The 56,010-nt window shown below is 72.4% G+C and carries 48 protein-coding genes, 1 other RNA gene, 2 pseudogenes and 1 riboswitch (2 of these 52 cut by a window edge); of the genes and pseudogenes, 22 read left to right on the forward strand and 29 right to left on the reverse strand.

From position 1 onward, the window contains the following. From ACWDZ7_RS12570 to ACWDZ7_RS12615, 10 genes and pseudogenes are all read right to left on the reverse strand, one after another. Positions 1-582 carry the 5' portion of a sigma-70 family RNA polymerase sigma factor gene (locus tag ACWDZ7_RS12570; protein ID WP_451796656.1) on the reverse strand. 357 nt of this gene lie to the left of the window's left edge, so 582 of the gene's 939 nt are visible here — the first part of the coding sequence; it begins with the start codon at positions 580-582; the stop codon falls past the left edge of the window. 24 nt (positions 583-606) lie between these two features. Next, on the reverse strand, positions 607-1,821 hold the full coding sequence (locus tag ACWDZ7_RS12575) for an NAD(P)/FAD-dependent oxidoreductase (protein ID WP_451796657.1): 1,215 nt from the start codon (positions 1,819-1,821) through the stop codon (positions 607-609). 100 nt (positions 1,822-1,921) lie between these two features. Beyond that, positions 1,922-2,920 carry a hypothetical protein gene (locus tag ACWDZ7_RS12580; RefSeq protein ID WP_451796658.1) on the reverse strand — a complete coding sequence of 333 codons (999 nt, stop codon included), beginning with the start codon at positions 2,918-2,920 and terminating at the stop codon, positions 1,922-1,924. A gap of 84 nt (positions 2,921-3,004) precedes the next feature. Next, positions 3,005-4,780: a hypothetical protein gene (locus ACWDZ7_RS12585; protein WP_451796659.1), complete on the reverse strand. Its 1,776-nt coding sequence runs from the start codon at positions 4,778-4,780 to the stop codon at positions 3,005-3,007. 407 nt (positions 4,781-5,187) lie between these two features. Next, positions 5,188-5,603, reverse strand: an RNA gene (gene rnpB / locus ACWDZ7_RS12590) — RNase P RNA component class A. Between the two features lie 118 nt (positions 5,604-5,721). Then, a pseudogene (locus ACWDZ7_RS12595) lies at positions 5,722-6,504 on the reverse strand (DMT family transporter); the annotation flags it as partial. A 19-nt stretch (positions 6,505-6,523) separates the two neighbouring features. Continuing rightward, positions 6,524-7,039 (reverse strand): annotated as a pseudogene (locus ACWDZ7_RS12600) (helix-turn-helix transcriptional regulator); the annotation flags it as partial. A gap of 116 nt (positions 7,040-7,155) precedes the next feature. Further along, positions 7,156-7,713, reverse strand: coding sequence for a TetR/AcrR family transcriptional regulator (locus tag ACWDZ7_RS12605; RefSeq protein ID WP_451796660.1), 558 nt, complete (start codon positions 7,711-7,713; stop codon positions 7,156-7,158). Then, positions 7,706-8,119 carry a DUF4260 family protein gene (locus tag ACWDZ7_RS12610; protein WP_451796661.1) on the reverse strand — a complete coding sequence of 138 codons (414 nt, stop codon included), beginning with the start codon at positions 8,117-8,119 and terminating at the stop codon, positions 7,706-7,708. The genes ACWDZ7_RS12605 and ACWDZ7_RS12610 overlap by 8 nt, the downstream gene beginning before the upstream one ends. A 132-nt stretch (positions 8,120-8,251) precedes the next feature. Further along, positions 8,252-9,694: an RNB domain-containing ribonuclease gene (locus ACWDZ7_RS12615; protein WP_451796662.1), complete on the reverse strand. Its 1,443-nt coding sequence runs from the start codon at positions 9,692-9,694 to the stop codon at positions 8,252-8,254. A gap of 587 nt (positions 9,695-10,281) precedes the next feature. On the opposite strand from ACWDZ7_RS12615, the gene yaaA reads away from it, so the two are divergent. Both yaaA and eda read left to right on the forward strand, forming a co-directional pair. Beyond that, complete coding sequence (gene yaaA / locus ACWDZ7_RS12620; protein ID WP_451796663.1) at positions 10,282-11,082, forward strand: peroxide stress protein YaaA; 801 nt, start codon at positions 10,282-10,284, stop codon at positions 11,080-11,082. Between the two features lie 204 nt (positions 11,083-11,286). Then, positions 11,287-11,934, forward strand: coding sequence for a bifunctional 4-hydroxy-2-oxoglutarate aldolase/2-dehydro-3-deoxy-phosphogluconate aldolase (eda, locus tag ACWDZ7_RS12625; protein ID WP_451796664.1), 648 nt, complete (start codon positions 11,287-11,289; stop codon positions 11,932-11,934). A gap of 16 nt (positions 11,935-11,950) precedes the next feature. On the opposite strand, the gene ACWDZ7_RS12630 is transcribed toward eda, so the two are convergent. The 4 genes from ACWDZ7_RS12630 to ACWDZ7_RS12645 form a co-directional block, all read right to left on the reverse strand. Beyond that, positions 11,951-13,333, reverse strand: coding sequence for a bifunctional RNase H/acid phosphatase (locus ACWDZ7_RS12630; RefSeq protein ID WP_451796665.1), 1,383 nt, complete (start codon positions 13,331-13,333; stop codon positions 11,951-11,953). Between the two features lie 47 nt (positions 13,334-13,380). Then, positions 13,381-14,124 carry a zinc ribbon domain-containing protein gene (locus ACWDZ7_RS12635; protein WP_451796790.1) on the reverse strand — a complete coding sequence of 248 codons (744 nt, stop codon included), beginning with the start codon at positions 14,122-14,124 and terminating at the stop codon, positions 13,381-13,383. Beyond that, entirely contained in the window at positions 14,121-14,972 is an 852-nt protein-coding gene (locus tag ACWDZ7_RS12640) for a Nif3-like dinuclear metal center hexameric protein (RefSeq protein WP_451796666.1), read from the reverse strand. Before ACWDZ7_RS12640 ends, ACWDZ7_RS12635 begins: the two co-directional genes overlap by 4 nt. A 117-nt stretch (positions 14,973-15,089) precedes the next feature. After that, positions 15,090-16,175 carry an ABC transporter substrate-binding protein gene (locus ACWDZ7_RS12645; RefSeq protein WP_451796667.1) on the reverse strand — a complete coding sequence of 362 codons (1,086 nt, stop codon included), beginning with the start codon at positions 16,173-16,175 and terminating at the stop codon, positions 15,090-15,092. Positions 16,176-16,392: 217 nt separating this feature from the next. Here ACWDZ7_RS12645 and ACWDZ7_RS12650 point away from each other — a divergent pair, with 217 nt between their 5' ends. Together ACWDZ7_RS12650 and ACWDZ7_RS12655 are read left to right on the forward strand one after the other, a co-directional pair. Then, complete coding sequence (locus ACWDZ7_RS12650) at positions 16,393-17,451, forward strand: hypothetical protein (protein WP_451796668.1); 1,059 nt, start codon at positions 16,393-16,395, stop codon at positions 17,449-17,451. A 47-nt stretch (positions 17,452-17,498) separates the two neighbouring features. After that, the gene (locus tag ACWDZ7_RS12655; RefSeq protein ID WP_451796669.1) at positions 17,499-17,672 is read left to right on the forward strand and encodes a hypothetical protein; all 174 of its coding nucleotides are present in this window, start codon (positions 17,499-17,501) and stop codon (positions 17,670-17,672) included. Positions 17,673-17,793: 121 nt separating this feature from the next. Here ACWDZ7_RS12655 and ACWDZ7_RS12660 read toward each other — a convergent pair whose 3' ends face one another. The 3 genes from ACWDZ7_RS12660 to ACWDZ7_RS12670 form a co-directional block, all read right to left on the reverse strand. Further along, on the reverse strand, positions 17,794-18,735 hold the full coding sequence (locus ACWDZ7_RS12660) for a 3-oxoacyl-ACP reductase (protein ID WP_451796670.1): 942 nt from the start codon (positions 18,733-18,735) through the stop codon (positions 17,794-17,796). Positions 18,736-18,745: 10 nt separating this feature from the next. Next, the gene (locus ACWDZ7_RS12665) at positions 18,746-19,822 is read right to left on the reverse strand and encodes a Zn-dependent alcohol dehydrogenase (RefSeq protein ID WP_451796671.1); all 1,077 of its coding nucleotides are present in this window, start codon (positions 19,820-19,822) and stop codon (positions 18,746-18,748) included. 102 nt (positions 19,823-19,924) lie between these two features. Beyond that, complete coding sequence (locus ACWDZ7_RS12670) at positions 19,925-20,779, reverse strand: MaoC/PaaZ C-terminal domain-containing protein (RefSeq protein ID WP_451796672.1); 855 nt, start codon at positions 20,777-20,779, stop codon at positions 19,925-19,927. Between the two features lie 272 nt (positions 20,780-21,051). On the opposite strand from ACWDZ7_RS12670, the gene ACWDZ7_RS12675 reads away from it, so the two are divergent. Next, the gene (locus tag ACWDZ7_RS12675) at positions 21,052-21,621 is read left to right on the forward strand and encodes a DinB family protein (protein WP_451796673.1); all 570 of its coding nucleotides are present in this window, start codon (positions 21,052-21,054) and stop codon (positions 21,619-21,621) included. Positions 21,622-21,653: 32 nt separating this feature from the next. Here the strand turns inward: ACWDZ7_RS12675 and ACWDZ7_RS12680 are convergent, their stop codons facing one another. From ACWDZ7_RS12680 to ACWDZ7_RS12690, 3 genes are all read right to left on the reverse strand, one after another. Further along, positions 21,654-23,102: an MFS transporter gene (locus ACWDZ7_RS12680; protein ID WP_451796674.1), complete on the reverse strand. Its 1,449-nt coding sequence runs from the start codon at positions 23,100-23,102 to the stop codon at positions 21,654-21,656. Between the two features lie 143 nt (positions 23,103-23,245). Beyond that, positions 23,246-24,430 carry a lipid-transfer protein gene (locus ACWDZ7_RS12685; RefSeq protein ID WP_451796675.1) on the reverse strand — a complete coding sequence of 395 codons (1,185 nt, stop codon included), beginning with the start codon at positions 24,428-24,430 and terminating at the stop codon, positions 23,246-23,248. A gap of 13 nt (positions 24,431-24,443) precedes the next feature. After that, entirely contained in the window at positions 24,444-26,615 is a 2,172-nt protein-coding gene (locus tag ACWDZ7_RS12690) for an acyl-CoA dehydrogenase (RefSeq protein ID WP_451796676.1), read from the reverse strand. Between the two features lie 291 nt (positions 26,616-26,906). Between ACWDZ7_RS12690 and ACWDZ7_RS12695 the strand changes: the two genes are divergently transcribed. The 5 genes from ACWDZ7_RS12695 to ACWDZ7_RS12715 all read left to right on the forward strand — a co-directional run bounded on the left by ACWDZ7_RS12695 (position 26,907) and on the right by ACWDZ7_RS12715 (position 32,623). Continuing rightward, the gene (locus ACWDZ7_RS12695) at positions 26,907-28,649 is read left to right on the forward strand and encodes an MFS transporter (protein WP_451796677.1); all 1,743 of its coding nucleotides are present in this window, start codon (positions 26,907-26,909) and stop codon (positions 28,647-28,649) included. 117 nt (positions 28,650-28,766) lie between these two features. Beyond that, positions 28,767-29,429 (forward strand): class I SAM-dependent methyltransferase, encoded by a 663-nt coding sequence (locus ACWDZ7_RS12700; protein ID WP_451796791.1) that lies wholly within the window; start codon positions 28,767-28,769, stop codon positions 29,427-29,429. Between the two features lie 10 nt (positions 29,430-29,439). Continuing rightward, on the forward strand, positions 29,440-30,456 hold the full coding sequence (locus tag ACWDZ7_RS12705) for an N-acetylmuramoyl-L-alanine amidase (protein ID WP_451796678.1): 1,017 nt from the start codon (positions 29,440-29,442) through the stop codon (positions 30,454-30,456). Between the two features lie 182 nt (positions 30,457-30,638). After that, positions 30,639-31,502 carry a hypothetical protein gene (locus tag ACWDZ7_RS12710; protein WP_451514596.1) on the forward strand — a complete coding sequence of 288 codons (864 nt, stop codon included), beginning with the start codon at positions 30,639-30,641 and terminating at the stop codon, positions 31,500-31,502. A gap of 110 nt (positions 31,503-31,612) precedes the next feature. Further along, positions 31,613-32,623, forward strand: coding sequence for an LLM class F420-dependent oxidoreductase (locus ACWDZ7_RS12715; RefSeq protein ID WP_451796679.1), 1,011 nt, complete (start codon positions 31,613-31,615; stop codon positions 32,621-32,623). A gap of 7 nt (positions 32,624-32,630) precedes the next feature. Here ACWDZ7_RS12715 and ACWDZ7_RS12720 read toward each other — a convergent pair whose 3' ends face one another. Beyond that, positions 32,631-33,179 carry a hypothetical protein gene (locus ACWDZ7_RS12720; protein ID WP_451796680.1) on the reverse strand — a complete coding sequence of 183 codons (549 nt, stop codon included), beginning with the start codon at positions 33,177-33,179 and terminating at the stop codon, positions 32,631-32,633. Positions 33,180-33,296: 117 nt separating this feature from the next. Between ACWDZ7_RS12720 and ACWDZ7_RS12725 the strand changes: the two genes are divergently transcribed. Continuing rightward, positions 33,297-33,590 carry a hypothetical protein gene (locus ACWDZ7_RS12725; protein WP_451514599.1) on the forward strand — a complete coding sequence of 98 codons (294 nt, stop codon included), beginning with the start codon at positions 33,297-33,299 and terminating at the stop codon, positions 33,588-33,590. Positions 33,591-33,611: 21 nt separating this feature from the next. On the opposite strand, the gene ACWDZ7_RS12730 is transcribed toward ACWDZ7_RS12725, so the two are convergent. The 3 genes from ACWDZ7_RS12730 to ACWDZ7_RS12740 are packed head-to-tail and all read right to left on the reverse strand — an operon-like array spanning position 33,612 to position 37,092. Next, complete coding sequence (locus ACWDZ7_RS12730; protein WP_451796681.1) at positions 33,612-34,694, reverse strand: prenyltransferase; 1,083 nt, start codon at positions 34,692-34,694, stop codon at positions 33,612-33,614. After that, the gene (locus ACWDZ7_RS12735) at positions 34,691-35,455 is read right to left on the reverse strand and encodes a methyltransferase domain-containing protein (protein WP_451796682.1); all 765 of its coding nucleotides are present in this window, start codon (positions 35,453-35,455) and stop codon (positions 34,691-34,693) included. Before ACWDZ7_RS12735 ends, ACWDZ7_RS12730 begins: the two co-directional genes overlap by 4 nt. Continuing rightward, complete coding sequence (locus ACWDZ7_RS12740) at positions 35,449-37,092, reverse strand: glycosyltransferase (RefSeq protein WP_451796683.1); 1,644 nt, start codon at positions 37,090-37,092, stop codon at positions 35,449-35,451. Before ACWDZ7_RS12740 ends, ACWDZ7_RS12735 begins: the two co-directional genes overlap by 7 nt. Positions 37,093-37,296: 204 nt before the next feature. On the opposite strand from ACWDZ7_RS12740, the gene ACWDZ7_RS12745 reads away from it, so the two are divergent. Continuing rightward, positions 37,297-37,917 carry a TetR family transcriptional regulator gene (locus ACWDZ7_RS12745; RefSeq protein WP_451796684.1) on the forward strand — a complete coding sequence of 207 codons (621 nt, stop codon included), beginning with the start codon at positions 37,297-37,299 and terminating at the stop codon, positions 37,915-37,917. Positions 37,918-37,942: 25 nt separating this feature from the next. On the opposite strand, the gene ACWDZ7_RS12750 is transcribed toward ACWDZ7_RS12745, so the two are convergent. From ACWDZ7_RS12750 to ACWDZ7_RS12760, 3 genes are all read right to left on the reverse strand, one after another. After that, entirely contained in the window at positions 37,943-38,176 is a 234-nt protein-coding gene (locus tag ACWDZ7_RS12750) for a ferredoxin (protein WP_451796685.1), read from the reverse strand. Then, positions 38,176-39,642 carry an aldehyde dehydrogenase gene (locus ACWDZ7_RS12755; protein WP_451796686.1) on the reverse strand — a complete coding sequence of 489 codons (1,467 nt, stop codon included), beginning with the start codon at positions 39,640-39,642 and terminating at the stop codon, positions 38,176-38,178. Before ACWDZ7_RS12755 ends, ACWDZ7_RS12750 begins: the two co-directional genes overlap by 1 nt. A 101-nt stretch (positions 39,643-39,743) precedes the next feature. Beyond that, a complete protein-coding gene (locus ACWDZ7_RS12760; RefSeq protein WP_451514606.1) occupies positions 39,744-40,097 on the reverse strand; it encodes a DoxX family protein in 354 nt (117 codons plus the stop codon). A gap of 193 nt (positions 40,098-40,290) precedes the next feature. Here ACWDZ7_RS12760 and ACWDZ7_RS12765 point away from each other — a divergent pair, with 193 nt between their 5' ends. The 7 genes from ACWDZ7_RS12765 to ACWDZ7_RS12795 all read left to right on the forward strand — a co-directional run bounded on the left by ACWDZ7_RS12765 (position 40,291) and on the right by ACWDZ7_RS12795 (position 48,140). Next, positions 40,291-41,358 (forward strand): MBL fold metallo-hydrolase, encoded by a 1,068-nt coding sequence (locus ACWDZ7_RS12765; RefSeq protein WP_451796687.1) that lies wholly within the window; start codon positions 40,291-40,293, stop codon positions 41,356-41,358. 61 nt (positions 41,359-41,419) lie between these two features. Next, a riboswitch (cobalamin riboswitch) is annotated at positions 41,420-41,491 on the forward strand. Positions 41,492-41,634: 143 nt separating this feature from the next. Next, the gene (locus ACWDZ7_RS12770; RefSeq protein WP_451796688.1) at positions 41,635-42,873 is read left to right on the forward strand and encodes a prenyltransferase/squalene oxidase repeat-containing protein; all 1,239 of its coding nucleotides are present in this window, start codon (positions 41,635-41,637) and stop codon (positions 42,871-42,873) included. Continuing rightward, on the forward strand, positions 42,870-43,532 hold the full coding sequence (locus ACWDZ7_RS12775; protein ID WP_451796689.1) for an SCO2322 family protein: 663 nt from the start codon (positions 42,870-42,872) through the stop codon (positions 43,530-43,532). The genes ACWDZ7_RS12770 and ACWDZ7_RS12775 overlap by 4 nt, the downstream gene beginning before the upstream one ends. A gap of 26 nt (positions 43,533-43,558) precedes the next feature. Further along, positions 43,559-44,743, forward strand: coding sequence for an energy-coupling factor transporter transmembrane component T (locus ACWDZ7_RS12780; RefSeq protein ID WP_451796690.1), 1,185 nt, complete (start codon positions 43,559-43,561; stop codon positions 44,741-44,743). Next, complete coding sequence (locus tag ACWDZ7_RS12785) at positions 44,740-46,503, forward strand: ABC transporter ATP-binding protein (RefSeq protein WP_451796691.1); 1,764 nt, start codon at positions 44,740-44,742, stop codon at positions 46,501-46,503. Before ACWDZ7_RS12780 ends, ACWDZ7_RS12785 begins: the two co-directional genes overlap by 4 nt. Beyond that, positions 46,500-47,348: an ECF transporter S component gene (locus ACWDZ7_RS12790; RefSeq protein ID WP_451796692.1), complete on the forward strand. Its 849-nt coding sequence runs from the start codon at positions 46,500-46,502 to the stop codon at positions 47,346-47,348. Before ACWDZ7_RS12785 ends, ACWDZ7_RS12790 begins: the two co-directional genes overlap by 4 nt. Positions 47,349-47,684: 336 nt before the next feature. Beyond that, positions 47,685-48,140: an aggregation-promoting factor C-terminal-like domain-containing protein gene (locus ACWDZ7_RS12795; protein ID WP_451796693.1), complete on the forward strand. Its 456-nt coding sequence runs from the start codon at positions 47,685-47,687 to the stop codon at positions 48,138-48,140. A 119-nt stretch (positions 48,141-48,259) separates the two neighbouring features. Here ACWDZ7_RS12795 and ACWDZ7_RS12800 read toward each other — a convergent pair whose 3' ends face one another. Then, positions 48,260-49,429 (reverse strand): steroid 3-ketoacyl-CoA thiolase, encoded by a 1,170-nt coding sequence (locus tag ACWDZ7_RS12800; protein ID WP_451796694.1) that lies wholly within the window; start codon positions 49,427-49,429, stop codon positions 48,260-48,262. 258 nt (positions 49,430-49,687) lie between these two features. Between ACWDZ7_RS12800 and ACWDZ7_RS12805 the strand changes: the two genes are divergently transcribed. Both ACWDZ7_RS12805 and ACWDZ7_RS12810 read left to right on the forward strand, forming a co-directional pair. Beyond that, positions 49,688-50,932 (forward strand): cytochrome P450, encoded by a 1,245-nt coding sequence (locus ACWDZ7_RS12805; protein WP_451796695.1) that lies wholly within the window; start codon positions 49,688-49,690, stop codon positions 50,930-50,932. Positions 50,933-51,061: 129 nt separating this feature from the next. Beyond that, a complete protein-coding gene (locus ACWDZ7_RS12810; RefSeq protein WP_451796696.1) occupies positions 51,062-52,684 on the forward strand; it encodes a hypothetical protein in 1,623 nt (540 codons plus the stop codon). Here the strand turns inward: ACWDZ7_RS12810 and ACWDZ7_RS12815 are convergent. Further along, positions 52,638-54,713 (reverse strand): bifunctional glycosyltransferase 87/phosphatase PAP2 family protein, encoded by a 2,076-nt coding sequence (locus tag ACWDZ7_RS12815; RefSeq protein ID WP_451796697.1) that lies wholly within the window; start codon positions 54,711-54,713, stop codon positions 52,638-52,640. The two genes, ACWDZ7_RS12810 and ACWDZ7_RS12815, sit on opposite strands and share 47 nt — an antisense overlap. Before the next feature lie 442 nt (positions 54,714-55,155). On the opposite strand from ACWDZ7_RS12815, the gene proP reads away from it, so the two are divergent. Beyond that, a protein-coding gene (gene proP / locus ACWDZ7_RS12820; protein WP_451796698.1) for a glycine betaine/L-proline transporter ProP crosses the window boundary here: on the forward strand, positions 55,156-56,010 show its 5' portion. 561 nt of this gene lie beyond the right edge of the window; only the first 855 of its 1,416 coding nucleotides appear in the window; its start codon is at positions 55,156-55,158; its stop codon lies beyond the right edge, outside the window.

Below are 56,010 nucleotides of genomic sequence, written 5' to 3' on the forward strand. Positions count from 1 at the left end.
CAGACGTTCCGTACGGCCCGAGGACGCGGCGGCGAGGAACTCCTCCAGGACCTTGCGCGCGGACGCCGGGTCGACCTCACCGCCGCCGCGGCGCGCGGCCGCGACCCGGTGCCGGGCCCGGTGCGCGTGCTGCTGGCTCGCGGACTCCGAGATGTCGAGGATCCCGGCGATCTCGGAGTGGGGGTAGGAGAACACCTCGCGCAGGACATAGACGGCCCGTTCGACCGGTGAGAGCCGCTCCATCAGGGTCAGGACGGCGAGCGACACCGATTCGCGCTGCTCGAAGGTGTCGGCCGGGCCGAGCATCGGGTCGCCGTCGAGAAGCGGCTCGGGCATCCAGACGCCGGACGCGCGTTCGCGGCGTACCTGTGCCGAGCGGAGCCGGTCCAGGCACAGATTGGTGACGACCTTGGTCAGCCACGCCTCCGGCACCTCGATCCGCTCCCGGTCGGCGGCGTGCCAGCGCAGGTACGCGTCCTGCACGGCGTCCTCGGCGTCGGCTGCCGAGCCGAGCAGACGGTACGCGAGCGAGGCCAGCCGTGCCCGGCCGGCCTCGAAGCGATCAGCGGCGGTGCTCTCCATGCGACGGACCTTATGCGAAGGACCTTATGCGACGGCCTTGTTGGCCGCGGTGGCAGTCGCCCTGGCGCCGACAGCCGTCGTGGCGGCGGCCAGGTGACGCTTGCGCTTCGGCATGCCGAAGGTCGGGTGCGAGATGCTCCACAGGCTGATCCTGAGGATGCCCGCCTTGAGCCGCATGGCCTTCCGGCCGCCCAGGAACCAGGACTTGGCCCGTACGTCGCCGTCGACCATCTGGAAGATCGCGTCGTGACGCCCGAGGCTGATGTGGTTGCCGACGTAGTTCTTCTTGACGCTCGGGACCCGGCGTCCGGTCAGCCGTCCCACGATCGCGTCCGTCGCCTGCATGTTGGTAAGTCCTGCCGAGGCGCAGGACATCGGCAGCGGCCGGCCGTTCACGCCGATCGCGTACGCGCTGTCGCCGGCGGCGTAGACGTCCGGGTGCGAGGCCGAGCGCATGGTGTCGTCGACGACGATCCGGCCGCCGTCGGTGACCGCGAGACCGGCGGCGGCCGCGATGGGGCCGACGGCGAACCCGGCGGTCCACACGGTCGCGTCGGCCGGGAAGGAGGTGCCGTCGGCGCCGACCGCGTATGTGGCCCCGACCGCTTCTACGCGGGTGTGCTCGTGGACGGTGATGCCCAGCCGGTCGAAGGCCTCGCGCAGGTGGAGCCGGGCCCCCGGGGAGAGCCAGGCTCCCAGCTCGCCGCGGGCGGCGAGGGCCACGGAGAGACCGGGACGCGCTTCGGCGATCTCGGTGGCGGTCTCGATGCCGGTCAGTCCCTCGCCGACGACCAGTACGGTGCCGGCTCCGCCCAGAGCGTCCAGGCGCGCGCGCAGCCGCAGCGCCGACGGCCGTCCCGCGACGTCGAAGGCGTACTCGGCCACACCGGGGACACCGTGGTCGGCGGCGCGGCTGCCGAGCGTGTACAGCAGCGTGTCGTAGGCGAGTTCGCCGTCACCGTCCTCGCCGGTCACGGCGACGGTCCTGCGCTCGGGGTCGACCGCGGTGACCCGCGCCACGCGCAGCCGTACCCCGGTGCCCGCGAACACGTCGGCGAGCCGCCGGGTCGTGAGTTCCCGGCCCGCCGCGAGCTGGTGCATGCGCATCCGCTCGACGAAGACCGGCTCGGCGTTGACGACGGTGATCTCGGTGTCGGCGGGCGAGAGGCGGCGGGCCAGGCTCCCGGCGGCGAAGGCCCCGGCGTAACCGGCGCCGAGGACGAGGATGCGGTGCTTCATGGTGGGGCTCCTGTCTGGATCGCTTGCCCCTTGAGCGGGACAGCGCGGCGATTCCTGACAGGGGCCGGGTGTGAACTGGGTCACCGAGCGCTGCGCGACCTCAGAGAACCGGGGTGTTGTACTGCTCGCTCAAGGGGACGGTGACGCGGTACTCCGCGCTGTCGTCGGCGAGGGCTCGGATTCCCGCGGGGACCGGGAAGACGGCGGTACGGGACTGGGGGATCAGGACCGTGCCGATCGTGCGCACGAGCACCGCTGTTTCGCCTCCCGGCCGGGTTCGGTAGAGCCCCACCGGCACCCGGCTGCCCGGCTCGAAGCCGAAGACGAGGAGCCGCCGGGTGTCGCTGTCCAGCCAGCCGCGGTCGGGCACCGACGGGAGTTCGACGGCTTGGTCACGGGTCGCCGATGCCCCGCCCGATCGTGCGCTGACGGTCAGCTCTCCCGCGTCGGCCAGTCGCTCCCGGGCCGCGCCGGGAGGGACGAAGGACCACATCTCGCTCTGCTGGACGCCCTTTCCCACGTCGTACAGCCGGAGTCGGCCGCCTCGGAAGAGGGTGCTGGACGGCTCAAGGCGCTGGAAGGTGACGCTTCCCTCGGCGGGCACCGTGGTCGTGGGGTACGCGTGGCCGTTCACGGAGACCGTGATGTCGACGTCGCCAGGGTCGCCAGGGTCGCCAGGAGGGAAGCCGGCGAGGCAGAGCGAGACATGCTGCGGGATGCGTAGGCTCTTGGAGCCGTCGATGCTGCTGCTCACCCAGGCCGCGGGGCTGTCGGCCCGGTGGCCGGGCAGTTCCTTGAGGTCTTCGGCGCAATCCGCTGTCGCTCCGTTTCCCGCGGCCAGCAGGTCGATCTGCCGCGAGAGCAGCAGATCGGTGCCGGACGAGGACGAGCCGCTCCGACCAGGGCCCGCGGTCTTGGGACTCGCAGTGCCGTCGGGCTGGGCCGTGGAGGCCGACCGGGAGTGCTCCTTGCCCGGTGAGGACGCGGTAGTTCCGGGCCCCGACGCGTCCTTGCCGGTGCCGTTCGGCGAGGTGCATCCGGCTGTGATCGCGCAGAGCAGAGCCGCGGGCACGGCCACTGCCGCGGTCGCTCCGGTCATGGCCACTCTCATCGCTGCCCTCGTCTTCTTTGAGCTGTAGGTGTGACTAGTTACTGATGGGTCTTCCTAAGGGCTCAGGCGCGCTCAGGCGCACCCCCTGCGAGCGGCGGACACCTCCTGTTCGAAAGCGATCCGGTACTTGTCGGGCAGCTCGGGGTCTGCCTGCTCGGCACGTACGGCTTCGCGGAGCTGGCGCAGCGAGTCCTCCTGAGCCGCCCGTGCCGCCGCCATATCGCAGCGGGCCAGTTCCCAGGAGGCCAACAGACCTTTCCACAGGCCGCGTTGGAGGAAGCGGGGCTGAAGAGCGAGGGCCTCCTCGATGAGGTCGGACGCCTCCTCCAGATCACCCTGCCCCGCCGCGTGCACGGCGGCGATGGATGTGGCCAGCGAGCGCAGTTCCCTGACCGGCCCGTCTCCTTCGGCCGTGCGTACGGAGGCCACGAGCCGTTCGACCGTGCCGTCGTCGGTGATGAGCCCTGCCGTGACGCGGCACTGCTCCAGCTGTGCCAGGTTGACCTTGGCCTTCAGCCGGCCGAGATCGGTGAACGCCTCGTCGCCGGCCAGGCGGCGCAGCGTGCCCGAGGCCCGCGCGAGCGCCGTCGCCCGGACGGTGCCGGGGCGACAGCTCGGTTTGCTGCCCAGTGCCAGCCGGTAGCCGTTGCCCGCCAGACTCAGCTCTGCCCGCAGGCCGACCGGGGAACCGGAGGCGACGGCCCGGTAGTCGGCCCGGGCGGCCTTCAGAAGTCTCTGCCGGGCAGGGCCCGATGCGGCGGCTGCCCGTTGCTCCAGTGCGTGGCCACGGAAGAGCCGGACGATGTCGGAGGTGACGAACCCGCTGTCCGGCGCGCCCGCGTCGCCCCGCTGCTTCTTCTGGCTCGGCCGGTCGTTCCCGGCGTCCCCGGTGTTCCCGGCGTTCCCGGCGTTCCCGGCGTTCCCGGCGTTCCCGGCGTTCCCGGCGTTCCCGGCGTTCCCGGCGTTTCCAGGAAGCAGTTCTCCCAAGATCCGACTTGAGTCCGTGGCTCTGCCCGTGCGCCAGGCGTCCAAGGCGTCGATGAACGCCGCCAGGTGCTGTGAGCGTCGTACGAGTTCGGTGACGACCTGCTCGCGGCTGCGCGCCGACTGCCATCCCTGTTCCATGGTGATCGGCTCGCTGAGATACCAGCCGACGAGTTCCGGCGCGTCGGGGACCTGGTCGGCCCGTACGTACACGGCGGGCCGGACGTGGGTCTGCCCGCCGGGCGCCGCGGCGACGGTGCCGCCGATGAGGATCTCCGCGCCTGTCCGGTCGACGAACTGCCGGGTCTGCTCGTCGAGGTCGTCATGGCCGGGGCGCCTCAGCGTGTCCAGCGGCAGCGTGGTCCCGGTCGCGTAGCTGCGTACCCCGGCGGTGTCGGGCAGCGCCTTCCGGAGCGAGGTGGCGAAGGCGCGGGACACGTCGTCGAGCACCTGTTCGCCCTCGGCGTCGGCCGGCCCGGTGAAGCCGACGACCGCCACATCGCGGGCTCCCTTCATGCGGGCGAGCGGCGCTTCCGGTTCACGGAACACGTACAGCACGACCACTCCGGCGACGAACATCCCGCACGACAGCAGGCCGAAGAGCACCCTCGTACGGCGTGAGCTGTCCGGGAAGCTCTCCCGAAGAGTCATCCGAACCGTCAGAGCGAGAGCCAGCGCCAACCCCACCAACACGAAGACCGTAGATACGCGCCCCAGCCCCGTGCCCATCTCCTCCACCGCCAGCAGCGCGGAAGGCAGCGCGGCGGTGAGCACCGCCACCACCGCCCAGATCCACCGTGACGCACCGCTTTCGGACGGACCGACGGCGGCCGGCGCGTCGGAGGACTGTGGCTGGTCGGGCATGCGACTCCTCATGCCCGTACGGCCGGGCACGGTTCTACCAACTGGCGATACGACCGTGATACACCCAAGCCGACGGGGACCGCAGCTGAAGCCGGAGCTCGGCGGCCACGCGGCCACCGGTCGGATGCACATCAAGTAGCGCGGCGCCATGAGTCGGGTGGTGCCGATGTCTGCGCCGACGCACTTCTTTCGGCGCCCAGCAGAACGGCACGTAGCAGGCCCGGCCGGCCGAGCCCGGCCGCCAGGTCATAGGCAGGTCATAGGGGCTTTCGATGACGACGCGGGGCTGCTCAAGGGACAGCATCCTCCGCGGGGAGCGGCCTGTGAAGCCGTCTGCGGGGGCAGCAGGCCCCATCCCATGCCAAACGGCCCGTCCCGGGCATCCACCCAGGGCAGGGCCGTAATGGCAGACGAGTCGGGCTGTACGCCGGGTTCTGTACCGCGGGTCCTCGCGGACGTCGCGGTGACGGCCATCCATCTAGGGCCGGCATTGCTGCCGGCCTCGTGCGGTCTACCCGCGGACTCGGGCGGGCAGCCCTCGATCGTCCGCGCAGAACCCTTTCCGTGTCCCAGGAAAGGCTTCCTTTTGACCTTGCTCCGGGTGGGGTTTACCTAGCCGCCTGAGTCACCTCAGGCGCTGGTGGTCTCTTACACCACCGTTTCACCCTTACCGAGGGCCGAAGTCCCCGGCGGTTTGTTTTCTGTGGCACTGTCCCGCGGGTCACCCCGGGTGGCCGTTAGCCATCACCCTGCCCTGTGGAGCCCGGACGTTCCTCGGGAAGGTCCCCCGAAGGGGTCTTCACGCGGCCGTCCGCCCGGCTCGTCTGCCGTGCCGACCATGTTACCCGCCGGGTCCCCGAGGTCGGCGCCGTGGCCGCCGTCGCCAGGAAGGAGCCCGCGAGGATCAGTGTGAAGGCCGCCGCGACATCGGCCGTCAGCGGCTCGGAGAGGAAGGTGACGCCCGCCGCCACCGCCACGGCCGGATTGACGTACGTGAAGACGACCGCCCGGGTCGGGCCCGCCTCCCGGATCAGTTCCAGGAAGACCACGAAGGCCAGGGCCGTGCAGACGACGCCGAGGCCCGCGAGGGACGCGAGCGTCTTGTCGTCCGGCATCGTCTGCGGCCAGGTGGCCGCCGCCGCGGGGGCGTAGACGAGGGCGGCGAGGACCAGGCAGGGCGCGATCAGCTGGAGGGTGGGGACCTCGCGGAGGTGGCGGGCCACGATCAGCGGGGCGACGGCGTAGCCGAGCGCGGTCAGCATGACCTCCGTGAGGGACCACGCGTCGCCGCCCGTCAGGTGCGGCACGGTCAGCGCCGCGACGCCCGCGAGGCCGAGCCCGAGACCGGTGAGGCGGCGCGGACCGAGGCGCTCCGTGTCGCCGAAGAAGCGGGCGAGGAGTGCGCCGATGATCGGGACGGCGGCGATGAGGAGCCCGGCCGTGGAGCTGGAGATGCGCCGCTCGGCGTCGGTGAGGGTCCACCACGGGCCGAGGATCTCCACGCAGGCGAAGGCCAGCATGGGGCGCCAGTGCGCCTTGAGTACGCGGGGCAGTCCGCCCTGTCGTACGGCGAAGGGAAGCAGGAGCGCCGCGCCGAGCGCGCAGCGTGTGAAGACCACCATCGACGGGGACAGGTCGCTGTCCACCGCCACCTTGATCATGAAATACGGGATGCCCCACAGGACTCCCATGAGCGAGAAGAGAAACCAGCCGCGTGCCGTCATGCGGGCAGTCTCGGCCGCCTCACCGCCGGGTGTCTTGAACGCTGTTGCGGTACGCCGCCGGAGTCACCCCCAGCACCCGGCGGAACCAGCGCGTGAGGTGCGCCTGGTCGGCGAAGCCCACCAGGGAGGCCGCCTCGGCGGGGCGCAGGCCCGCCTCCAGGTGCGCGCGGGCGAGCGTCACACGGTGCTGGGCGAGCCAGGCGTAGGGCGGCATCCCCGTCGACGTACGGAAGGCGCGCAGGAGTTGGTAGCGGGACAGGCCGAGCGGGGCGGCGAGTTCGGTGAGGGTGGGTGGGGTCAGGAGTTCGTCGATGAGGCGGCTGCGCACGGCGCGGGCGATGTGGTCGGCGCCGGGGACGCGGTCGGCGAAGGGGGCACCGCCGGCCCGGGGGCCCCCGACGCCGTGTCTGCGAGTGAGGGCGGTGAGCAGCCACGGGAGGCGGGATTCGGCCTCCAACGGGTCGGCGTGGGCGCTCAGTTCGGTGTGGGCGGTCAGCAGGTCGAGGCTCTCGCCGTCGGGGCCGAGGGGCGCCCTGGCCCAGAGCGCCTGCTCGCGGGGGCGTCCCGCCTCGGCCTCTGCCGCCTGGTCGTTCATGTGTCGCCCCCTGCTCCCCGTGGTGCGCCACGCGGGGCCGGCACCCGCGAGACCTGTCACGGGTGCAACGCCCGCGTGCCCTTCTTCCATGCCGCGCCGAGGTCGACGCCGTCCGGGAAACGTCCGTGGATCTCCAGGATCACCATGCCGTGCGCGAACGCCCAGGCGGCGCGGGCCAGGTCGACGTCTCCGGCGCAGGCCCGCATCAGGGGCGCCGCGGCCCGCTCCTCCAGGCCCTCGGGGAGGGCGTGGCGTGGCAGGGGGCGTTCGGTGGCGAGGCGGTAGAGGTGGGGGTGGCACAGGGCGTACGCGCGGTAGGCGTCGGTGAGGGCGTCGAGGGAGCCGGGGGCCCGTGCCTCGGCCGCCTCGGAGACGGTCGCGGACTCGTCCAGCATCTGCGCGACCAACTGCACCTCCACGGCGGCCTTGTCGGGGAAGTGCTTGTAGAGGGAGGGCGCCTTGATGCCGAGCCGGTCGGCGAGCGAACGCATCGTGAGCTTCTCGGCGCCGGCCTCCTCCAGGAGCTCCCGGGCCGCGGCGACGATCTCCCTGGCGCGGGGGGTGAGGTGCTCGCCCCAGGTCGGGCGGGGGTGCGTCCCGTGCTGGTCAGCCACGCTGGAAACCTTCCTTCGTACGCAGGCCGTAGCCGAAGGCGCGATCGTACGAGATGTGGGCGAGCCAGCCGCACAGGGCCGCGAAGGCGGGCGCCCAGACGATCGGCGTGACGGTGTAGAGGGCGATGAGGGCGACGGGGACCAGGGCGCGGTGGGCGGCGTTGTAGAAGGGGACGGCGCGGGGCGGGAGTTGGCCGTGGGCCATGTGGGGTGCGTCGCGGAGGCCGACGAGGAACGTCAGGTCGGGAGCGATGAGGAAGAGGAAGGCGAGGAGCCCCGCGAGCCAGCCGTGGTTGACGGCTTCGAGCACGGCGAAGCCGGACCAGAAGAGGGCGTTCGCCAGCCAGCCGATGCGCCGCGCGACGGTGAGGGCGTTGGCATTGGCGGTGGCGGTGGCGGTGCTCATGGGTCTCCCTCGCAAGCCGAGCTAACGTCGTTAGCCACAAAGTATGGCTAATGACGTTAGCCGTCAAGGCGTACGCCGCTCAGGGCGGGTCAGACGGATCACGCGGGTCAGGCGGATCTGACCGACCGTGCCTTACGCCGGGGCGAACTGAACCTTTGATGCCGTCGGGTCCGCCTGTGTGAGGCGGACCCGCAGGTGCTCGCCCAAGGGGAGTGCCGTCGGGCCGCCCTCGATGCGGGCCACGATCGCCGGGGCGGCCAGCTGCACGGTGCCGACGGCCGGGTCGCGGTCCTTCACGTCCACCACCACCGCGTCGAAGATCTCGCCGACGCGGTCCTTGAGCAGGGCGGCCTCGACGATGTCCACGCACTCCCGCTCCACGGTGTTGCCGCGCCGGGCACCGTCCGCCATCTCCTTGGGCAAACCGTGCAGGGCGGCGAGGACCCACTGCGGGACGCCCGCTCCCGCGCAGGCGGCGAGGCAGAGCTCGGAGGCGTAGCGGTCGACGAGGCGGCGCAGGGGGGCCGTGCAGTGGGCGTAGGGGGCGGCGACCGCGGCGTGCAGGGTGAGGGCGGGGATCTCGCCGCCGGTGAACGCCGTGTAGCCCGCGCCGCGCAGCAGCGTCGTGCACTCCTGGAGGAAGGCGGCGTGGTGCGACTGGCGGGGGTCGAGGGAGCGCACGAGTTCCGCGTACGGGACGTGGTGCGGCCAGTCGATGCGCAGCGCCTTGGCGGTGCGGCGCAGGCGTCCTACGGCGCCGTCCGGCGCGGTCGGCAGGGTGCGCAGGATGCCCGTGCCCGAGCCGATCATGAGCTGGGCGGCGGCCATGCCGGTGAGCAGGGAGATCTGGGCGTTCCAGCCGTCGGCGGGCAGGGGCGCGCGGTAGGCGGGTTCGTACGTGCCGTCGCGCTCGACGATCTCCTGCTCGGGCACGTTGAGGGAGATGCCGCCGCGCTCCACTTCCAGCCGCTCGCGCAGCGTCCCGATGTCCCGCAGCAGCGCGACCGGCTCCTCCGCGGTGCCGTCGTCGATGGCCCGCTGTACGCCCCCGTAGTCGAGCTTCGCCCGGCTGCGTACGAGGGCACGGCGCACGTCGACGCGTTCGGTGCGGCCGTCGTCATCCAGGTCGAGCGTCCACAGCACGGCCGGGCGGCTCTGGCCGGGCAGCAGGCTGGCGGCGCCCTCGCTCAGGGCGGTGGGGTGCAGCGGGACCTTCCCGTCGGGGAAGTAGAGGGTCGTGACGCGGCGGTGGGCCTCGGCGTCGGTCGGGCCGCCCGGTGTGACGTACGCGGCGACGTCGGCGATCGCGTACCGCACGCGGTAGCCGCCGCCCTCGCGGCGCGCCAGGTGCATGGCCTGGTCCAGGTCGACGGAGGTGGGCGGGTCGATGGTGAAGAGGGGGATGTCCGTGGCGTCATGCTCCGGGAGACGGGGCGAGGCGGCGGCCCGCTCCGCGTCGGCGAGGACGTCGGCCGGGAAGGCGTCGGGCACGTCGAGTGTCGTACGCAGTTCACGCAGCGCGGCCCGCAACGGAGCCTCCGCTGCGCCGGTCACGTGGAGCTGACGGCGGGGCATGCCCCGAGCGTAGGGCGCGCCCGGGGCCTTGGCACCCCGTGAGACGGCCCTGCCGCGCGGGTCCCGGCGACGCCGCCACCGGCCGCCACGCCCGGTGCTCCTGGCCGCCGGTCCGGTGCGCCTGGCGCTCCTGACCGCCAACCCGGGACCGCGCGCCTGGCGCTCCTGACCGCCGATCCGGGACCGCGCGCCTGGCGCTCCTGACCGCCGATCCGGGTCCGCCCGCCTGGTGTTCCTGACCGCCGATCCGGGACCGCGCGCCTGGCGCTCCTGACCGCCAACCCGGGACCGCGCGCCTGGCGCTCCTGACCGCCAACCCGGGACCGCGCGCCTGGCGCTCCTGACCGCCAACCCGGGTCGGCACGCCTGGCGCTCCTGACCGCCGATCCGAGGCCGCGCCCGGCGCCGCGCGAGAAAGGCCGTCCTGGAGGCGCCGTCCTAGGTGCTGCCCGAGGTCTGTCCCAGACGACGCCCCAGAGGCGCCCCCTCAGGGCAGGGCTCGCCCGCGGGACCGTCCGCCGCTTTCGCCCCCGTAACCTTTTCCCAGGGGCCGCACCCCTCCCTCGTACCGCCTAAGGAGTCCGATCGTGCTCGTCCTGTTGCCGCCGTCCGAAGGCAAGGCCTCGTCCGGGCAGGGTGCCCCGCTCAAGCCCGAGAGCCTGTCGCTGCCGGGGCTCGCCGAGGCGCGGCAGGCGGTGCTCGACGAGCTGGTCGAGCTGTGCGCCGCCGACGAGGAGAAGGCGCGGGTCGTGCTCGGGCTGAGCGAAGGGCTGCGCGGCGAGGTCGCCAAGAACACCGGCCTGCGCACGGCGGGCGCGCGTCCCGCCGGGGAGATCTACACGGGCGTCCTGTACGACGCCCTGGACCTGGCCTCGCTCGACGCCGCCGCCAAGCGCCGCGCCGCGCGCTCGCTGCTCGTCTTCTCCGGACTGTGGGGCGCCGTCGGCGTGAACGACAGGATCCCCTCCTACCGCTGCTCGATGGGCGTGAAGCTGCCGGGCCTCGGCGCCCTCGGGGCCTACTGGCGTACGCCGATGGCCTCCGTCATGCCCGAGGCGGCGGGCGACGGGCTCGTCCTGGACCTGCGGTCGTCGGCGTACGCGGCGGCGTGGAAGCCGAAGGGCGAGGTGGCCGGGCGGACGGCGACCGTGCGGGTGCTGCACGCGCAGCTGGTCGACGGGGTCGAGAAGCGGTCCGTGGTCTCGCACTTCAACAAGGCGACGAAGGGCCGGATCGTACGCTCCCTGCTGACCGCGGCCGCCCAGCCGAAGGACCCCGCCGAGCTGGTCGAGGCGCTGCGGGATCTCGGCCACGTAGTGGAGGTGGCGGCTCCGGCGAAGGCGGGGAAGGTGTGGGGGCTGGACGTGGTGGTGCGCGACCTCCACTGAGACTGGCCCCTGGGCCTTTGGCGGCTGCGGGCGGCCCCGGAGGCTGGACCGCCGCTTCGCGGCGGATGTCTCCCACCCACCCGTCCGTTCGCCCCGCATGGAAAGGCTCAGGAACCCCTGCGGCATACCCGTACATGAGCATGTGGATTGCAGTGTGCGCAACGCCCTTTGCGCGTGCTGCACATTCGCAGGCACTATGCCCCCATGGTTCCTGAGCCCCCCGCCGCCCCCGCCGCCCCCTCCTCCGTTCTCGATCTCGCGCCCGTCGTCCCGGTAGTGGTCGTCGACGATCTCGGTGACGCCGTGCCGATGGCGCGGGCCCTGGTCGCCGGGGGGCTGCCCGCGATCGAGGTGACTCTGCGGACGCCCGTCGCGCTCGACGCGATTTCGGTCATCGCCGCCGAGGTGCCGGGCGCCGTCGTCGGTGCCGGGACCGTGATCTCCGCGCGGAACGTCGCCGACTCCGTGGCGGCCGGTGCCCGTTTCCTCGTCAGTCCGGGCTGGACGGACGCGTTGCTGGAGGCGATGCGGGGGTCCGGCGTGCCGTTCCTGCCGGGGGTCTCGACGGCCTCGGAGGTCGTGGCGCTGCTCGAGCGCGGCGTCAGCGAGATGAAGTTCTTCCCGGCGGAGGCCGCCGGCGGGACCGCCTATCTGAAGTCCCTCGGCGGGCCGCTCCCCCAGGTCCGCTTCTGCCCGACCGGCGGGATCACCTCCGGCTCCGCGCCTTCGTACCTCGCGCTGAAGAACGTCGGCTGCGTCGGTGGCAGCTGGATGCTTCCCGCCGACGCCGTCGCGGCCAAGGACTGGGCCCGGGTGGAGGCCCTCGCCCGCGAAGCGGCATCCCTGCGCTGACCCCGCGAAGAGGGGGCTAGCGCAGGTGTGACGTGTCGTTCAGGAGGCGCACCGAGGCGTTGCCGTCGGCGTAGTACGCCACCGCCGAGACGGAGGCCGCCGCGAGTTCCATGCGGAACAGGGACTCCGGCGGGGCGCCGAGCGCGAGGCGCACCAGCGTTTTGATGGGCGTGACGTGTGTGACGAGCAGGACCGTGCGGCCCGCGTACGCCGCGGTCAGGCGGTCGCGGGCGGCCGCGACCCGGCGGGAGACCGTCGCGAACGACTCACCGCCCGGCGGCGCCGCCTTCGGCGAGGCCAGCCAGGCGTTCAGCTCCTCGGGGTGACGCTCGCGCACCTCGCCGAAGGTCAGCCCCTCCCAGGCCCCGAAGTCCGTTTCGCGCAGGCCCTCTTCGAGGTGGACGTCGAGTCCGAGCCGGGCGGCGACGGTGTGCGCGGTCTCCTGGCAGCGCTTGAGCGGCGAGGAGACGACCGCCTGGATCGTGCCCCGCGCGGCGAAGGCGGCCGCAACGCGCTCGGCCTGCTCTCGCCCCACGCCGGAGAGCGACGGGTCGCCGCCGCCGCTTCCGGAGAAGCGTTTCTCGGGCGTGAGCGCGGTCTCACCGTGCCTCAGCAGTACGAACGTCGCGGGTGCCCCCAGATCCGCCGGCGCCGCCCAGCCGACGGGCGGTGCGGACACGCTGTGCGCGGCGCGGGCATCGGCGGTCCCCGCCGAGCCGCCCTCCACCGCCCCGCCGCGCGAGGAGGCCGCGGGGGCCGCCGCGGAGGCCGCGGAGGCCGCCGCAGGAGCCGTGGACGCCGCAGGCGCCGCAGGAGCCGTGGACGCCGCAGCCGCCGTGGAGGACGCCAGCGCCGCCCGCGCCCTCGCCGCGCCCGCCGCCGCGTCCCCCGGCGGGCCCAAGGGCTCGGGGGCGGGGGCAAGGGCGGCGGCCGACCGCGCGGCCCGCGCGTCCAGCTCCGCGGTGGACGCCGACGGCGACCACCGTTCACCCCGCTTGCCCGCGTCCATCGCCTCGTTCGCGAGCCGGTCCGCGTGCTTGTTCTTCTCGCGCGGGATCCACTCGTACGTCACCTGGGACGACGGGAAGACCCGCGCGGCCTCGGCCGCGAGCGGCTTCATGTCGGGGTGCTTGATCTTCCAGCGGCCCGACATCTGCTCGACGACGAGCTTGGAGTCCATGCGGACATGGACCGAGGCGGCCGGGTCGAGCTGGTGCGCCGCCTTCAGACCGGCCACCAGGCCCTTGTACTCCGCGACGTTGTTCGTCGCGACGCCGATGTACTCCGCGGCCTCCATCAGGGTCTCCCCCGTGGCCGCGTCGATGACCACCGAGCCGTAGCCCGCGGGCCCCGGGTTGCCCCGGGAGCCGCCATCGGCCTCGACGATGAACTCGCGCATGCAGAGGGTCCTTATCGGGGCAACCGGGATGACCAGGACAACCGGGACTACAGGCCGGACTCGGACGTCCGGATCAGGATGCGGCGGCAGTTCTCGCACCGCAGGACGGTGTCCGGGGAGGCCGCCTTCACTTCGTTGACCTCGGTGATGTTCAGCTCCAGGCGGCAGCCCTCGCAGCGCCGCTGGTAGAGCTTGGCGGCTCCGACGCCGCCCTCCTTCTCGCGCAGCTTGTCGTAGAGCTTCAGCAGGTCGGCCGGGACCGAGGCCGCCACGACCTCGCGCTCCTTGGTGACCGTGGCCGCCTCCCCGTCGATCTCCTCGAACGCGGCGTTCCGCCGGGCCGTCGCGTCGTCGATCTTCGACTGGACCGAGGAGACCCGTCCGGTCAGCTCGGTGACCCGCTCCTGCGCGGACTCGCGGCGCTCCATGACCTCCAGGACCACGTCCTCCAGGTCGCCCTGGCGCTTGGCGAGCGAGGCGATCTCCTTCTGGAGGTTCTCCAGGTCCTTGGGGGAGGAGACGGCGCCGGAGTCCAGGCGCTGCTGGTCGCGGACCGCGCGCTGGCGGACCTGGTCCACGTCCTGCTCCGCCTTGGTCTGCTCGCGGGCGCAGTCGCTCTCCTCGGTCGTCGAGGCGACGAGCAGGTCGCGCAGCTGCGTGAGGTCCTTGGTCAGCGACTCGATCTCGGCGTGCTCGGGCAGGGACTTCTTCTTGTGCGCGAGCTGCTGGAGGCGGGTGTCCAGGGCCTGGACGTCGAGCAGTCGGATCTGGTCGGCGGGCGCGGCGTTCAGTTGGGGGCTCCAGGTGTGTCGTGAGTAGAGGCCGCGTGGGCGGTCCAGGGGTCGGTGACCGTGTGCGAGACGTGGACGCGAAGTCCCCATCCGTTCCGGTCGGAGATCTCGTCGAGCTGGGCTGCGGCCAGCTCGCACCACGGCCACTCGGTGGCCCAGTGCGCGGCGTCGAGCAGCGCGAGCGGCGTGCGTTCGCGGGCCTCGGACGCCGGGTGGTGGCGCAGGTCCGCGGTGAGGAAGGCGTCCACACCGGCGGCGCGTACGTCGTCGAAGAGGCTGTCGCCGGAGCCGCCGCTCACCGCGATGGTCCTGATCAGCGCGTCCGGGTCGCCTGCGGCCCGGATGCCCTGCGCGGTGGCGGGCAGCCGCTTCGCCGCGCGCTCGGCCAGCTCGGCGAGGGTGAGGGGGTGTTCGAGTTCGCAGATCCGGCCGAGGCCGCGACGGCCTCGCTGGTCGGCGGGGTCCGGTACGAGGGGACGTACGACCCGCAGGTCGAGGGCGCCCGCGAGCGCGTCGGAGACGCCCGGGTCGGCGCGGTCGGCGTTGGTGTGCGCGACATGCAGCGCGATGTCGTTCTTGATCAGGTCGTGGACGACGCGGCCCTTGAAGGTGGACGCCGCGACCGTCGTCGTACCGCGCAGATAGAGGGGGTGGTGGGTGACCAGGAGCTGGGCTCCGAGCCGCACCGCCTCGTCGGCGATCTCCCGGACCGGGTCGACGGCGAAGAGGACGCGGGAGACCTCCGCGTCGGGGTCTCCGCAGACCGTGCCGACCGCGTCCCAGCTCTCGGCCAGACCGGCGGGCCACAGGGCGTCGAGGGCGGCGATGACTTCAGACAGACGGGGCACGGGGAAAGGCTACCTGCCGCTCTCGTGCAGCTGAACCGGCGCCGCTCTCGCGGACCTGGCCGAGCGGCGCCGGGGTTCCTCGATCGACGGTCGTGGTGATCTCCGTCATGGGTTTCCTCACGTGGCCAGGTAGCCCCGGAGGTCGTCCAGGACCGAGTCCGCCGCCGTCACGCCGAGGCCGAGGTACCAGGTCTCGTCCGGGACGTCCTTGGCCTGCCCCTCCTTCACCGCGCCGAGCTTCTTCCACAGGGGGTTCTTCTCGGCCTCGGAGCGGCCGGTCTTCGTCGCGTCGCCGTAGACGCCGGTGAAGATCCAGTCGGCGTCGGCCTGGTCGATCTTCTCGGGGCTGATCTCGGTGGCGAGGTCATTGACCTGCTGGTTCTTGGGCCGCGGCAGGCCGGCGTCGTCGAGGATCGTGCCGATGAAGGAGGCCTTGGCGTAGAGGCGGACGCGGTCCGGCATATAGCGGAGCATCGTGATGCTCGGCTTCTTGCCGCCGTGGGCGGCGCCGATCTCCTCGCCGAGCCGCCGCGCCCTCTTCCCGTACGCGGCCAGCTCCTCCTTGGCCTTGGCGGTCCTGTCGAGCGCGGCCGCGTTCAGGAGGTAGTTCTCCTTCCACGTGAAGCCGGGGCGGATGGAGAAGACCGTCGGGGCGATCTTGGCGAGCTGCGGGTAGAGCTTGGCGGCGCGCAGCTCACTGCCGAGGATCAGGTCCGGCTCGAGGTTCGCGATGGCTTCCAGGTTGAGGGAGTTGATCGTGCCGACGTCCTTGGGGCCGCCGGCCGCCTTCTTGAGGTAGCCGGGGACGCCGTCGTCGCCCTCGGTGGGGGCGTAGCCGACGGGCTTGACGCCGAGGGAGACCACGTTGTCCAGCTCCCCCACGTCGAGCACCACGACGCGCTGGGGCCGCTTCTTCAGCTCGGTCCTGCCGCGGGCGTGCGTGATGGTGCGCGGGAACTCGCCCGGCTTCGCCGCGGTGCCCATCCTCGCCGTCTGCTCGGCGGCCTCGGCGAAGTCGTCACCGCCCTGGGCGACGGCCTTGCTGCCGCTGCCGTTGTCGGACCTCGCGGAGCCGTCGTCGCCCGACCCGCAGGCCGCGAGCGTGAGCGCGGCCGTCACGGCGAGGGCGACCGCGACGGTGCCGCGGCGGCGACCGCGCCGGGAGGGCCGTACGGATCGTGCGGGCCGTGAGGACAGGGACATCGGGACTCCAGGGGTGCGCTGCCCGGCTCGACCGAGGCGAGAGCCCGACCGGACTTAGGTTCGCCTTACTTTAAGCAGAGCCGCCTCGCGCAGCACAACCGCCCCCGACTTCTCAGGCCAACCGGGACATCTCCACCCTTCTGTGTGAAGCGGACAGCCATGCAACCCACGCCAGTGCGTACGAAAACTAGCTTCGGGGCCGGAGGTGGCACCGACGATGACAGCGGTAACGATCACGGTGGACGGTTCCTACGCGGCCAGGCTCGCCAGGCGGGGCGCGTCTTTGCTCCCCGAGCGCTGGACGCTCGACTCCCCCGAGCCCTACGTGGTGCCGCTCGCCGGCCACCAGCCCGAGGAGCCCGGTACGGAAGTGCTGCCGATGAGCGACGGACGCGTCCTCATCCACCGTCTGATCAACGGGCGGCACGCCTTCGCGCTGCTCTACCCGACGGGCCCGGGGACCGGCGAGATCCCACTGGGCACCGTGGAGTGCCGGGGCACCCTGCGGCTGCTGCCGCCCGCGCCGGACGGCACCCGCGCCTACGCCCTCGCAACCGGGGTCCACTCGTCGGACGTGTGGCTGGTGGCGGGCGGCTCCTTCGGGCCCGAGCATGTGGCGGAGGTGCCGGGGCGCTGCTCGGGCGGGGTCTGGCTGGACGGCGGGGGCCGGATACTGGCCCTCGACCGGGAGTCGGGCGGCCGCGTCAAGACGGTCGCGGTCGATTTGGAGCGCGGCGGCGAGGTCTCGCCGCTGCTGCAGATCACGGAGGAGAGCGACGACAGGCTGCTGCTCGCCGACGCGGACAGCGGCCTGCTCCTCATCCGCTCGAACGCGCCGGGCCACGACCGGCTCGGCTGGGGCGTGCTCGGCAGCGCCCTCCCCCTGCGCTTCCCCGAGTCGCTGCGGCTCGCGGACTGCGCGGTCACGCCGTTCGCGATCCAGCCGGGGCAGACGCTGCTCCCCGAGAGCTGCGCGGTGGCGCTGCGGATCGACGGCGCGGCGGGCACCTGGCTCGGCGTCTGGCGGCCCGCCGAGCGGCGCATGCGGCAACTGCGGGCGCCGGACGGCTGGTTGGCCGGTTCGGGGTGCTGGACGAGGGAGGGCGTCCTGCGCCTTCCGTACGCGACGGGCACGGTGCCCTGCGGTGTCGCACGCGTACCGGCGCCCGTGCGGGACCTTCCGGAGCCGCCTCGGACCGACCCGTCCCCGCCCGGCGCGACCCGGCCCGTTCCGTTGCAGCAGGCGCCTCTCGCCGGGCGGGTGACGGCCGGTTAGAATCGCTCGGCTGTACGAAGGATCTTCATTACGGGGTGAGTAGCGAGATGTCGACCGAGACCAGTACGGAGACGCGGTGGGACACCGAGCCGTGGCAAGCGGCGACCGCGAGCGCGACCGCGCAGTCACGCGGCGCCGGTAAGCACCGGGGGCCGGTGGCCGAGCACGACGAGGCCACGGCGCCGCGGGGCCGCCACCGCAAGCAGGCGTCGAACTCCTGACGCGACGCGACGCACATCACGGAAGAGTCCCGCCGACAGGCCGCCAAAAGCGGCGTATCGGCGGGGCTTTTCTGTGCCGCCGTGCCGCCTCGATGCCTCGATGCACCACCCTGCCGCCCCGCTATCCCCTCTTCAGGCCGAGCACCTCGGACGCCGCGAACGTCTCCCCCGGCGGGCGGTCCGCGTAGTACGGCGAGATCAGCTCGTCCAGCTCGTCGTACGTGAACGCCTCCTTCGCCGAGTCGAACTTCGCCGCCACCTTGGGGCGTTCCACGATCGCGACCATGCCTCCGTGCACCACGAGCAGCTGCCCGTTGACCTGGGCGGCGGCGGGCGAGGCCAGGTAGCCGACCAGCGGTGAGACATGTTCGGGCGAGAGCGGGTCGAGGCGGCCGTCGGACGGCTCCTGGAAGCCCTGGAAGACGTCCTCGGTCATCCGCGTACGCGCGCGCGGGCAGATCGCGTTGGCCGTCACGCCGTACTTGGCGAGTGCCAGCGCCGTCGACGTCGTCAGGCCGACGACGCCGCCCTTCGCCGCCGCGTAGTTGGGCTGGCCGGCGGACCCGGCGAGGAAGGCCTCCGACGAGGTGTTCACGATCCTGCCGTACACCGGGCCGCCCGCCGCCTTGGAGCGCTCGCGCCAGTGGACGGACGCGAAGTGGGTGGTGTTGAAGTGGCCCTTGAGGTGGACGTGGATGACCGAGTCCCACTCGCTCTCGCTCATCGAGAAGATCATCCGGTCCCGCAGGATGCCCGCGTTGTTGACCAGGACATCGAGCTTTCCGTACGTATCGATGGCAAGACCGACCAACTCGCGCGCCTGTTCATGGTCGGCGACGTCACCGGTGTGCGCGACGGCCTGTCCGCCCGCGGCCCGGATCTCGGCGGCCACCTCCTCCGCGGGCGCCGCCGACGCCTCGCCGGAGCCGTCGCGCCCCGGCTGCCCGAAGTCGTTGACGACGACGCTCGCGCCGAGCCGGGCCAGTTCCAGCGCCTCGGCGCGGCCGAGCCCGCGGCCCGCGCCGGTGACGATCGCGGCCAGGCCCTCAAGTGGCAGTGACATCAATGTCCTCTCAGATCTCGATGCACGTACGCAGGGCGGTCCCGGTGCGCATCTGGTCCAGGGCCTCGTTGATCCCGGCCAGCCGCACACGGTGCGTGATCATGTTCTCCAGGTCGATGCGGCCCGCCTGCCAGAGCGCGATGGCCCTCTCGTACGACTGGAGGACGTCGCCCCCGCCGTACATGGAGGGCAGGATCCGCTTCTCGTCGAAGAACAGCTCGAACATGTTGAGCCGGAGGTGGTCGTCCATGGCCCCGGCGCCGACGACGCAGAGCGTGCCGCCGCGCCGCGTCGCCTCGTACGCCGTGCGGGCCGTGACCGATTTGCCGACGACCTCGAAGACGTAGTCGAACCCCTCGCCCGCCGTGATCCGCTGTTTGGCGTCGGCCAGTTCGTCGGGGGCGACGGCCTCCGTCGCGCCGAAACCCAGGGCGGCCTCGCGGCGCGAGGTGACCGGGTCGACGGCGACGATCTGCGCCGCGCCCTTGAGCCGGGCGCCCTGGATCGCGGAGATGCCGACGCCGCCGCAGCCGATGACGGCGACCGACGAACCGGCCGCCACGTCGGCGGTGTTGATGGCCGCGCCGAGCCCCGTGGTCACCCCGCAGCCGATCAGCGCCGCGATGTCGAAGGGCACCTCGTCCGGGATCGGCACGGCGCACCCGGCGTCGACCACGACCTCCTCGGTGAAGGTCCCCGTACCCGCGAAGCCGAAGACGTCGCCGCCGGCGCGCCGGAAGTTGGGGGTGCCCGCGTTCAGGAAACCGGCGAGGCAGAGCTGGGTCTGGCCGCGCTTGCAGGCGGGACAGGTCCCGCACGCGGGGAGCCAGCAGATCAGTACCCGATCACCTCGCGTCACGCCGGTCACACCGTCGCCGACGTCGACGATCTCGCCGGCGCCCTCGTGGCCCGGGACGAAGGGGGCGGGCTGCGGCAGCACGCCGTTCATCGCGGAGACGTCGGAGTGGCACAGGCCGGTGGCCCGGACCCGGATCCTCACCTTGCCCGGACCGAAGCCCAACGCCTCGACGTCGTCGAGGACTTCGAGCTTGTCCTGGCCTATCTCGTGCAGTACGGCTGCGCGCATGGCGTACGGCTCCTCTCGGCGTACGAACCGGACCAAATCGGGCGTACGGAATCGGCTTACGAAATCGGCTTACGAGGCTTCGGGCGCGGCGGTCGGAGCGGCTCAGGCGTGGTCGACGACGGTGTCGGCGAGGACCGGCGCGTCGTCCCGTTCGACCGCCGTGACCGTGGCCCGGACGCGGCCCTCGGTGCGCCACATGCGGATCCGCAGGGTCTCGCCGGGGAAGACGATCCCCGCGAAGCGCGTGCCGTAGCTCCGCACCCGGGACACGTCGCCGCCGAGCTGGGTGTCGACGACGGCCTTGAGCGTCATCCCGTACGTGCACAGGCCGTGCAGGATCGGTCGGTCGAAACCGGCGAGCTTCGCGAACCCGGGGTCGGCGTGCAGCGGGTTCCAGTCGCCGGAGAGGCGGTACAGCAGCGCCTGGTCCTCGCGGACGGGGCGCTCGACCTCCAGGTCGGGGTCGCCCTCGGGGGCGGGCAGGCGCGCGGAGGGGCCGCGGTCGCCGCCGAATCCGCCTTCGCCGCGTACGAAGATCTGGGCGTCGCTCGTCCACAGCGGGCCCTGGTCGTCGGCGGCCTCGGAGCGCAGGACGAGGACGGCGGCCTTGCCCTTGTCGTACACCGCGGCGACCTTGGACGTGTTGACGGCCTTGCCCGCGACGGGGATGGGGCGGTGCAGCGTGATGGTCTGGCCGCCGTGCAGCACCGCGGCCAGGTCCACCTCGATGCCGGGGGCCGAGAGGCCGCCGACGACACCCATGCCGGCGCCCGCGACGGTGGCGAAGCTGGGCAGGACGTGCAGCCCGGACTCCAGGGTGTAGCGCAGTTCGGCGGGGTCGGTGGCGGGCCGGCCCGCGCCGAGACCCAGGTGGTAGAGCTGGACGTCCTTGTGGTCCCAGGCGATCTCGGTGGACCGGGGTTCGGCGGCCATGGCCTTCGCGGCGTCAATGGGCATGGGTGGCGGCTCCTTGGGCCTTGGGCCGGCGGCAGAAGACCTCGGTGCGGCCGTCCGCACCGTCGACCGCACCGAGGTCGCAACAGGGCCGTTCTAGAACGCGTTCCAGTCCGGCGTCCCATGTATAGCCGAGGGCCGGGGAGTTGTGAAGCCCTACTGACAGCGCGTCAGCTCTGGGTGGCGGTGACCACAGAGGGCCGGGTGGTGACCACAGAGGGCCGGGTGGAGAAGCCGGGTAAAGAAGTAGCGGGCCGCGGTCCTCGCGGCCGACTATGGGCCGCATGAGCGACCAACCCGAGCGGTGGACCCAGGCGACCGTCTATCCCGACATGTGGGCCGACCCCGACGACGACCCCCGCAACAGCGAAGGGGGCAGCCCGGACGGGGAGCTGGCGACGCTCCAGGACTTCCTGTCGGGCTACCGCATGACCCTGCGGATGAAGTGCGAGGGCCTGGACGCGGAGCAGCTGGCCCGCCGGTCGGTTCCGCCGTCGACGATGTCGCTGCTGGGCCTGGTGCGGCACCTCGCCGAGACGGAACGCGACTGGCGCAACTGGATCGACGACGGTGACCCGCTGCCGAGGCTGTACGGCAAGAAGGACACGGACTTCCACGGAGCCGTCGCCGAGCAGGCCGTCGTCGACGCCGCGTACGCCGATCTGGCGCGCGAGCAGGCCGCGCTCGACGCCGCGCTCGCCGAGCATCCGGACCTGGGCGTGCGACTGGGGAAGGAAGGGATCTCGGTGCGGGAGCTGATGGTGCACAGGATCGAGGAGTACGCCCGTCACTGCGGTCACGCCGACCTGTTGCGCGAGTGCGTGGACGGGAGGGTGGGCCAGTGACGGGTTCGTTGGTCCTCGATCGCCGGACGGGCTCATCCTTCGCCGGACGGGTCCGTCCTCCGGCCCGGCATCCACAGGAGCAGCACCACCACGCCCGCCAGCAGGATGAACCCGCTTGTGCGGAACGCCATCGCGTAGCCGTCGGTCAGCGCCTGGCGTGACGCCGAGCCGTTCATCCGCGCGGCCGCCACCGTGGAGAGCACCGCGAGGCCGAGCGCGCCGCCCATCGTGCGGGAGGTGTTGATCAGGCCCGAGACGAGCCCGGCGTCACCGGGCCGCGCCCCGGACGTGGCCAGCGAGGCGAGCGGGGTCGTGGCGAGGCCCGCGCCGAACATCATCACGATGCCGGGCAGCATGATCGAGGTGACGTACGCCCCGTCGACGGTCATCGTCGACTGCCAGCCGAAGCCCGCGGCGGCCACCACGATGCCCAGCACGGAGACGTTCTTGGCGCCGATCACCGGCATCACGCGGGGCGCCAGCATCGAGCCGAGGACGATGGTGAGGGAGGACGGTATGAGGGCGAGGCCCGCCTTCAGCGGGGAGTAGCCGAGGACGTTCTGGGCGTACAGGGTCATGAACATCCACATGGCGAACATGCCGCCGCCGCACACGAACATCGCCGCGTTCGCCGCCGACACCGACCGCACCTTGAACAGCTTGAGCGGCATCAGCGGCACCTTCGTACGCGCCTCGACCACGAGGAAGGCCGCGAGCAGCGCGAGTCCGGCCGCCAGCGGTACCAGGGTCGCGGCCGCCGTCCAGCCCTTCTCCTCGGTCTGCACGATGCCGTACGCGAGGGTGGCGAGCCCGGCCGTGACGAGCACCGCGCCCGGTACGTCGAGGCGGCGCGCCTGCCCGGCCCTGCTCTCGGTGAGCCAGGCCATGCCCGCGACGATCACGAGGGCTCCGATCGGTACGTTGATCAGGAGCACCCAGCGCCAGGAGAGCAGGTCGGTGAGGACCCCGCCGACAAGACCGCCGGCCGCGCCGCCGCCCGCGCCGACCGCCGACCAGACGCCGATCACCCGTATCCGCGCCGGCCCCTCGGGCACCGCGGAGGTGAGGATCGTCAGGGTGGAAGGCGCGAGGACGGCGGCGCCGAGGCCCTGCACGGCGCGCGCCGCCAGGAGCTGCCACTCGGCCTGCGCGAGTCCGCCGCCGAGCGAGGCGACGGTGAAGAGGCCGAGCCCGAGCAGGAACATCCGCTTGCGTCCGAAGAGGTCACCGGCCCGTCCGCCGAGCAGCATGAAGCCCGCGAAGGCGATGGAGTAGGCGTTGACGACCCACTGGAGCCCGATGGCACTCATGCCGAGGTCGGCCCGCATCGACGGCAGTGCGGTGTTCACCACCGACACGTCGAGGACGACCAGGAACTGGCCCGCACAGGCGGCGAGGAGGACCGCCCACACCGGCGCGGACCTCTTCGGCGGGGCGGTGGTGGAGTCGGGGGTGTAAGTGGTGGAGGGCGTCTGGACCATGACAGCAATCCTCTCAAGCCCCGGCCACCGCATGCATCGGCATTTAGCGCCACGCCCCTGGGCCGAAGGGCCTAGGCCACAGTGCCCACGGGACCCCGCCCCCACGCGGGGCCCGGTAAGGGTGCTGATCGCGGGGATCCCCCCTACCGCCGCAGCACCGTCACCACCGCCGCGCCGCCAAGGCCGATGTTGTGCGCGAGGCCCACCCTCGCGTTCGCCACCTGGCGGGCGCCGGCCTCGTCGCGCAGTTGCCAGGTCAGCTCCGCGACCTGCGCGATGCCGGTCGCGCCGAGTGGGTGGCCCTTGGAGATCAGGCCGCCGGAGGGGTTGACCACCCAGCGGCCGCCGTACGTCGTCGCGCCGCTCTCGACGAGCTTGCCGGACTCGCCGGGCGCGCACATGCCGAGCGCCTCGTACGTCAGGAGTTCGTTGATGGAGAAGCAGTCGTGCAGCTCGATGACGTCCACGTCCTCGATGCCGAGCCCCGAGCCCTCGTACACCTGGCGCGCCGCCTCCCGCGACATCGGCTGCCCGACGGCGTCGACGCACGATCCGGACGCGAAGGACGCGCCGGTGTCGGTCGTCATGGCCTGGGCCGCGATCTCCACCGCGCGCCCCTCCAGGCCGTGGCGCTCCACGAAGCGCTCGGAGGCGACCACCGCCGCCGCCGAGCCGTCCGACGTCGGTGAGCACTGGAGTCTGGTGAGCGGCCGGTGGACGGTCTTGGCGGCGAGGACCTCGTCGACCGTGTACGCGTCCTGGAACTGGGCGTAGGGGTTGGCCGTGGAGTGCCGGTGGTTCTTGGCGCCGACCGCCGCGAGCTGCGCCTCCGTCGTGCCGTACTTCTCCATGTGCTCGCGGGCCGCGTTGCCGAAGATCTGCGCGGTGGGCGGGGTCGTCTCGAAGCCGTGCCGGGCGGCCATGATGCCGTAGTGGCGGGCGACCGGAGAGATTCTGAAGTCGCCTTCTCCGCCGCCGCCCAGCGAGCCGCGTGCCATCTTCTCGAAGCCGAGCGCCAGCACGCAGTCGTTGAGCCCGCCCTCGACGAACTGCCGCGCCATCATCAGCGCGGTCGACCCGGTCGCGCAGTTGTTGTTGACGTTGTAGACCGGGACCCCGGTCAGGCCGAGTTCGTAGACGGCGCGCTGCCCGGCGGTCGAGGGCTGGAAGCAGTAGCCGACAGGGACCTGCTCGATCTCGTCGTACGAGATTCCCGCGTCGTCCAGAGCCTTCGTGCCCGCCTCTCTCGCCATGTCCCAGTACTGCCACTCCCGCGTCTCGGGCTTCTCGAACCTGGTCATCCCGACGCCGACGATGTAGCTCTTCACGAAAGGCTCTCCTTCAGTCCCTGGGCAGGCCGAGGATCCGCTCGGCGACGACGTTGAGCTGCACCTGGGTGGTGCCGCCCGCGATGGTCAGACAGCGCGACATGAGGAAGCCGTGCAGCGCCCGCTCCCCCGGGCCCTCGCGGACCGCGCCCGCCGGGCCGAGCAGCTCCAGGGCCAGTTCGGCGACCTTCTGCTGGTGCGTGGTCTGGACGAGTTTGCGGACGGAGGCGCCCGCGCCCGGCTCCGCGCCCGCCACCTGCTGGATGGTGGTGCGCAGCCCCATGCAGGCGAGCGCGTGCGCCTCGGCGGCGAGCGCTCCGACGCGGGCGCGGTACGCGCCGTCGAGACCGCCGGCGCGCGCGATGAGCGCTTCGAGCCCGGTGTCGAAGGTGAGCTGGTCGGCCATGTGGACGCGTTCGTTGCCGAGTGTGTGGCGGGCCACGCGCCAGCCGTCGTCGACCTGTCCGACGACCGCGTCCTCGGGCAGGAGTACGTCGTCGAAGTACACCTCGTTGAAGAGGGAGTCCCCGGTGATCTCCTTGAGGGGGCGGATGTCGATGCCGGGCGTGTCGGTCATGTCGACGAGGAAGTACGTCAGCCCCTTGTGCTTGGGCGCCGACGGGTTCGTACGGGCGAGGAGGATGCCGTGGTCCGCCCACTGGGCGGCGCTCGTCCACACCTTCTGGCCGTTGACGAGCCATCCCCCGTCGACGCGCTCGGCCCTCGTGCGCAGGGACGCGAGGTCGGAGCCCGCGTCCGGCTCGCTGAAGAGCTGGCACCAGAGCAGCTCGCCGCGCAGGGTGGGCGCGAGGTAGCGCTCCTGCTGTGCCTCGGTGCCGTACGCGATGAGGGAGGGGATCACCCAGGTCGCGATGCCGAGATCGCTGAGCTTCACCCCGGCCGCCTGCGACTCCTCCTGAATGGCGAGCTGTTGGACGGGGCCCGCGCCCAGTCCGTACGGCTCGGGGAGGTGCGGGGCCGCGTAGCCGGTGGGGGCGAGCGCCTTGCGTGCCGCGGCCGGGTCGAGTCCGTGGGCCCGCGCGATCACCTGGCGGGCCTCGGCGCGGTACGCCCCCGCCTCCTCCGGCAGTTCCAGGCGCAGCCCGCGCCGCGCGCCACCCTCGGCGAGCCGCACGGCCCGTAGCCGGTGCACGTCACCCGCGCCGAGCAGCTGCCGCGCCACGACGGCCCTGCGCAGATAGAGGTGGGCGTCGTGCTCCCAGGTGAAGCCGGTGCCGCCGAGGATCTGTACGCAGTCCTTGGCGCAGGAGTACGCGGCGTCCAGGGCGGTGGCCGCGGCGAGCGCGGCGGTCAGGCCGCGCACCTCGTCCGGCAGGCCGGGCTCGTCGGCGGCGCGGGCCGCGTCCCAGGTCAGGGCGCGGGCCTGCTCGACGCGGACCAGCATGTCGGCGCAGAGGTGCTTGACGCCCTGGAACCGCCCGATGGGCCGCCCGAACTGTTCGCGCACCTTGGCGTGCTCGGCCGCGGTGTGCAGCGCCCACGCCGCGGTGCCGCAGGCGTCCGCGGCCAGCACGACGGCGGCCAGGTCGCGCACCGCCGCGCTGTCCACGGCGAGCGCCCGGTCCGCCGGCACCCGCGCGGCCCGTGCGCTCACCTCGGCGGTCGGGCGCGTCGGGTCGGCGCTGTCGTGCGTACGTATGGTCAGCGCGGCCGCGTCGACGGCGAGCCACACCGGGCCCGAGGCGGAGGCGGCGGCCAGGATCAGCAGGTCGGCGTCCGCGCCGGAGAGTACGGGTGGCGCGGTGCCGTCCACGACGTACCCGCCGGCGACGGAGACGGCGGTGAGCGTGCCCTCGGCGAGGGCGACGGCTCCGACGCGGGCGCCACCCGCCAGCTCGGCGGCCATCGCGTGGGCGCCCGCGCGGCGCAGCACCAGCGAGGCGAGCGAGCCGGCCACGAGCGGTCCGGGGAGCGCGGCCCGCGCCGCCTCTTCGAGGACGACCGCCAGATCGAGGCAATCACCGCCCCCGCCGCCGCACTCCTCCGGCAGGTGCGCGCCGAGCAGCCCCTGCTCGGCGAGGCCGTCCCAGTGGGCGGGGCGGCCGCCGCCGTCCCGGGGTCCGTCGAGCAGCTCGCGTGTCTCCTCCAGGGGTGCGGCGCGCGCGATCCAGCCGCGCACGGCCGACGCCAACTCCCGTTGCTCCGGAGTGATTCCGATCCCCATCGCGATCCCCATGCGCATCCTCGCCGGTAGCAGCTGCCGGGACCGCGACAGAGTAGAACACGTTTCAATTCGATGGAAGACTGACGGAAGGTCAGATACGGGGCGCCTTGCGGACGCGCCAGGGAGCGAGCACCGTCCCGGGTGATGGATCGGTTAACAGAAGGTCAAGAGTTCCCCTCGTACGACACCCGTCGGAATAGTCGCCCAGGGAAACAGGTTCGAGCTACACGTACTCCTGTCGACCACCCGCGCTCCCGCCGAGCCCGCATCCCGCCCCGGAGGCCCCACGCAATGTCGATGACGACGACCCACCCACGCGGCATACGCGGAGTCGTCCCCGTACTCGCCTTCTCCGGCATCGTCGTCGCGGTGATGCAGACACTGCTCGTGCCGGTCATCAAGGATCTGCCGACGCTGCTGGGCACCACCCCGTCGAACGCCACCTGGGTCATGACGTCGACCCTGCTCGCGGGCGCCGTCGCCACGCCGATCATGGGCCGCCTCGGGGATCTCTTCGGCAAGCGGAAGATGCTCCTCAGCAGCCTTGCCGTGATGGTCGTCGGCTCGCTGGTCTGCGGTTTCACCGACGATCTGATCGTGATGATCGTGGGCCGCGCGCTCCAGGGCTTCGCCATGGGCGCCATCCCGCTCGGCATCGGCCTGATGCGTGACGAGCTGCCCCGCGAGAAGCTCGGCTCGGCCATGGCCCTGATGAGCTCCTCCATCGGCGTCGGCGGCGGCCTCGCGCTGCCGCTCGCCGCGCTCACCGCGCAGCACGCCGACTGGCACGCGCTGTTCTTCGGCGCCGCGGGCCTCGGTGTCCTCGCGATGCTGCTGACCGTCGTCTTCGTGCCGGAGAGCCCGATGCGGGCCGAGGGCACCTTCGACGTGCTGGGCGCGCTCGGCCTCTCCGCCGGGCTCGTGCTGTTCCTGCTGCCGATCACCAAGGGCAGCGACTGGGGCTGGACCTCGGGCACCACGCTCGGTCTCTTCGCCGCCGCGGCCGTCGTCCTGATCCTGTGGGGCGTGATGGAGCTGCGCGTGAAGGCGCCGCTGGTGGACCTGCGCACCACGGCCCGCCGCCCGGTGCTCTTCACCAACCTCGCCTCGATCATGGTCGGTGTCGCCTTCTACGCCGTCTCGCTCGTCCTGCCGCAGCTGCTCCAGCTGCCGTCCGCGACCGGCTACGGCCTCGGCCAGTCGATGGTCGTCGCGGGCCTGTGCGTGATGCCGCTCGGCCTGACGATGATGTTCACGGCCCCCGTCTACGCCCGCCTCTCGGCCAAGTACGGCCCGAAGACCACCCTCATCCTCGGCATGGTCATCATCGCGGTCGGCTACGGCGCGGGCCTCGGCCTGATGAGCGCCGCCTGGCAGACCATCGTCATCTCGGTGGTCCTCGGCGCGGGCATCGGCCTCGCCTACTCCTCGCTGCCCGCGCTCATCATCGGCTCCGTCGACCCGTCCGAGACCGGCGCGGCCAACGGTCTCAACACCCTGATGCGCTCCATCGGCACCTCGGTGTCGTCCGCCGTGATCGGCATGGTCCTCGCCAACACCGCGGACCACGTCGGCGGGGCCGCCGTGCCCACCATGCACGGCTTCCGCGTCTCCTTCCTCATCGCCACCGGCGCGGTCGTCATCGGTCTGCTCTTCGCCCTGCTGCTGCCCTCCGCGCGCCGCTCCACCACCACGCAGCTGCGCGCGAGCAGCGAGGAGGACGCCAACCTGGAGCGCGCGACCAAGGCCCTCGCCGGCTTCCAGGGACAGGTGCACAGCGCCGACGGCGCCCCGCTGGTCCGCGCCAAGGTGACGCTGATCGACCGCCGCGGCAAGCAGGCGGGCGCCGCCCTCACCGACGACGAGGGCCGCTACGCCCTGGCCGTCCCCGCCGACGGCTCCTACGTCCTCGCGGCCACCGCCTCGGGCCACACGCCGCGCGCCTCGGCGGCGGCGTACCACGGGGACGAGCGGCCGGTGCGGGTCGACCTCGCCCTGTCCGGCTCCCGGGACAGCGGCGACGTACCGGCCTGACGTCCGCCCCCTTCTCCGCACCCCCGTCGCTCCGGTGGCGGGGGTGGCGTGCATCATGGGCGCCCATACCTGCGTACGACCTGGAGGAACCCCATGGCCACCGAGCTGGAGGAACCCATGGCCGCCGAGCCCGAGCCGGAGATCCTCGCCGCGTTCGAGGCCGCCAAGGGCTTCATGCCGCGCGGCGAGGGGCTCGCGCTGTACGCGGCCGCGACCGAGGCCGCCGCGCTTGGGTTGCCGCTCCTGGAGGTCGGCACGTACTGCGGCCGCTCCACGATCCTGCTCGCCGACGCGGCCCGGCGGGCCGGGGGCATCGCGATCACCGTGGACCACCACCGCGGCAGCGAGGAGCAGCAGCCGGGCTGGGAGTACCACGACCCCCAGACGGTCGATCCCGAGGTCGGCCGGATGGACACGCTGCCCACCTTCCGGCGCACCCTGCACCGGGCGGGCCTGGAGGACCACGTGATCGCGGTCGTCGGCCGCTCGCCGCAGGTGGCGAAGGCGTGGGGCGGTCCGCTCGGCCTGGTCTTCGTCGACGGCGGCCATACGGACGAACACGCCACCGCCGACTACGAGGGCTGGGCGCCGCACATCGCCGAGGGCGGGCTGCTCGTGATCCACGACGTGTTCCCGGACCCCGTCGACATCATGACTGGTCAGGCGCCGTACCGCGTCTACCTCAGGGCTCTGGCGTCCGGCGCGTTCACCGAGGTCTCAGCGGTCGACTCGCTGCGCGTGCTGCGGCGAACGGGAGCGGGGATCGGACCGCGCGGATAGGCTCGCTCTCGTGTCGTACGTAGGTCCGGAATTCGATCCCTCCCAGCCGCCCAAGCGCCGCCTCGGCCACCCGCTGACCGTGACGGTGGCCGCGCTGGTGCCCACGTTCCTTGCGGGCTGGCTGATCTACCAGGCGGCGGACGGCCCCGGCGGGAACGAACCGGCGAGATCCATGCCGGCGTCCCCGAGCGCCTCCGCCGAGCGGTCCACCCCTTCCGGAGCCGACTCCCCCTCCTCGGACTCCAACAAGGGGAAGGAGAAGGGGAAGGAAAAGGACAAGGACGGCAAGGACGGCAAGGGCGACGGCAACGATTCGAGTACGAAGCCGTCCACGCACCGGCCCGCCGCGAACGGCCCCCTCAAGGGCAAGGTCGTCGTCGTCGACCCCGGCCACAACACCGGCAACTTCAGCCACGCCAGCGAGATCAACCGCCAGGTCGACATCGGGACGAACCGCAAGGAGTGCGACACCACCGGCACGTCCACCAACGACGGCTACACGGAGGCGAAGTTCACCCTGGACGTCGCCCGCCGCCTGCGCACGCTGCTCGAGGAGCAGGGCGCCACGGTCAAGTTCACCCAGGACGGCGACCGCCCCTGGGGCCCGTGCGTCGACGAGCGCGCCCGGATCGGCAACGAGGCCAGGGCCGACGCGGTCGTCTCCATCCACGCCGACGGGTCGGGCGCGGGCAACCGCGGCTACCACGTGATCCTGCCCGCGAAGGTGAAGGGCGGCGCGGCCGACACCTCCGCGATCGTGGCGCCCTCCAAGGAGCTGGGCGAGCGCATCGCCGGAGCCTTCGTGGGCGCGACCGGAAGCGCCCCCTCCAACTACGTCGGCGGCGGCACCGGCCTCGACGTCCGCAGCGATCTCGGCGGCCTCAATCTGTCCACCGTTCCCAAGGTGTTCATCGAGTGCGGCAACATGCGGGACGCGAAGGACGCGGCGCTCCTGAAGAGCGACGTGTGGCGGCAGAAGGCGGCGCTGGGCATTTCTGAGGGAATCGGCGGATTCCTGCGGGGGTAACGCGTGAACGTCCTCGTATCAAGGCGTGCACGTCTTTATCCCGAGCAGACACCCCCTGTGTACGGACGATATTGTCCTCCCTACGATGAGGGGCCACCCCCGCGCTTCGCGCACCGCGACACGAACGCGACTACGGCGACAGCGACGCCTCCACTGACGAGACGACTGACGAAGGACCTGAAGTGAATTTCCGCTCCCTCACTCGAGGCGACGGCGTGGTGATCGGAGCAGCGGTGTTGCTCTTCATCGCCTCGTTCCTCAACACGCTGGACCCCGACGGCGCCGACAGCGACAAGTTCCCCAACGCCTGGGAGAACGGCAACCTGCTGATCAGCGTCTATCTGCTCGGCATCATCGGCGCGGCGCTCATCGTCATGGGCCGCGCGCTGCCGCAGCAGCGCAAGGTCGCGGGCCTGGACCTCGGCCAGCTCGGTGTGGCGTTCACCATCGCCGCCGCTCTCAGCTCGCTCGGCGCGATCTTCGACACCGACCAGTCGTACGGCTTCTACTTCGACATCGTCGGCGGCAACAGTGACTCCCCCGACGCCGGTGTGGGCCTCATCCTCGGCCTGATCGCCGCCCTGGTGCTCGCCGCCGCCGCGGTCGCCACGCAGCTCGTCCCGGCGCTGAAGGCCCCGCTCATGGGCGCCCCGCGTCCGGCCGCCCCGCAGCCCTACGGCGGCCAGCCGCAGGGTGGCTACGGCTACCCGGGCGCCGGTGCGGGCCAGCCGCAGCCGGGTGCTCCCTACGGCGGCCAGCCCGGCCAGCCGCAGGGGCAGTCCTTCGGCGGTCAGCCGCAGCCGCAGGCTGGGCAGACCCCGCCGCCCGCGCAGGCGCAGCCGGCCGGTGACTTCTCGCCGTTCTGGTTCGCCGTGCCGGTGCCGCGTCCGCTGTACGCGGAGGACGGCTCGCCCACGCCGATCGCCGAACTGGCGCCCGGCACCTGGTACTTGGCCGTAGAGCAGCGCGGCCCCGGCCTGGTGGCCCAGACGCAGGACGGCCGTCGTGGCGTGCTGCAGGACACCACGGGGATCCAGCGCGGCTAATCCCTCAAGGCACCTCGCGGCCCCTCGCCCTTCCGGGCGGGGGGCCGTTGTCGTACAGTCACCCAACACTTGACGTACCGTCAGTTCCGCTCCGGTGTCTGGGAGGGCGCATGCGGCTCGGGCTCGCACTCGGCTACTGGGGGCGCGGCCCCGACCCCGGGCATCTCGCCCTCGCCCAGGAGGCCGAGCGGCTCGGCTACGACTCGGTGTGGACCGCCGAGGCCTGGGGCTCGGACGCCTTCACCCCGCTGACCTGGATCGCCGCGCACACCTCACGGATCAAGCTGGGCACGGCCGTCGCGCAGATGGCGGCGCGCTCGCCGGTCACCACGGCCATGCACGCGCTCACGCTCGACCATCTCTCCGGCGGCCGGATGCTGCTCGGCCTCGGTCTTTCCGGGCCGCAGGTGGTGGAGGGCTGGTACGGGCGGCCCTTCCCGAAGTCACCGCTGACCGCGACACGGGAGTACGTCGACGTCGTCCGCCAAGTACTGCGCCGCGAGGGCCCGGTCGAGCTGACCGGCCGCTTCCACGCCCACCCCTACCGGGGCGAGGACGGCACCGGCCTCGGCAAGGCGCTCAAGCCGATCACCCATCCGCTGCGGGCGGATCTGCCGGTCCTGCTCGGCGCCGAGGGGCCCAGGAACATCGCGCAGACGACCCGGATCGCGGACGGCTGGCTGCCGCTGTACTGGTCGCCGACGCGCACGGACGTCTACGACGCCTCGCTCACCGGGCTGCGGGACGACTTCACGATCGCCCCGATGGCGCGGGCCAGGGTCTGCGACGACGTCGCCGAAGGTCTGCTGCCTGTCAAGGCCATGCTCGGCTTCTACATCGGCGGCATGGGGCACTCCGCCCGCAACTTCCACGCCGACCTGATGGCACGCATGGGGTACGAGGAGGAGGCGCGCCACATCCAGAAGCTGTTCGTCGCCGGGCGCAGGGAGGAGGCCGTGCTCGCCGTGCCCGACGCCTTCGCCGACGAGATCTCCCTGGTGGGGCCGCGCGAGCGCATCGCCGAGCGCCTGGAGCTGTGGCGCGCGGGCCCGGTCACCGACCTCCTGGTGCTCGCCCCGGACCCGCACACCCTGCGTGTCCTAGCCGAACTCAACTCCTAGACCCCGGCTAGCCCTTGCGCAGTTCGCCCGCCGAGGGCACCTTGTCCTTGACCTCCGCGCCCGCGCTGCTGCCCGCGCCCTTGACGTCCTTGATGATGTCCTCGAAGGAGTTCACGACCGAGTCCGTCCCCTCGCCCTTGCGGAGCTTGGACGGCAGGTCCTTCAGCGCGTCGATGCCGGCCGTGAGCGGCGCCACGGCCTTGGAGAGCGTCGGGTCGCCCTTCGCGTTCTTCGTCGCCGCCTTCAGCCTGTTGTACGTGAACGCGCCCGCGAGGCCCGCCTTGACCAGGGCGACCTTCCGGCCGCTCGCGCCCTTCTTGAACTTGCCCTCGCGGAACGGCTTCACGATCCACTGATACGTCGCCCCGGCGGCGAGCCCCGCGTTCGCGACGAACCGTGTCTTGGCGAACTTCTGCTTCTCGGCGCTGCTGCTGGGGGACGGCGCGGCGGCCTTGGTCTCCTTGCCGTCGTTGCCGCAGGCCGTCGCGCCGACGAGCAGGGTGCAGCACAGGGTGAGGGAGACTCCGGCACGGCGGACGGGTACGGAGCTGAGCACGGCAGCGGCCTCCAGAGGTGAGCGGTCCTCCGGGCAGCCTCGCCCCGGCCGCCGGGTGCCGCCACCGGGGCGGGCCCGTCCGGGTTTCACCGGCCGGGAGCCCGGTACCCGGCCGGCATGTCCCCCGGTCGACGCACACGCGGCAACAGCGCAGCGCAGATCATCATGGTCATCGCGGATGTCATGGCCCTGATCCTCGGGCTGTGGATCCTGATGTACCTCTTGGACGCCAATCGCGCCAACGACCTCGTCCAGTTCGTCCATGACGTGGCCCGGTGGCTCGCGGGGTGGTCCCACGACCTGTTCACCTTCGACGCGGCCTGGGCCAGGGTCGTCGCGGGCTACGGCCTCGCGGCGGTCGTGTACCTGCTCGTCGGCCACGCGGTCGCGGGCCGCCTGCGCCGGTACTGAGGCGCCCGCCGCACCCCGCCGCTACCGCGGCGCCCCGCAGCACTCGGGGTCGAGGCCCCGCGGCAGGTGCTCGCCGGAGAAGACCGCGCAGGTCGCCTCGTCGCCGCCGAGCGCCGCCACGGCCAGGAGCAGCGAGCCCGCCGTCCAGGTGGTCAGCTCCTCGGGCCACACGGCCTTGTCGTCGAAGACATAGCCCGTCCAGTACAGGCCGCTGCGCGGATCGCGCAGGTGCTGGATGGACTGGAGGATCTCCAGGGCGCGGTCCGACTCCCCCACCATCCACAGGGCGAGGGCGAGTTCGGCGCTCTCGCCGCCGGTGACCCAGGGGTTGGGCACCACGCAGCGCACGCCGAGGTCCGGCACCACGAAGCGGTCCCAGCCCTCCTCGATACGGGCCTTGGCCTCCTCGCCGCTCAGCGCGCCGCCGAGGACCGGGTAGTACCAGTCCATCGAGTAGCGGCCCTTGTCGAGGAAGCGCTCGGGGTGGCGGCGGACCGCGTGCGCGAGGGCGCCGGCCGCCAGCTCCCAGTCGGGCTGCGGCTCTCCGCGCTGCTCGGCGACGGCGAGGGCGCAGCGCAGCGCCTGGTGGATCGAGGACGAGCCGGTGAGCAGCGCGTCGGTGACCGGTGTGCCGTCGGGCTCCCGCTTCCAGCCGATCTGCCCGCCGGGCTGCTGGAGCGCGAGGACGAACTCGACGGCGGCGACCACGGTGGGCCACATGCGGTCCAGGAACGCCTCGTCGCCGGTGGCGAGGTAGTGGTGCCAGACGCCGACGGCGATGTACGCGCAGAAGTTGGTCTCGCGGCCGCGGTCGGTGACGTCGTGCGGGTCCCCGTCGGCGTACGCCGCGTACCAGGAGCCGTCCGGGTTCTGGTGCCGGGCCAGCCAGTCGTAGGCGCGCCCGGCGGCCGCGTGCTCGCCCGCCGCGTCCAGGGCCATGGCGGCCTCGGTGTGGTCCCACGGGTCGAGGTGGTGGCCGCGGAACCACGGGATGGCGCCGTCCTCGCGCTGGACGGCGAGGATGCCGCGTACCGTCGCCGTGGCCTGATCGGCCGTCAGGACGCCGGGCAGGACGAGGTGTTCGGTCCGCTCCGGGCTCGTCACTTGGCGGCCACCGCGGCGTCGGCGGTGGCGTCGGCCGTGGCCTTCGGGAGGTGCGGCTTGGTCGCGTACGCCACGAAGCTCTTGCCGACGACGGGGTTGAGCAGCCGCTCGGCCACCCGGGTGGCGCGGGGCTTCTTCATGATGTCCCAGACGAGCAGCTTGTGGTAGGCGCGCACGGGCAGCGCCTTGTCGTTGTCGACGCCGAACGCGCACTTCAGCCACCAGTACGGGGAGTGCAGCGCGTGCGCGTGATGGGTGCCGTACGGTTTGAGGCCGGACTCCCGCATCCTGTCCAGGAGTTCGTCGGCCTTGTAGATGCGGATGTGGCCGCCCTCGACCTCGTGGTAGGCGTCGGAGAGGGCCCAGCAGACCTTCTCGGGGCCGTAGCGCGGGACGGTGACGGCGATGCGGCCGCCGGGCTTCAGCACGCGCACCATCTCGGCGAGGACGCCCTTGTCGTCGGGGATGTGCTCCATGACCTCGGAGATGATCACGACGTCGAACGACGCGTCGGGGAAGGGCAGGTTGAGCGCGTCGCCCTCCATGGCGGTGGCCGTGGCCCCCGCCGGGGCCTCGCCCGCCTCCTCCATCGCGGCGAACCACTTCGCGACCTCGCGGATCTCCTCGGCGTTCCGGTCGAGGGCCACCACCTGGGCACCACGCCGGTAACACTCGAAGGCGTGCCGGCCCGCGCCGCACCCCAGATCGAGGACGCGGTCGCCCGCGGCGAGCGGGAAGCGGGTGAAGTCGACGGTCAGCACGTGGCCCTGCCTTCGAGGTCGTGAGCGGCGGTTGTTCCGGCAGCGGAGGGGCCGGGGGGCGTGCCCGCGGAGCGGCCGGAGGCCGTGCCCGCGAGGGAGTCGGGAGCCGTGCCCGCAGAGCGGCCGGAGGCCGTGCCCGCAGAGCGGCCGGAGGCCGTGCCCGCGGAAGGGCCGGAGGCCGTGCCCGCGGAAGGGCCGGAGGCCGTGCCCGCGGAAGGGCCGGGAGCCACACCCGCAGAACGGCCGGAGGCCGTGCCCGCGGAAGGGCCGGGAGCCACACCCGCAGCGCGGCCGGAGGCCGTGCCCGCAGCGCGGCCAGAAGTCGTGCCCGCGGCGCGGGCCATGGCGGCGCGGTAGCGGTCGGCCGTTCCCTTGGCGGCCTGCGCCCAGGTGAACTTCCTCAGTACCCGCTCACGGCCCGCGTGGCCCAGGCGCGCCCGCAGCTCGCGGTCGCCGAGGAGCCGCTTCAGGCCCAGCGCCAGCGCCCCCGCGTCGCCCGGCGGCACCGCGAGGCAGGTCTCGCCGTCGGGGCCCGCGACCTCCGGGATCGCGCCGCCGGTGGTCGCGAGGAGCGGCGTGCCCGTCGCCATCGCCTCGGCCGCGGGAAGGGAGAACCCCTCGTACAGCGACGGGACGCAGGCGACCTGCGCCGAGCGGACGAGGTCGACCAGCTCGGCGTCGGTGATGCCCTTGACGAACTCGACGGAGCCTTCGAGGCCGTGGCGCTCGATGGCCCGCGCGACGGGCCCGTCCTCGGCGCGCCTGCCGACGACGACGAGGTGGGCGCCGGGGTGCTCGGCGCGGACCTCGGCGAGCGCCTCGACGAGGTGGACCAGGCCCTTGAGCGGCACGTCGGCGCTGGACGTCGTGACGATCCGGCCGGGCACCTCGGGCACGGCCGGGTCGGGTGAGAAGAGGCCGGTGTCGGCGCCGATGTGGACGACGTCGATGCGGTCCGCGCGCACCCCGAGGTGGTCGATGATCTCCTGGCGGGAGGTGCCGGAGACGGTCAGGACCGACGGGAGGCGGCGCGCGACGCGCTTCTGCATGCGCGTGAACGCGTACCAGCGGCGGACGGACATACGGCGCTTGAAGTCGGGCGCGGCGTCCAGCTCCAGCTGCCGGTCGACGGTGATGGGGTGGTGGACCGTGGTGACCAGGGGTGCACCGAGGTCGCCCAACAGGCCGTACCCGAGGGTCTGGTTGTCGTGTACGACGTCGAAGTCTCCGCGCCGGGCACGCAGATGGCGCCGGGCCCGCAGGCTGAACGTGGCGGGCTCCGGGAAGCCGCCGGTCCACATGGTCGCCACTTCGAGGGCGTCGACCCAGTCGCGGTACTCGTCGCGCCTCGGCGTGCGGAAGGGGTCCGGCGAGCGGTAGAGGTCCAGGCTCGGCAGCTCGGTGAGCTTGAGGCCTTCGAGCCCCTCGCCCTCGTCGAGGACGGGGTAGGGCTGGGAGCCGATCACTTCGACGCTGTGGCCGAGCCGGGCGAGCTCGCGGGAGAGATGACGTACGTAGACGCCCTGTCCCCCGCAGAACGGGTTCCCCTTGTACGTGAGGAGGGCGATGCGCAACGGACGGTCGCCGTCGGCGTCGGAACCCTTCCGGGGACCCGCCTCCATGGCCTCAGCGGTCACTCTCGGCCCCCTTCTCCGTGCAGTTGTCCGCGAGGTTACGCCGGGACGGTAATCTAGAACAAGTTTCAGACTTGATCGCTGGACGAGCTTTGAATCTACCGGCAGGTAGGCGAGGTGTAAGGCCCGGATCAGGTGATTCGCGCCACGACGGGCTCCCTGCCATGCTGTGCGATCTCGTGAGGCGTTTTCCAAAGGGGCATCTACATGACAGCGGAAGCCAAGGCGGCGAGCCCTGCGACGCCGGCCCTCACCGAGCGCCAGGAGGCGCGCCGCCGCCGCATCCTGCACGCCAGCGCCCAACTGGCCAGCCGCGGCGGTTTCGACGCGGTGCAGATGCGCGAGGTCGCCGAGGCCGCCGGGGTCGCCCTCGGCACGCTCTACCGCTACTTCCCCTCCAAGGTGCATCTGCTGGTCGCCACCATGCAGGACCAGCTCCAGCACATGCACACGACGATCCGCAAGCGCCCGCCGGCCGGCGAGACGCCCGCGGAGCGGGTCGCCGAGACGCTGATGCGGGCCTTCCGCGCGCTGCAGCGCGAGCCGCACCTGGCGGACGCGATGGTGCGGGCCCTGACCTTCGCCGACCGCTCGGTGAGCCCGGAGGTCGACACGGTCTCGCGCCTGACGACGGCGATCATCCTGGACGCGATGGGGCTGACCGAGCCGCCGACCGCCCGGCAGCTCTCCGCCGTGCGGGTCATCGAGCACACCTGGCACTCGGCGCTGATCACGTGGCTGTCGGGGCGGGCGTCCATCGCCCAGGTGAAGATCGACATCGAGACCGTCTGCCGCCTCATCGATCTGACGGCAGGCCCCCGGGCGTAAGGCGCGGGCGTCTGTTCGCCGTGCCTCAGTCCTCCGGTGGGAAGACCACCTCCCCGCTGTGCGCCAGCGTGATGGTGATCGCCTCGACCGGGCAGCCCTCGGCGGCTTCCAGCACCTGCTCGTTGGCGTCGCCCTCGGGGACGGTGGGGTGCGACTGCCGGGCGGTGTCCAGCGTGAAGCCGCCGGGCGCGGTGAGCGCGCACATGCCCGAGCCGATGCAGACCGACCGGTCGACCTCGACGTGCCAGCGGTCGCCCATCAGGCACCGGCCCCTTCGTAGCCGGCCGGGAGGTGGATCATCTTGTGCTCGAAGTACTCGCCGTACCCCTCGGGCCCGAACTCGCGTCCCAGGCCGGAGTTCTTGTAGCCGCCGAAGGGTCCGAGCATGTCGAGGCTGAAGGTGTTCACGGAGTACGTGCCCGTGCGCACCCGGCGCGCGATGTCGATGCCGCGCTCGACGTCGGCGGTCCAGACGCTGCCGCTGAGGCCGTAGTCGGAGTCGTTGGCGATCTGTACGGCCTCGGTCTCGTCGCCGTACGGCAGCAGGCAGATGACGGGGCCGAAGATCTCCTCGCGGGCGATACGCATCGAGTTGTCGACGCCGCCGAAGAGGGTCGGCTCGACGTACCAGCCCTGGTCGAGGCCGGCGGGGCGGCCGCCGCCCGCGAGGATCTTGGCGCCCTCCTCCTGGCCGATGCGGATGTAGTCCAGGGAGCGCTGCTGCTGACGCCTGGCGACGAGCGGCCCGAGTTCGGTGGCGGGGTCCATGGGGTCGCCGACCTTCAGCGCGGACGCGGCGGCGGAGAAGGCATCGGCGAACTCGTCGTAGCGGGTGCGGGGCACGAGGATGCGGGTCTGCGCCACGCACGCCTGGCCGTTGATCATCCAGGCGAACGGCACGATGCCCGCCACCGCGCTCGCCGCGTCGGCGTCGGGGAGGATCACCGCGGCGGACTTGCCGCCCAGCTCCAGGGTGACGCGGGTGAGGTTGCGGGCCGCGACCTCCATGACGCGCTTGCCCGCGCCGACGGAGCCGGTGAAGGAGACCTTGTCGACGCCGGGGTGCCCGACGAGGTACTCGCTGACCTCGCGGTCGGCGGAGATGATCGAGAGCACGCCCTCCGGAAGGCCCGCCTCCGCGGCCAGCTCGGCCAGGATGTACGCGTCGAGCGGCGCCTCGGGCGAGGTCTTCAGGACCACCGGGCACCCCGCGAGCAGCGCGGGGGCGAGCTTGGCGGCGGCGGTGAACTGCGGGACGTTCCAGGGGATGACGGCCGCGACGACGCCCATCGGCTCACGGCGCACGAGCAGCTTTCCGAGGACTCCGTCGCGCGTCTCCTCGTAACGGAAGTCGCGGGCGACGGTGATCGCCGCGTCCCACACCATCATCGCGGCGAGGGCCTGCACCATCACGCTGGAGGTGTACGGGGTGCCGTTCTCGGAGCTGATGACGCGGGCGATCTCCTCGTGGCGTACCGCGAAGCCGTCCTTGATCTTGGTGATGACCTCGATCCGCTCGTCCAGGGTCATCCGTGGCCAGGGCCCGTGGTCGAACGCCTTGCGCGCGGTGGCGACGGCGCGGTCCACGTCGGCGGGGGCCGCGTGCGGCACACGGGCGAAGACCTCGCCGGTGTGCGGGGAGACGACGTCGATGACGCCCTTGCCGAGCGGGTCCACCAACTCCCCGCCGATGAACAGCTGTCCGTGTTCCACGAGCTCCGTCATGGCTGACTGCCTCCTGCGGGGCGCCTTCTGACTCCGTCTGGGACCGTTCGGACCGTTCCCGGAACTGATACCAGTTCTACTTCCAGGAGTCCACGGTGGCGTCAGATCCCCCGGTGAGCGACCCCGGTGAGCAGGGCGGACGCCGCCAACGCCCCGAAGAGCAGCGGCGCTTGGAGCGCGTACACGCGGGCGCGCAGATGGGTGAGGACGGCGCCCGTGAAGAAGAGGACGAGGCCGGCCCCGGCGGCCACGCCGATCAGCGGCACGGCGAGACCCGCCAGGAGACCCGCCGCGCCCGCCAGCTTGGCGTGCGCCAGCGGGAACAGCCAGGGACGCGGCACGTCCACCCGGTCCATGTTGGCGAGCACCGCGGGATGACGGACGTAGTCCATGACGGCCGCGAAGACATTGGCCAGGACGGCCAGCACGGTACAGATGACATGGGCGATGAACACGGTCGGCTCCTTGCGGTTCTCGGATGTACGCCCCTACGACGACGCGGCGGCCGAGAAGGTGACCGTGACACGGCCGCTCGCGCCAACCCGCGCGAGAACCGGTGGACTTGGGCGACCATTGAAACTAGTTCTAGTTATAGTGAGGGCACCCGGCGACGAGTGAGGCCACCCGGCGACAAGAGACGAGGCGCCCATGACGCAGGTGAGCGGCGAGCGGCCGAGCGATCCGCCGGTGATCGAGCACGGCGGCGGCGTCTGGAGCATCAAGGTCCCCATCCCGGACAACCCCCTCGGCTTCACCCTCGTCCACCTCCTGGACACCGGGAGCGGCCCGGTCCTCATCGACACCGGCTGGGACGACCCGGCGTCCTGGTCCACGCTGACCGCCGGACTCGCCGCGTGCGGCGTCGCGGCCGAGGATGTGCACGGCGTGGTCATCACCCACCACCACCCCGACCACCACGGCCTCTCCGCGAAGGTCCGCGAGGCGTCCGGGGCGTGGATCGCCATGCACGAGGCCGACGCCCGTGTGGTGCGCCGCACCCGCTCCAACCCGCCCGAGCGCTGGTACGGCTACATGGCCGCGAAGCTCACCGCCGCGGGCGCCCCCGCCGAGCACGTCGCCCCCCTGGTCCGCGCCCGGGAAGAGGGCCGCCCCCGCGGACTGCCCGGCCTCGACCCGGCCCTGCCCGACCGCGCCATCACCCCCGGCGAGCTGCTCGCGCTGCCCGGCCGCCGCCTGCGCGCGATCTGGACGCCCGGCCACACCCCCGGCCACGTCTGCCTGCACCTGGAGGAGGACCACCCGGCGGGGCTGCGGGGCAACGGCCGCCTCTTCTCCGGCGACCACCTCCTGCCCGGGATCACCCCGCACATCGGCCTGTACGAGGACCCGGACGACGACACCGTCACCGATCCCCTCGGTGACTACCTGGACTCCCTGGAGCGCGTCGGCCGCCTGGACCCGGCCGAGGTGCTGCCCGCGCACCAGCGGGCGTTCACCAATGCCCCCTCCCGCGTCCGCGAGCTCCTGGCCCACCACGAGGAACGCCTGACCGGCCTCCTCACCCTCCTCGCCGAGCCCGTCACCCCCTGGCGGCTCGCCGAGCGCATGGAGTGGAACCGCCCGTGGGCCCAGATCCCCTACGGCTCGCGCAACATCGCGGTCTCGGAGGCCGAGGCCCATGTGCGGCGCCTGGTGAAGCTGGGGCGAGCGGAGGCGGTGGCGGGCAGCGATCCGGTGACGTACGTGGCGGTGTGACCCGAGGGGTCCCCCGGCCGGGGGCCGGTAGAGTGGCCGGGTCGTCCTCACGTCCGCACAGGGGGAAGCCGGTGCGAATCCGGCGCTGACCCGCAGCCGTGTCCGACCTCGGTGGTCGGGAGCCGGAATGCCCGGTGCGGAACGTGACCGGCTCGCTTCATCGGGGCCCCCGATGAGCGGCACCGTCGAGGTATACGGAGCCGGAGCCGCCCGGAAGCCGTGCCCGCACGGCCCGTGCCGCCCCGCTCCCCGCAGGGAGAGGCAACCCGCCGCATCATGAACGTTCGCCGCAGCGCAGCGGTCCTGGCCGCCGTCGCCGTGTTCGGCTCGGCCGCCGCACCGGCCGCCTTCGCGGACGACGCGAAGCCGTCGCCCTCGACCGCGCTCCCTTCCGGCCTCTACGGCAAGACCGACCCCAAGTTCGACGGCGTCTTCCGCCAGTCGTACGCCCTGCTCGCCCAGCACACCGCGGGCGTCGAGCCCGCCGAGAAGGCCGTCGACTGGCTGACCGGGCAGCAGTGCGCGAGCGGCGGCTACGCGGCCTACCGCGCCGGCGCGAGCGAGCCCTGCGACTCCAAGACGCCGGTCGACAGCAACTCCACCGCCGCCGCCGTGCAGGCCCTCGCCGCGCTCGGCCACCAGGACAAGACGGTCAAGAAGAGCGTCCAGTGGCTGAAGTCCGTGCAGAACACGGACGGGGGCTGGGGCTACAACCCCGGCCTGCCCACCGACGCGAACTCCACCGGCATCGTGGTCGGCGCGCTCGTCGCCGCGGGCCAGAACCCCGCGGACGTCAAGTCCCAGGACGGCAAGTCGGCCTACGACGCGCTGCCGAAGCTCGTCATGGACTGCGGCAAGGAACACGGCGCCTTCGGCCTCGCCGACGCCAAGTCCAAGAAGCTCACGCCGAACGCCGACGCCACCGCGGCCGGTGTGCTCGGCAGCCTCGGCAAGGGCCTGGTCGTGGAGCCCGCCAAGAAGGCGGCGAACACCGCGCCCAAGTGCGCGAAGGCGGACACCGCCTCGCAGGCCGCGAGCAATGGCACGGGCTATCTCCTGAAGACGCTCGCCGACCAGGACGACCACCTGTCCGGCGCCGGTGACGTGCCGGACGTCGGCAACACCGCCGACTCCGTGCTCGCCCTCGCCGCCGCGGGACAGCAGGACCAGGCCAGGAAGTCCGCCCAGTGGCTCGCGGAGAACTCCGCGGACTGGGCGGAGAAGTCGGGCCCCGCCGCCTACGCCCAGCTGGTCCTCGCCGCCCACGCGGCGGGCATGGACCCGCGCGACTTCGGCGGCGCCGACCTCGTCAAGCAGCTCAACGCCCAGGGCCCGCCCCCGCAGACCGCCTCGAAGTCCCCGTCCGCCTCGGACTCCGACTCCGCCTCCGACCCGGACTCGGACGAGAAGAAGGACGAGGGCGTCAGCATCTGGTGGATCATCGGCGTCGGCATGGTCGCCGGCATCGGCATCGGCTTCCTGTACAGCGGCAACCGCAAGAAGCGGCAGCTGTGACGCGGGGCCGTGCGCGGCGCGGCCGCCCGGTGGTCGTGGCGTTCGTCGCCGCGCTGCTCGGCGTCCTCGCCGCCGCGCCCGCCCAGGCCGCCGACTACCGCTACTGGTCGTTCTGGGAGCGGTCCGGTACCACCTGGACGTACGCCAGTCAGGGGCCCGGCACCGCCCGGCCCGAGGACGGCGACGTGCAGGGCTTCCGCTTCTCGGTCTCCGACGACTCGAAGGACTCCGCCGAGCCGCGCGGCCCCGCCGACTTCAAGGAGATCTGCGCGAGCACTCCCGCCGAGGACGGCCGCAAGCGGGTGGCGCTGGTCATCGACTTCGGCACGCCCACGGACGCCCCCGTCGGCGAGACGCCGCCCGCACCCCGGATGGCCTGCGCTCGCGTCGCGGAGGACGCCACCAGCGCGGACGCCCTCGCCTCGGTCGCCAAGCCGCTGCGCTACGACAGCAAGGCGCTGCTCTGTGCCATCGACGGCTACCCGAAGTCGGGCTGCGGCGAGCTGGTCTCCACCGACACCCTGACCATCGAGGCGCGGCCGGAGACGGACGAGGACGAGGACGACGGCGGGCCCTCCCTCGGCATCGTCGCCGGGATCGCCGCGATCGTGCTGCTCGGCGGTGCCGCGTTCTGGCAGGCCCGGCGCCGCCGCGGCTGACGCGGGCCCGGGACACGGACAGCACGATGACGACGGACCACGGCAGCGGCGCGCCCGGCCTCCTGCGGCGCCGCCTCGCCCCCGAGGCGCACCGGGGCAACGCCCTGCACCCGGGCGCCTGGTGGCTGTGGGCGCTCGGGCTCGGCACCGCCGCGTCCCGGACGACCAACCCGCTGCTGATCGGGATGCTGATCGGCGTCGCGGGCTATGTCGTGGCGGCCCGGCGGACCTCGGCCCCATGGGCGAAGTCGTACGGCGCGTTCGTGAAGCTGGGTCTGATCGTCATCGGCATCCGGCTGGTCTTCGCGATCGTGCTCGGCTCGCCGATCCCGGGCACGCACATCCTCGTGACGCTGCCCGAGGTGCCGCTGCCCGACTGGGCCAAGGGCGTGCGGATCGGCGGCCGGGTCACGGCGGAGGGCCTGGTCTTCGCGCTCTACGACGGGATCAGGCTGGCGGGCCTGCTGATCTGCGTCGGTGCCGCCAACGCCCTCGCGAGCCCGTCCCGGCTGCTGAAGTCGCTGCCGGGCGCGCTGTACGAGGTGGGGGTCGCCGTCGTCGTGGCGATGACCTTCGCGCCGAACCTCGTCGCGGACGTGCAGCGGCTGCGGGCCGCGCGGCGACTGCGGGGGCGGTCGGACAGCGGGATGCGCGGGCTGCTCCAGGTCGGCCTCCCGGTCCTGGAGGGCGCCCTTGAGCGGTCGGTCGCGCTGGCCGCCGCGATGGACGCGCGCGGCTTCGGGCGCAGCGCGGCGGTACCGGTGGGCGTGCGCAGGCTCACCGCTGTGCTGACGCTGGGCGGTCTGACGGGCGTATGCGTGGGCGCGTACGGGCTGCTGACCGCGCAAGGCACGTCCTACGGGCTGCCCGCCCTGGCCGCCGGGCTGCTCGCCGCGCTCGCGGGGCTGCGGCTCGGCGGGCGCCGCGCCGTGCGCACCCGCTACCGGCCCGACGCGTGGGGCGTGCGGGCCTGGCTGGTCGCCGGCTCGGGTCTCGCCGTGGCGGGCCTGACGATCTGGGCCGCGTCGTACGACTTCACAGCCCTGCACCCCGGCGTCGTCCCGCTCGTCGCCCCGACGCTGCCGCTGTGGCCGGCGGCGGCAGCCTTGATCGGCCTGCTGCCCGCCGTCGTGGCACCGGTACCCACCGGGGAACAGGCCCCCGCCTCCGCCCCCGCACCCCTTCCCGTTCCTCCCGAGGAGACCTCATGATCCGCTTCGAGGACGTCTCCGTGACGTACGAGGGGAGCGCGGGGCCCACCATCCAGGGGGTCGATGTCGCCGTTCCCGAAGGCGAGCTGGTGCTGCTCGTCGGCCCGTCCGGGGTCGGCAAGTCGACGCTGCTCGGGACGGTCAGCGGGCTCGTGCCGCACTTCACCGGCGGCACGCTGCGCGGGCGGGTGACCGTGGCCGGTCGCGACACCCGTACGCACAAGCCCCGTGAACTCGCCGACATCGTCGGCACGGTCGGCCAGGACCCCCTCGCGCACTTCGTGACGGACACCGTCGAGGACGAGCTGGCCTACGGCATGGAGTCGCTCGGCCTCGCCCCCGAGGTGATGCGCAGGCGGGTCGAGGAGACCCTGGACCTGCTCGGCCTCGCCGAACTGCGCGACCGGCCCATCGCCACGCTCTCCGGAGGACAGCGCCAGCGCGTCGCGATCGGCTCCGTCCTCACCCCGCACCCACAGGTCCTCGTCCTCGACGAGCCGACCTCCGCGCTGGACCCGGCCGCCGCCGAAGAGGTCCTCGCCGTGCTCCAGCGGCTCGTCCACGATCTCGGCACGACCGTGCTGATGGCCGAGCACCGGCTTGAGCGGGTCGTGCAGTACGCGGACCAGGTGCTGCTGCTCGCGGCGCCGGGCGAGCCGCCGGTGCTCGGCGACCCGGCCGCGCTGATGGCCCGCTCGCCCGTGTATCCGCCGGTGGTCGCGCTCGGCCGCCTCGCGGGCTGGTCGCCGCTGCCGCTGACCGTGCGGGACGCGCGGCGCAGGGCGGGCGCGCTGCGGGAGAGGCTCGCCGAGGAGCGGCCACGCCAGGACACGACGGCCGTACGGCCCCCGGAGCGGGCCCCGGGCCGGTGGCGGCGGCCCCGGCTGCGCAGCGAACAACGTACGCCCGACCGGGCGGCACCCGCGGCACCCGCGGCGGCCGTCGAACGCCTCGCCGTGCGCCGCGGCCGCGTCGAGGCGCTGCGCCGCGTCGACCTCACCGTCACCTCCGGTGAGACCGTCGCCCTGATGGGCCGCAACGGCGCCGGCAAGTCGACCCTCCTGTCCACCCTGGTCGGCCTCCTCGAACCCACCTCGGGCACCGTCCGCGTCGGCGGCGCCGTCCCCCACCGCACCGCTCCCCGCCAGCTGATCCGGCACGTCGGCCTGGTCCCGCAGGAACCACGCGACCTGCTGTACGCGGACACCGTGGCCGCCGAGTGCGCCGCCGCCGACCGGGACGCGGACGCCGGGCCCGGCGCGTGCCGCGCCCTGGTGAGCGAGCTGCTGCCCGGCATCGCCGACGACACGCACCCCCGGGACCTCTCCGAGGGCCAGCGCCTCGCGCTCGCCCTGGCGATCGTGCTGACCTCGCGCCCTCCCCTTCTCCTCCTGGACGAGCCGACCCGCGGACTGGACTACGCGGCCAAGTCCCGCCTGGTCACGATCCTGCGGGGCCTCGCGGCCGAGGGACACGCGATCGTGCTGGCCACGCACGACGTGGAGCTGGCCGCCGAGATCGCCCACCGCGTGGTGATCCTCGCGGACGGCGAGATCGTCGCGGACGGCCCGACCCCGCAGGTCGTGGTCTCCTCACCGTCCTTCGCCCCGCAGGTCACGAAGATCCTGGCACCCCAGGAGTGGCTGACGGTGGCGCAAGTACGGCGGACGCTGGACGCGGCGCGGGCGCCGGATACGGAGCAGGCACCGGACGCGGGGCACGCGCCCCGCACGTCGGGCACAGCGGAGGGGGCCTCATGAGGGCCGTCCCCCGGGCCCGCGTGGGGGTCGCCCCGCGAGTTCGGCCCGTCCGCCTCGGGCCCCGCTCCGTCGCCGCGCTCGCGCTGGTCAGCGCGGTGGGCGTGGTCGCCTTCGGGTGGCCGCTCCTTGCGGGCCGCGGCTCGGGGTTCAGCGAGCACGCCGGGGACGCGCCCTGGCTGTTCGCGGCGCTGCTGCCGCTGCTGCTCGCCGTGGTCGTGGCGACCATCGCGGACGTCGGCCTGGACGCGAAGGCCATCGCCATGCTGGGCGTGCTGGCCGCCGCGGGCGCCGCGCTGCGGCCGCTGGGCGCGGGCACGGCGGGCATCGAGCCGATGTTCTTCCTGATGGTGCTGAGCGGGCGGGTGCTCGGACCCGGCTTCGGGTTCGTGCTCGGAGCGGTGTCGATGTTCGCGTCGGCGCTGCTCACCGGGGGCGTCGGCCCGTGGATGCCGTTCCAGATGCTGTCGATGGGCTGGGTCTGCATGGGCGCGGGGCTGCTCCCCGGCGCCGACAGTCTGCGGGGGCGCCGCGAGCTGTGGCTGCTCGCGGCGTACGGAGCGGTCTCCTCCGTCCTGTACGGCACGGCCATGAACCTCCAGGGCTGGCCCTACCTCGACAAGATGGCCACCGGCGTCTCCTTCATGCCGGGCGACCCCCTCACGGAGAACCTCGGCCGCTTCATCGCGTACTGCCTGGCCACCTCGCTCGGCTGGGACCTGCCCCGGGCCGTCGTCACGGTCCTGCTGAGCCTCGCGCTCGGACCGGCCGTCCTGAAGGCGCTGCGCCGGGCCACGCGCCGTGCGGCTTTCGAGGCGCCGGTCACATTCGAGGCGCCGAAGCCGTAGGGGTTCCTCAGCTCTCCGTCACATCGAGGCCCCGGATCCGTGAGGCCCCCCACAGGACCTTGGTCCTCTACTAAGCAGGCCAGTAGCTGCCGCAGCTTGACGTACACGCATCAATCACCGGGCTGACCTGGGGATTGAGAGCCACGTCACAGACGGGACATTCGGCGCGAGTGCGGCTTCCACTAGTAAAGGGGGGCATTGCGGCGGCGCCCCGGCCCTGTTTCTCTGGAGGAGTCGCAAGGCGCCGACGACCCCCTCGGGGCTCGGCGCCTCCGTATGTCCCCCACGTACCACGCATACGGCGCGACAACCCTGTCCCCCACCAGAAGGTCCTCTGTGTCCGCCTCGCTCATCCGCCGCATCGCTTCTCCGAAGAAGGCCATCACCGGCGGCATCGTCGCCGCAGCCGCCACCGGCATGGTCTTCGCCGCGGCCCCGGCCCAGGCAGCCACCCCGACCACCGCGAAGGCCGCCGCCCCGGCCGCCGCTCCCGCCGCCGCCCCGACGTCCGCCAAGGCGATCGCCAAGAAGATGATCCCGGACCCCGCGCAGTTCGCCGCGTTCGACAAGATCGTCTCGCACGAGAGCGGCTGGGACATCAACGCGACGAACTCCTCCTCCGGCGCCTACGGCCTGGTCCAGGCGCTGCCCGCCTCGAAGATGGCCTCGGCGGGCTCCGACTGGAAGACCAACCCCGAGACGCAGATCGAGTGGGGTCTGAACTACATGAACGACCGCTACGGCAGCCCCGTCGGCGCGTGGAACCACTGGCAGGCCAACGGCTGGTACTGAGCCTTGGGGCGGCTGCCCTGAGCGGCTCCACCGGGCACCGGAGTATCACCGGCTTCGCCGAGTTCGTCCTCAAACGCCGGAGGGGCTGGATCATCCAGCCCCTCCGGCGTTTCCTGTGTCTACAGACGCTGAATGATCGTTCCTGTCGCCACCGCCCCGCCCGCGCACATCGTCACCAGCGCGAACTCCTTGTCCCGCCGCTCCAGCTCATGCAGGGCCGTGGCGATGAGCCGCGCCCCCGTCGCCCCCACCGGATGGCCGAGGGCGATCGCGCCCCCGTTCACGTTCACCTTCTCCAGGTCCTGGCCGAAGACCTGCGCCCAGCTCAGCACCACGGACGCGAACGCCTCGTTGATCTCGACGATGTCGATGTCCTTGAGGGACATCCCCGCCTTGCCGAGCACGGCCCGCGTCGCGTCGATCGGGCCGTCCAGGTGGAAGTGCGGGTCCGCGCCGACCAGGGCCTGAGCGACGATCCGGGCCCGGGGCCTCAGCTTCAGGGCCCGCGCCATCCGCTTCGACGCCCACATGATGGCCGCCGCGCCGTCGGAGATCTGCGAGGAGTTCCCGGCGGTGTGCACGGCCGTCGGCATGACCGGCTTGAGCCCGCCGAGGCCCTCCATCGTCGTGTCGCGCAGCCCCTCGTCCCGGTCGACGAGCCGCCACATGCCCTGCCCGGCGGCCTGCTCCTCCTCCGTGGTGGGCACCTGGACGGCGAACGTCTCCCGTTTGAAGCGCTCCTCGGACCACGCCGTGGCCGCCCGCTCCTGCGAGATGAGGCCGAGCGAGTCCACGTTCTCGCGGGTGAGGCCGCGCTTGCGGGCGATGCGCTCGGCGGCCTCGAACTGATTAGGCAGGTCGACGTTCCACTCGTCGGGAAAGGGCTTCCCGGGTCCGTGCTTGGAGCCGGAGCCGAGCGGCACCCGCGACATCGCCTCCACACCGCAGCTGATCCCGACGTCGATGACCCCGGCCGCCACCATGTTCGCGACCATGTGACCGGCCTGCTGCGAGGAGCCGCACTGGCAGTCCACCGTCGTCGCCGCCGTCTCGTACGGAAGCCCCATGGTGAGCCAGGCCGTGCGCGTGGGGTTCATGGACTGCTCCCCGGCGTGGGTCACCGTGCCGCCGACGATCTGCTCGACGCAGTCGGCGTGGATGCCGGTGCGTCCGAGGAGTTCGCGGTAGGTCTCCCCGAGCAGATAGGCGGGGTGGAGGTTGGCGAGCGCGCCCGCGCGCTTGCCGATGGGGGTGCGTACGGCTTCGACGATGACAGGTTCCGCGGCCATGGGGCTGGTCCTCTCCGTCCACGTCCCGCGAGCCGTCCCGGCGCCTCGCGAGAGGAACTAGTACGCGTTCTAGTTCTGTTCAGCAGTCTGCTGAGCCGGACCCCGGCGCCGCAAGGGTCTTGCACGCACCTTGCGCCGGACCCGCACGGAACCGGCCGCGCCCTGGGCCTTGCCACTTGTAGAACCCGTTATTACCTTGCGAGCCAAGCGTCATGTCCTGATGGCCCGTCAGAACCCAGCCCACGCCAGGAGTTGCCGATGCCCTGTCCAGCGCTTCCCGACGGGTTCGACTTCACCGACCCCGACCTGCTTCAAGACCGCGTACCCCTCCCGGAGTTCGCACAGCTGCGGCAGACGGAACCGGTGCGCTGGATCGTCCAGCCGCCCCGCGTCTCCGGATTCGACGACGCGGGCTACTGGGCCGTCACCCGGCACGAGGACGTCAAGTACGTCTCGACGCACCCGGAGTTGTTCTCCTCGAACGTCAACACGGCGATCATCCGCTTCAACGAGACGATCAGCCGGGACCAGATAGACGTCCAGAAGCTGATCATGATCAACATGGACCCGCCCGAGCACACCCGGGTCCGGCAGATCGTGCAGCGCGGCTTCACTCCCCGCGCGATTCGCTCGCTGGAGGACGCCCTGCGCCGGCGTGCCGCCTCCATCGTGGCGACGGCGCTGGAGAACGCGGGCCCCGACGGCGCCTTCGACTTCGTGACGAACGTCGCCGTCGAACTGCCGCTCCAGGCCATCGCCGAGCTGATCGGCGTACCGCAGGAGGACCGCTCCAAGATCTTCGACTGGTCCAACAAGATGGCCGGGTACGACGATCCTGAGTACGCCATCACCGAGGAGATCGGCGCCGAGGCGGCACTGGAGATCGTCAGCTACGCGATGAACCTCGCCGCGGCCCGCAAGGAGCGCCCGGCGAAGGACATCGTCAGCCAGCTGGTGGCGGCGGAGGACGAGGGGAACCTCTCCGGCGACGAGTTCGGCTTCTTCGTGATCCTGCTCGCCGTGGCCGGCAACGAGACCACCCGCAACGCCATCACCCACGGCATGCACGCCTTCCTTTCCCACCCGGACCAGTGGGAGCTCTACAAGCGCGAGCGCCCCGCGACCACGGCGGAGGAGATCGTGCGCTGGGCGACCCCGGTCGTCTCCTTCCAGCGCACCGCGACGCAGGACACCGAGCTGGGCGGCGCCGAGATCAAGCGGGGCGACCGCGTCGGCATCTTCTACTCCTCCGCCAACCACGACCCCGACGTCTTCGAACACCCCGACGCGTTCGACATCACCCGCGACCCCAACCCGCATCTGGGCTTCGGCGGCGGCGGCCCGCACTTCTGCCTCGGCAAGTCCCTCGCGGTCCTGGAGATCGACCTCATCTTCAACGCGATCGCCGACGCCATGCCCGGCCTGCGGCTGGTTTCCGACCCCCGCCGACTCCGCTCCGCCTGGCTCAACGGCGTCAAGGAGCTGCGGGTCAGCACCGGCTGACCCGCCTCTCGGGAGCAGCCCGTTCAGCACATCGGGTCAACTCGCTTTACGCAACCAACGTTTCCGTTGCGTGCCGCGTCTTGAGAGGTGAACCTTGCCTTTCCAAGACTTCGAACGGAAACGGTGGCCGTGGTCTCTGCCGAGTTCTCGATCGCCCCGCCCGGCAGCAAGCCCACCGAGCGGAAGTCCTCCTTCCGGACCTTCTGCCGACGGCACCGCGTCCCGCTGCTCGCCACCGTCCCCACCCTTCCCCTGTACGCGGTGTGGGCGGCGTTCCTCGCGACGGGCGGCGGCGATCTCGCCGCGCAGGAGGCCTGGGCGCGGTTCGCCTCCGAGCACGGCGCGACCGCGTACAACCTCTTCTGGTACGGCGGTATGCACACCGCCAACTACAGCCTGATCTCGCCCTATCTGATGGCCGCCGTCGGCGTGAGGACCGTGACGGTGCTCTCCGGGATCGCGGGCGCCTGGCTGGTCGCCGCGCTCATCGAGCGCACCGGCGTCCGCAGGCCCCTGTGGCCCGCGGTGCTCGCCTCGCTAGGCGTGTGGTGCAACGTCGCCTCGGGGCGCACGACGTTCGCGCTCGGCCTCGCCTTCGCCTTCGCGGCCTGCCTGGCGCTCGTACGGGAGCGGCGCGCGGTCACCGCCGTGATGTGCGCGGCGCTGGCCACCATGGGGTCACCGGTGGCGGGCCTCTTCCTGGTCGTCGCGGGCGCGGCCTACTTCTTCGTACGCGACTGGGGGCGCGCCGCGGCGCTCATCGTGCCGCCCTTCCTGGTCGTGGCGACCACGACGGTGCTCTTCCCGTTCAGCGGTGAGCAGTTGATGCCGTTCGACCGGATCTTCCCACCGGTGATCTTCAGTCTCGCGCTGATCATCGCGGGCCCCCGCGAGTGGCGGGTGCCGCGCTGGGGGGCGGCCGTGTACGCGGTCGGGACGGTGCTGACGTATCTCATCCCCTCCCCGATCGGCACCAACGTCGAGCGCCTCGCGGAGCTGGTCGGTCCCGCCGCGCTGCTCGCGGCGCTGCTCGCCCCGGGGCGCGACCGGGCGCGGCGGATCGCGCTGACGGTGGCGCTGGTGCTCTCCTCGGCCTGGGTGGTCCAGAAGACCGCCGACGACCTCACGGTGTCCACGAAGGTGCCCGGCTGGGCGGCCGACACCCAGGGCGTGGTGCGGGAGCTGGAGCGGCTGCGGGCCGACCGGACGCGCGTCGAGGTGGTCCCGGCCCGCAACCACCGCGAGGCGACCGCCCTCGCGCCCTACGTGAACATGGCGCGCGGCTGGAACCGCCAGCTCGACATCGAACGCGGCCGCCTCTTCTACGACGGGACGTTCTCGGCGGCCACCTACCGCGCGTGGCTCGACAGATGGGCCGTGGGGTACGTCGTACTGCCCTCGGGCCGGCCGGACGGCCCCGCCGAGGACGAGGCGGAGCTGGTGGCGAGCGGCCCCGAGTGGCTGGAGCCGGTGTGGAAGGACGCGCACTGGCGGATCTTCCGGGTGAGGAATCCGGTGCCGCTGGTGTCGGAGCCCGCCTCCGTCGTCCGCACCACAGGCTCCGACGTGGTCGTACACGTCCCGGAGCGCGGCTCGGTGACGGTCCGCCTCGTGTACTCGCCGTGGCTGCGGGCCGAGGGGGCCTGCCTGAAGCGGCAGGGCGAGTTCACGCGTCTCTCGGTGCCCGCGCCGGGCACCTACCGGATCAGCTCTGGGTACGGCCCTTCGCCGAGTCCTTCGACATGTCGATGACGGGCGGCGCCCCGGCGCCCACGGCGGCCTTCAGGGGCTCTCGCACCCGCGGGCCCGACAGCAGGTAGGTGAGGCCGAAGCCCGCGCCGACGACGGCCGCGCCGCCCACCGCGTCGAGCACCCAGTGGTTGCCGGTGCCCACGATCGCGCAGAGCGTGAAGAAGGGGTGCAGCAGGCCGAGCGCCCTCAGCCACCACTTCGGCGCGAGGACCACGATGACCAGACCGCACCACAGGGACCAGCCGAAGTGCAGCGAGGGCATCGCCGCGTACTGGTTGGTGAGGTCGGTCAGCGTGCCGTAGTTCGGCTTGGTGAAGTCCTGCACGCCGTGCACGGTGTCGATGAAGCCGAGGTCCGGCATCAGGCGCGGCGGGGCGAGCGGGTAGGCCCAGAAGCCGATGAGCGCGAGGACCGTCGCGAAGCCGAGCGCGGAGCGCGCCCAGCGGTACTCGGCGGGGCGGCGCACGTAGAGGACGGCGAGGACGGTCAGCGGCACCACGAAGTGGAACGACGTGTAGTAGAAGTTGAAGAAGTCCTCCAGCCGGCCGGTTCGCACCGTGAGGTGGTTGAACCAGTGCTCGACGTCGAGGTACAGGAACCGCTCGATCGCGTGGACCTGCTCGCCGTGGTGCTCGGCGGTGGCTCGGGCCCCGGAGATGGTGCCGCCGGTCGCGGCGAGCCTGACCTGCTGGTACGCGGAGTAGCCGACGCGGATCAGGAGCAGTTCGAGGAGCAGGTTCGGGCGGGTCAGGACGCGCCGCCAGAACGGGATCAGCGGTACCCGGCTCCAGCGGGCGGCGACGGGCGCGGCGTAGTCCGTGGGGATCGGGCTGCGGTACTGCGGGTGCGTGCGGGAGAGGAACGGTACGACGGTGGCGGCGGCGAGCGCCGCGATCAGCACGACGTTGTCGCGGACCGGCTCGGTGACCGGCATGTTCGGCAGCATCATCTTGGCGGGCAGCGTCGACACGAGAACGACGGCGATGGGCCACATGTACCGGTCGGACCGGCGCTTGCCGACCCGGCCGGCCACCGCGAAGAGCACCCACAGGAGCTGGTGCTGCCAGGTCGTCGGCGACACCGCGACCACGACGCAGCCGGTGATCGCGACGGCCAGGAGGAGCTGCCCGTCCTTGGCGTAGCGCACGGCGCGGCGCAGGCCGAGGAAGGCGACGGCCACGCTCAGGGCGAGGAAGAGCCCCGTCTCCAGGGGGCCTTCGAGGCCGAGGCGGAGCAGCATGCCGTGCAGTGACTGGTTGGCGTCGGCGTCCGGGCTGGCGCCGAGGCCCGCTCCGGCGAGGTGATGTATCCAGTACGTCCACGAGTCGTGCGGCATCGCGGCCCAGGCGAGCGCCGTGCAGGCGGCGAAGGTGACGCCGGTGGACGCGGCGGCCCTCTTGCGGCCGGTGAACCAGAGCAGCCCGGCGAAGAGCAGCATGGTCGGCTGGAGCGCCGCGCCGACGCCGATGAGGACGCCGCTGGCCCGCTCGCCGCGGACGGCGAAGAGGCCGAGCAGTACAAGGAGGACCGGGAGGATGCTGGTCTGGCCGAGGTACAGGGTGTTGCGCACCGGCAGCGAGAGGATGAGCAGGCTGATCGCCATGGGGGCGGCGAGGAGCGAGGTGCGCCGGGAGACGGGCTGCGGCAGGGCGCGGGCGGCGACGAGGCCGAGGACGACGACGAGGCCGAGTGTGCCGAAGGTCCAGGCCCAGCCGAGCGCCTGTTCCCCCGAGCGGGCGAGGGGTTTGAGGACGAGCCCGGCGAAGGGGGTGCCGGTGAACCTGTCCGCGTCGTAGAGGGAGCCGTTGACGTGCAGGACGCCGCTGGGCCCGACCCAGGTCTCCAGGTCGATGAGGCGCTCGCCCTCGGGGGTGCGCAGGACGGCGGCCACCTGCCGGATCGCCAGGACGGCGGCGATCAGCCAGAGAACGACACGGATCGCACCGATCCGCGCCTCGGGTTCACCGGCCTGTCCCGCCTGTCCCGCCCCGAAGGCCTCGCCCGGTCGCCTGCGCTCAACATTCACCACGCCCCGTCGGCCCTCCCGCCCCATTCGTCATGTCTGCGGCCCTCTCTGTGAAGGTCCCGAGTGCGGCCCGGTCGTGGTGGGCCGGTGCGGCCCGGTCGTGGTGGGCCCGGAGAGTCCGCGTCCCTGCTGTAGGACGCACGCAACCGCCATGTCACCTGGCAGCCATATCGTTTTCTATCGGCTTTTCGCCGACGCGCCCAACCGCCGGACCGCCGAGGGGGCGGTTCCTGGCCGGGGCAGCGAAATAGATCACAAGTACACCTTGTCGCCCGTACCGGAAGAAACACTGTTTGACCTGGCTGGCAGCCATTTTCGAGCCGTTTGTGGCGAACCGTGCACCGAACGTAACGATGGTTCGTGCCCCTATGGTCGATTTCGGGCCGCCCCGGTTTCCGTGGGCGGCCCCGCCCTTGTCGTCCACCGAAAGCAGGCGAGCGAACCCTTGGCGAGCGCCACACCCGTCGTACTCCGGAAGCCCCCGTCCGCTCCGGGGCCCGCCCCCCGGCCCTCGGACACCGCAGCCCCGGACGCCACCGCAGGCGTCACCGTCACCGACCCCGCGATGGTCAAGCGCGCGGTGAAGGCGGCCGCCCTCGGCAACGCGATGGAGTGGTTCGACTTCGGCGTCTACAGCTACATCGCCGTGACGCTGGGCAAGGTCTTCTTCCCCTCGGGCAACCCCACCGCCCAGCTGCTCTCCACGTTCGGTGCCTTCGCCGCGGCCTTCCTGATCCGGCCGCTCGGCGGCATGGTCTTCGGCCCGCTCGGCGACCGCGTGGGCCGCCAGAAGGTCCTCGCCATCACCATGATCATGATGGCGGCGGGCACGTTCGCGATCGGCCTGATCCCGTCCTACGCCTCGATCGGCGTGGGCGCCCCGATCCTGCTGCTCCTCGCCCGCCTGGTGCAGGGCTTCTCGACGGGCGGCGAGTACGCGGGTGCCTCCACGTTCATCGCCGAGTACGCCCCCGACAAGAAGCGGGGCTTCCTCGGCAGCTGGCTGGAGTTCGGCACGCTGGCGGGTTACATCGGCGGCGCGGGCCTGGTCACCCTCATGACGGCTCTGATGTCATCCGATGACCTGCTCTCCTGGGGCTGGCGCATCCCCTTCCTGATCGCGGGCCCGATGGGTCTGATCGGCCTCTATCTGCGGATGCGGCTGGAGGAGACCCCGGCGTTCGCCGCCGAGCTGGAGAAGGCCCACAAGGACGAGCAGGCCCGCGCGAAGGTACGCCTGCGCGACATGGTCACCGGGCAGTGGAAGGCGCTCCTTCTCTGCATGGGTCTGGTCCTGGTC

Source organism: Streptomyces sp. NPDC003032 (assembly GCF_053591415.1).

What these genes read in the sequence shown, in the direction of transcription:
- ACWDZ7_RS12615 (WP_451796662.1), bottom strand. Translation starts at nt 9,694, where the DNA reads ATGCCCCGCCGTCAGCTCCACGTGACCGGCGCAGCGGAGGCTCCGTTG.
- ACWDZ7_RS12785 (WP_451796691.1), top strand. Translation starts at nt 44,740, where the DNA reads ATGATCCGCTTCGAGGACGTCTCCGTGACGTACGAGGGGAGCGCGGGG.
- ACWDZ7_RS12745 (WP_451796684.1), top strand. Translation starts at nt 37,297, where the DNA reads ATGACAGCGGAAGCCAAGGCGGCGAGCCCTGCGACGCCGGCCCTCACC.
- ACWDZ7_RS12655 (WP_451796669.1), top strand. Translation starts at nt 17,499, where the DNA reads ATGTCGACCGAGACCAGTACGGAGACGCGGTGGGACACCGAGCCGTGG.
- ACWDZ7_RS12575 (WP_451796657.1), bottom strand. Translation starts at nt 1,821, where the DNA reads ATGAAGCACCGCATCCTCGTCCTCGGCGCCGGTTACGCCGGGGCCTTC.
- eda (WP_451796664.1), top strand. Translation starts at nt 11,287, where the DNA reads ATGGTTCCTGAGCCCCCCGCCGCCCCCGCCGCCCCCTCCTCCGTTCTC.
- ACWDZ7_RS12580 (WP_451796658.1), bottom strand. Translation starts at nt 2,920, where the DNA reads ATGACCGGAGCGACCGCGGCAGTGGCCGTGCCCGCGGCTCTGCTCTGC.
- ACWDZ7_RS12610 (WP_451796661.1), bottom strand. Translation starts at nt 8,119, where the DNA reads ATGAGCACCGCCACCGCCACCGCCAATGCCAACGCCCTCACCGTCGCG.
- ACWDZ7_RS12680 (WP_451796674.1), bottom strand. Translation starts at nt 23,102, where the DNA reads ATGGTCCAGACGCCCTCCACCACTTACACCCCCGACTCCACCACCGCC.
- ACWDZ7_RS12800 (WP_451796694.1), bottom strand. Translation starts at nt 49,429, where the DNA reads ATGGCCGCGGAACCTGTCATCGTCGAAGCCGTACGCACCCCCATCGGC.
- ACWDZ7_RS12765 (WP_451796687.1), top strand. Translation starts at nt 40,291, where the DNA reads ATGACGCAGGTGAGCGGCGAGCGGCCGAGCGATCCGCCGGTGATCGAG.
- ACWDZ7_RS12670 (WP_451796672.1), bottom strand. Translation starts at nt 20,779, where the DNA reads ATGCCCATTGACGCCGCGAAGGCCATGGCCGCCGAACCCCGGTCCACC.
- ACWDZ7_RS12675 (WP_451796673.1), top strand. Translation starts at nt 21,052, where the DNA reads ATGGGCCGCATGAGCGACCAACCCGAGCGGTGGACCCAGGCGACCGTC.
- ACWDZ7_RS12700 (WP_451796791.1), top strand. Translation starts at nt 28,767, where the DNA reads ATGGCCGCCGAGCCCGAGCCGGAGATCCTCGCCGCGTTCGAGGCCGCC.
- ACWDZ7_RS12585 (WP_451796659.1), bottom strand. Translation starts at nt 4,780, where the DNA reads ATGCCCGACCAGCCACAGTCCTCCGACGCGCCGGCCGCCGTCGGTCCG.
- ACWDZ7_RS12695 (WP_451796677.1), top strand. Translation starts at nt 26,907, where the DNA reads ATGTCGATGACGACGACCCACCCACGCGGCATACGCGGAGTCGTCCCC.
- ACWDZ7_RS12755 (WP_451796686.1), bottom strand. Translation starts at nt 39,642, where the DNA reads ATGACGGAGCTCGTGGAACACGGACAGCTGTTCATCGGCGGGGAGTTG.
- ACWDZ7_RS12790 (WP_451796692.1), top strand. Translation starts at nt 46,500, where the DNA reads ATGAGGGCCGTCCCCCGGGCCCGCGTGGGGGTCGCCCCGCGAGTTCGG.
- ACWDZ7_RS12690 (WP_451796676.1), bottom strand. Translation starts at nt 26,615, where the DNA reads ATGGGGATCGGAATCACTCCGGAGCAACGGGAGTTGGCGTCGGCCGTG.
- ACWDZ7_RS12770 (WP_451796688.1), top strand. Translation starts at nt 41,635, where the DNA reads ATGAACGTTCGCCGCAGCGCAGCGGTCCTGGCCGCCGTCGCCGTGTTC.
- ACWDZ7_RS12715 (WP_451796679.1), top strand. Translation starts at nt 31,613, where the DNA reads ATGCGGCTCGGGCTCGCACTCGGCTACTGGGGGCGCGGCCCCGACCCC.
- ACWDZ7_RS12650 (WP_451796668.1), top strand. Translation starts at nt 16,393, where the DNA reads ATGACAGCGGTAACGATCACGGTGGACGGTTCCTACGCGGCCAGGCTC.
- ACWDZ7_RS12630 (WP_451796665.1), bottom strand. Translation starts at nt 13,333, where the DNA reads ATGCGCGAGTTCATCGTCGAGGCCGATGGCGGCTCCCGGGGCAACCCG.
- ACWDZ7_RS12665 (WP_451796671.1), bottom strand. Translation starts at nt 19,822, where the DNA reads ATGCGCGCAGCCGTACTGCACGAGATAGGCCAGGACAAGCTCGAAGTC.
- ACWDZ7_RS12725 (WP_451514599.1), top strand. Translation starts at nt 33,297, where the DNA reads ATGTCCCCCGGTCGACGCACACGCGGCAACAGCGCAGCGCAGATCATC.
- ACWDZ7_RS12660 (WP_451796670.1), bottom strand. Translation starts at nt 18,735, where the DNA reads ATGTCACTGCCACTTGAGGGCCTGGCCGCGATCGTCACCGGCGCGGGC.
- ACWDZ7_RS12805 (WP_451796695.1), top strand. Translation starts at nt 49,688, where the DNA reads ATGCCCTGTCCAGCGCTTCCCGACGGGTTCGACTTCACCGACCCCGAC.
- ACWDZ7_RS12780 (WP_451796690.1), top strand. Translation starts at nt 43,559, where the DNA reads ATGACGACGGACCACGGCAGCGGCGCGCCCGGCCTCCTGCGGCGCCGC.
- ACWDZ7_RS12645 (WP_451796667.1), bottom strand. Translation starts at nt 16,175, where the DNA reads ATGTCCCTGTCCTCACGGCCCGCACGATCCGTACGGCCCTCCCGGCGC.
- ACWDZ7_RS12750 (WP_451796685.1), bottom strand. Translation starts at nt 38,176, where the DNA reads ATGGGCGACCGCTGGCACGTCGAGGTCGACCGGTCGGTCTGCATCGGC.